This window comes from Streptomyces sp. HNM0575 (assembly GCF_012726265.1).
Taxonomy (GTDB): Bacteria; Actinomycetota; Actinomycetes; order Streptomycetales; family Streptomycetaceae; genus Streptomyces.
Window position 1 is genome coordinate 227,679 of record NZ_JAASAG010000004.1, and the last position, 57,671, is coordinate 285,349.

Here is a 57,671-nt window from a genome sequence, read left to right on the forward strand (position 1 = left end):
CGCGCGCAGCGCCATGGAAGCGGTGCGGTCGCTGACCTTCCAGCTCTCCGGGGCGCAGCTCGGGATCACCGTCACCAACCTGGTCGTCGGCATGCTCGCCGAGCCCTCGGTCGCCAAGCTGATCGCGGGCCCGCTACGGGCCGTGGGGGTACCCGCACCCACGGCGCCCTCCGCGGCCCTGGTCCTCGGCACCGCGCTCTCCACTCTCGTACTGATGGTGATCGGCGAGCTCGTGCCGAAGAACTGGGCGATCTCGCGTCCGCTGCCCATCGCGAAGGCGGTCGCCACACCGCAGCGCGTCTTCTCCACGCTCTTCCGGCCTCTGATCCGGCATCTCAACAACACCGCGAACCGGATCCTGCACATGCTGGGGCTCGAACCCACCGAGGAGCTGGCCTCCGCGCGCTCCCCGCGGGAGCTGATCGCGCTCGCCCGCCACTCGGCGAAGGCGGGCGCGCTGGAGGCGGACACCGCCGATCTGTTCGTACGGACGCTGCACCTGGCGGAGTTGACCGCCGAGAACGTGATGACTCCCCGCGTACAGGTCACGTCCCTGGACGTGCAGGCGAACGCGGAGGACGTCGCCAACGCCACCCGCGCCACGGGCCTCTCCCGCTTCCCGGTGGTCCGCGGCGGCCTTGACACGGTCGTCGGAATCGTGCGGATCAAGGACGTGCTGGCGGTGCCCGCCGAGGAACGTCCGCGCCGCCCCGTGACGGAGCTGATGGGCGAGCCGGTGCTCGTACCGGAGTCGCTGGCCGTGGACCGGCTGCTGGACCGGATGCCGGGCGGGGAGCGCAGCATCGCGGTCGTCATCGACGAGTACGGCGGCACGGCGGGCGTGGTCACCCTCGAGGACATCATCGAGGAGGTCGTGGGCGAGGTCCGCGACGAGCACGATCCCCAGGAGCCCCCGGACCTGGCCCCCGCGGGTCACGACCCGGACGGGCGGCGCGTCTTCGACGCGGACGGCGCCGCCCGCACCGACCAGCTGGAGGCCATCGGCATGCACGCCCCGGAGGGGCCGTACGAGACGCTCGCGGGGCTCGTCGCCACGGAGCTCGGGCGGATTCCGGAGCGGGGCGACGCCCTGGACGTGGCGGGCTGGCACATCGAGGTCGTCGACGCCCACGGACGCCGCGCCGCACGCGCGCAGCTGACCGCTCCCCCGGAGTCCGACGGCGAGGACCGTACCGACGGGGCGAACGGGACGGCCGGAGGGAACGGCACCGCCGCCCCACAGCACGGGACCGTGCAGCACGGGGCCGTGCGGCACGGGAGCGCCGGGGAGGGCGGGCGATGACCGCGATACAGCTGTTCATCGGGTTGCTGACGCTGGTCGCCAACGCGTTCTTCGTCGGCGCCGAGTTCGCGCTGATCTCCGTACGCCGCGCCCAGATCGAGCCGCGCGCCGAGGAGGGCGACCGGCGGGCACGCAGCGTGATCTGGGGGCTGGAGAACGTCTCCGCGCTGCTGGCCGCCGCCCAGCTGGGCATCACCCTGTGCACGCTGGTGCTCGGTGTCGTCGCCGAGCCCGCGATCGAGCACCTGCTGGAGCCGCTCTTCCACCTGGCGGGCGTCGGCGACGGGGTGGCCCGCATCGTCTCCTTCGTCATCGCGCTCACGGTGGCGACGTACGCACACATGCTGCTGGGCGAGATGGTCCCGAAGAACATCGCGCTGGCCGGACCGGAGCGTGCGGCGCTGGCGCTCGGCCCGCCGCTCGTCGCCCTCTCCCGCGCCCTGCGGCCGGTGATCTTCATGGTGAACGCCTTCGCCAACAGCCTGCTGAAGCTGCTGCGCGTGGAGCCCAAGGGCGAGGTCGAATCGACCTTCTCCGACGACGAACTGGCCCAGATGGTCGCCGACTCCAGTGAGGCGGGGCTCCTCGACGACCGTTCCACCGAGCGGCTGCGCGACGCCCTCGAACTCGGCCGCCGTCCGGTCGGGCGGATCGCCAAACCCACCGAGGCCGTCGTCGCCGCCCGGCTCGGGGTGACGCCGGAGGAGCTGGAGCAGCTGTCGGCCAGTTCGGGGTTCTCCCGCTTCCCCGTGGTCGACAGCAAGGGACGCGCGCTGGGCTATCTGCACGTCAAGGACGCGCTGGACGCCCTCCCCCGCGACGCCGCGTTCCCGGCGACGGCGATGCGGCCGATCGCGCGCGTGCGTGCGTCGATGCCGCTGGACGACGTGCTGGGGGCGATGCGTACGAGCAGCACGCATCTCGCGGCGGTGATGGACGACGACGGCCGTACGGCGGGCGTGGTCACGATGGAGGACGTGCTGCGCGAACTGGTCCACCGCAGGCCGGAGGACGAGTGAGCCGCCGGCTGTGAACGGCTCCGGGCGCGGCCGACGGGAAGCACGCCTCAGCAAGCACGGCTCAGCGCGGAGGAAGGCCACCGGAAAGTCGCCCGGGGCAACCGGATACGATGAGCGGCCGTGAGCAGCACGCAGGACTCCCGACCGGCCACCGGCCCGGCAGGCTCGACCGGAGCCGCCGAATCCGCCAAGAGCGCGGGGACCCCCGAGAACGCAGGGCCCCAACAGCCTCCCGCCGTCCGCAGTTTCGTCGCCCTCGGCGACTCCTTCACCGAAGGCATGTCGGACCGACTCCCCGACGGCAGCTACCGCGGTTGGGCCGATTTGCTAGCCGCGCGCCTCGCCGCACAGCCGGTCCCGCATGCGGAAGGCACAGGCGAGCCGGACCCCGGCAGTACCGACCGGCCGGATCCCGGCGGGGGCTTCCGCTACGCGAACCTCGCCGTACGCGGCAAGCTCATCGCGCAGATCGCAGCCGACCAGGTCGACGCCGCCGCCGCGATGAACGCCGATCTCGTCACCCTCGTCGGCGGGCTGAACGACACCCTGCGTCCCCGCTGCGACATGGGCAGGGTCCTCGGCGTGCTGGAGGAGTGCGTGGAGAAGCTGGCGCCCAGCTGCGGCCGGCTGGTGCTGATGCGCAGCCCGGGACGCAACGGCCCGGTGCTGGAGCGCTACCGGGGCCGCATGGAGCGGCTGTTCGGCTTCATAGACGAGCTGGCTGAGCGGCACGGAGCACTCGTGGTCGACCTCTACGCCGCTCCGTCGCTGGCCGATCCCCGCATGTGGGCCGACGACCGGCTGCACCTGACGGACGAGGGCCACCAGCGGGTCGCCGAGGCGGTGTGGCAGGGGCTCGGCCACCCCGCCGCCTCCGACTGGCGGGCTCCCCTGGCGCCTTCTCCGCTCCCGTCGTGGCCCGCCCGCCGCCGGGCCGATCTGCGCTTCGTACGGCAGCATCTGGCGCCGTGGGTCGGGCGGCGGCTGACGGGACGTTCCAGCGGTGACGGGCGCACGCCGAAGCGTCCGGAGCTGACCCCGCTGGCCTGCGAGAACTCCCCGTAGAGGCCGGGACGCGACCCCGTAGAATCGGGCGGTGTGACTGACAAGCCCCGCATTCCCGACGTCCTCGCCTCGCGTTACGCCTCACCCCAGCTGGCCCGTCTGTGGTCCCCGGAAGAGAAGGTGGTGCTGGAGCGGCGGCTGTGGCTCGCGGTGCTGCGCGCCCAACGAGACCTCGGTGTCGATGTGCCCGAGCAGGCGGTCGCCGACTACGAGCGGGTGGCCGGGGACGTCGACCTGGCCTCCATCGCGGAACGGGAGAGGGTCACCCGGCACGATGTGAAGGCCCGCATCGAGGAGTTCAACGCGCTGGCCGGGCACGAGCACGTGCACAAGGGCATGACCTCGCGTGATCTGACGGAGAACGTCGAGCAGTTGCAGATCCGGCTCTCGCTGGAGGCGGCCCGCGACCGCACCGTCGCCCTGCTGGCGCGTCTGGCCCGGCTGGCCGGTGAGCACGCCGGGCTGGTGGTCACCGGGCGTTCGCACAACGTGGCGGCACAGGCCACCACCCTCGGCAAGCGCTTCGCCACGGCGGCCGACGAACTCCTCGTCGCCTACGAGCGGTTGACACAGCTCCTGGCGCGCTATCCGCTGCGCGGCATCAAGGGCCCGGTCGGCACCTCGCAGGACATGCTCGACCTGCTCGGCGGCGACGAGGACAAGCTGGACGAGCTGGAGCGCAGGGTCGCCTCCCATCTCGGCTTCGCCCACTCCTTCACCTCGGTGGGCCAGGTCTATCCGCGCTCCCTCGACCACGACGCGGTCGGCTCGCTGGTCCAACTGGCCGCCGCGCCCTCGTCGCTGGCGAAGACGATCCGGCTCATGGCCGGGCAGGAGCTGGTGACCGAGGGGTTCAAGGAGGGGCAGGTCGGTTCCTCCGCGATGCCGCACAAGATGAACACCCGCTCCTGCGAGCGCGTCAACGGGCTGATGGTCGTGCTGCGCGGATACGCCTCGATGACGGGCGAACTCGCCGGCGACCAGTGGAACGAGGGCGATGTGTCGTGCTCCGTCGTGCGGCGGGTGGCGCTGCCCGACGCCTTCTTCGCCTTCGACGGGCTGATGGAGACCGTACTCACGGTGCTTGAGGAGTTCGGCACGTTCCCGGCCGTGGTGGAGCGCGAGCTGGACCGCTACCTTCCGTTCCTCGCCACCACGAAGGTGCTCATGGCGTCGGTACGGGGCGGAGTCGGCCGGGAGGCCGCGCACGAGGCCATCAAGGAGCACGCCGTCGCCTCCGCGCTGGCGCTGCGTGCGGGCGCCGAGCGCAACGAGCTGCTGGAACGGCTGGCCTCCGACGAGCGGATCCCGCTCGGCCAGGCGGAGTTGACGGCCCTCATGGACGACAGGCTCGCCTTCACCGGCGCCGCCGCCCGCCAGACCGGCGCGGTGATCGCCCGTATCGAGGAGATCACGAAGGAGCACCCCGAGGCCGCCGCTTACGTTCCGGAGGCGATCCTCTGACACGGCGCGCGCCCCACCCGCCCCGTTCGCTCCGCCGGGAGGTGCCTGCGGGGGAAAAGCTGGAGGCGGCCCGCGAGAGGCTCGTTCCGGATGTGCCGCGGACGGGCTGCGGGTGCTGTTCTGCGGCATCAACCCGGGTCTGATGTCTGCGGCCACGGGGCTCGGCATCACCAACGTCGTGGAGCGGGCCGGCGCGCGGGCCGACGAGTTGAGCGCCGAGGAGTACCGCGAGGGCGGCAGGGCCCTGGAGCGCAAGGTGGCGCGGCTGCGGCCGCAGTGGCCGGCCGTGGTGGGAGTGACGGCCTACCGTACGGCTTTCGGCGAGCGGACCGCTCAAGTCGGCCCGCAGGAGCGGCGGATGGGCGGTACGCGGGTCTGGGTGCTGCCCGACCCGAGCGGGCTCAACGCGCACTGGACGCCGCAGACCATGGCCGAGGAGTACGCCCGGCTACGGCAGGCAGCCGCAGACGCCGGGCACGCGCCGTCCCCGGACCCTCGCATGCGGTGAGGTCCGAACCGGGCGGCTACGGCGGGTCGTTGACGGTGACGGCGGCGATCAGCTGGAGCGGCAGCTCGGGGCCCTGACGCGAGACGCCCACGGCGATCCACCTGCCCTCCGCCCACCACAGCTCCACGTAGGGGACCGAGCCGCACAGCGTCCGCCACGGCTCGGGTATCTCCTCCCCTTCCTCGCTCCGCAGCAGCGCGCCGCCGAGGCCGACGAGCTGCGGCTCGCCCCAGCGGCCGGTCAGCAGCCCGCACAACGCCCCGCACTCCGCCTCGTACTGCTCCTCGGCGGCGGGACGTGCCGTGCCGTCGTCCTCCCAGAACTCCTCGCTCGTGGCCAGCTCCACGGTGTGGTAGCCGGGCCCGCTCACCACGTGGACGTCGCGGCGGGGCCGGGCGGGGAAGTCGCGGGCCCGTAACCGGTCTATCGTGGCGAGGTGCCCGGCGAGGTCGCTCATGCTCCCAGTAAACCCTCCGGCACCGACAGCCATCTCCCCCAGGTCCGGCGGCAGTTCAGGCCGGACGAGGCGGAAGCGCACCGGACTTCGGCCGGGCGCCCGGCGGCATCGCCTGCGACCGACCCCGTACTCGCGGTAACCGCGGGCACCGGATACCATCCGGCCAGGGCACAGGCAGGGAGGCGGACTTGACGCGGCTCTCGGGCAGAGACCCTTCTCTGCTGCGACGGATCAACTCCACGGCCGTGCTGCGCGTACTGCGTTCGCGGTTCGGCCAGGCTGCGCCGACGCTCACCGACCTGGCGCAGGCCACCGAGCTGTCCCGCCCCACCGTTGAAGGCGTCATCGAGGGCCTCGTCGACGCGGGCCTCGCGACGGAGGCCGAGAGCGAGAGCCCGGGCGGCGCCGAACACGCCGCGCGGCGGGGACGTCCCGCGCGCCGCTTCCGCTTCCGCGCCGAGGCCGGACACGCGATCGGTGTCGAGATCGGGGCCCACCGGATCGCGGCGGTGATCTCCGACCTCACGGGAGCGCTAGCAGGCACGGTCACGCAGGACGTCGGCGAGGAGGCCCCCGCCGGCGAGCGCCTCGCGCAGGCGCAGAGCACCGTCGCCGAACTCATCCGCGTCAGCGGCGTGGACTGCGACTCGCTGCGCGCCGTCGGCGTGGGCACCCCGGGCATCGTCGAGGCCGACGGCACCGTACGGCTGAGCACGGCGCTGCCCGGCTGGACGGGCCTGGCGCTCGGCGAGAGGCTGCGGGACGCGGCGTTCGGCTGCCCGGTCATCGTCGAGAACGACGCCAACGCCGGTGTCGTCGCGGAGCGTTGGCAGGGCGCGGCGGCGGGCGCCGAGGACGTCGTGATGGTGCTCGTGGGGCTCAGCCCGGGTGCGGGCTCGCTGATCGGCGGCCGGCTGCACCGCGGATTCGGCGGCGCCGCGGGCGAGATCGGCGCGCTGCATCTGCTGGGCCGTGAGGCGACGCCTGAGCGGCTGCTGTCGACCACCGGCGAGCCGCTGCACCCGCTGGACGAGACGGCCGTGGCGCGGGTGTTCGCGCTGGCGCGGGCGGGTGACGAGCGCGCGGAGCGTGCCGTGGAGCGCTTCTTGCAGCGGCTGGTGCACGACGTGGCGGCGCTCGTGCTGGCCCTCGACCCGGAACTCGTGGTGGTCGGCGGCTGGGCGTCCGGCCTGGACGACGTACTGGAGCCGCTGCGGGGCGAGTTGGAGCGCTACTGTCTGCGCGCGCCGCGCGTCGCCCTGTCGGAGCTGGGCGAGGCGGCGGTGGCGACTGGTGCGCTGCGGCTCGCTCTCGACGAGGTCGAGAGCGAGCTCTTCAGCGTCAGACTCGACTGAAGCGGGCCGCCGGGCGGTGCCGCCGGGGCGCTGCCGGTGCGGCGGTCTCCGCGGCCGGCCGCACGGGCTCGGGCCTCCGGTCGCCGAAGGTGAGCCGGCAGGTGTCGGCGCGGTAGGTGGAGACCGAGACGGCTGCGACCGCGCCGTGCGAGAAGTAGCTGGTGGTGACGACCAGTACGGGCGCTCCCGGCAGCCGGTCGAGCTGGCGTGCGTCGTCGGCGCGTGCGGAGCCCAGCTCCACCGTCCGCTCCTGGCCGTGGAGTTCGAGGCGGTGCAGCTCGCGCAGCACGGCACGGCCGCGTGCCGTGTCGCCCGAGGAGTCCGCGTCGGGCAGGCCGGGGACCGACGAGTGCGGTACGTAGAGCAGTTCACCGGCGACCGGATGGCCGTGCGTCATGCGCGTGCGCCGTACGGCGTGGACCGGCTGGTCGCCGTCCTGCCCGAGCAGCGCGGCCACGCTGGCGGGCGGCGCCGTCTCCTCGCTCTCGCCGGTCTGCCACGCGTCGTCCGGGCTGCCAGGCCACGTCTGCTCCGACCCTCCGACCTCCACGCCGAAGCGCGGCGGCGCGACGGTCGTGCCGACTCCGCGGCGGCGCTGGAGGCGGCCTTCGAGCTCGAGCTGCTCCAGGGCCTGCCGGAGGGTGGCGCGGGCGACGCCGAAACGGGCTGCCAGCTCACGCTCGTTGGGCAGGATCTCGCCGACCTCGAACTCGGAGTCCAGCGCGTCCGACAGCACGGTCTTCAGGTGCCAGTACTTCGGCTCCGGCACCGCGTCCAGCTGTGAAGTCCCCACTGTGGCTCCCGCCTCTCCCCTGCGTCGGCCGGCCCGCGTCGCGGGGCGGCATTATGCGTGCTTGTTTTTTAAAGGTCCTTGCGTATGGCGACCTTAAGGGGACCTTAGGAGTTGGTCAAGACCAATATGGGATCGATGGGTGTGCAGCGGGCGCTCCGAGTGTAATGATCGATCATCGCTCAGCAACCTGGCTTCGGCAGCAGAAGTGGGGAATCCAATGGCACAGGGGCAGCGGGTCACGGTCGTCACGGGCGGGAGCCGCGGAATCGGCGCGGCCGTCGCCGTACGGCTGGCCCGGGAGGGCCACCACGTGGCGATCGGTTACGAGCGCTCCCACGAGGCGGCCGAGGAGACCGCACGGGCGGTGCGCGCCGAGGGCGTACTGGCGCTGCCGGTGCGGATGGACACCAGCGTCGAGCGCGACGTGGACCGGCTCTTCGACACCGCGCGCGAGCAACTCGGCCCCGTGACGGGGCTGGTGAACAACGCCGGAGTCAGCGGGCCCCTGGGGCGTTTCACCGAGACGCCCACCGATGTGATGCGCCGCGTCCTCGATGTGAACGTGCTGGGCGCGCTGTTGTGCTCACGGCGTGCGCTGCGTGAGATGTCGACGGCGTACGGCGGTCACGGCGGCTGTGTGGTCAGCGTCTCGTCCGGGGCGGCGACGCTGGGCGCACCCGGCGAGTATGTGCACTACGCCGCGTCGAAGGCGGCGCTCGACGCGATGACGGTCGGCCTGGCCAAGGAGTTCGGGCCGGAGGGCGTACGCGTCAACTCCGTGCAGCCCGGGGCCGTGCTCACGGACATGCACGCCACGATGGGCGACCCCGAACGGCCGTGGAAGAAGGCCGAGTCGATCCCGCTGCGCCGCCCCGGCGAGCCCGGGGAGATCGCGGCCGCGGTGGCGTGGCTGCTGTCGGACGAGGCGTCGTTCACGAACGGGGCGGTGCTCAGGGTCGCGGGCGGGGCCTGAGCGCGGGAGGGGGACCACGGCTGCCGGGACCGCCCGGTACCGGCTCCCGTCTCCCGGCTCCGACCCCGGCTCCCGGGCACGGCCCGCGCTCAGGCGCCGCGGCGTCGCGAGCGCACACTCACCGCCCAGGTGCTTACGGCGCGGTCAGATGCGCCAGCTTGTCCGGGTTCGCCACCAGATACACGCTCTGGATCCGCCCGCCGGCCACGTCCAGGACCATCACCGCCGACGCCTTGCCGCCGATCGAACCGATCATCGCCGGCGCGCCGTTGAGCTCCGTGAGCGCGAAGTCCAGGTCCGCCGCGCCCTGCCGGCCGATCGCCGCCATGAACCGCCCGACCTTCGCGGACGAAGTGATCGTGCGCAGCGGGGCCTTGGCCTTGCCGCCGCCGTCGCCGACGAGGCGGGCGTCGGGTGCGAGCAGTTCCAGCAGGCCGTCGATGTCACCGCGGGACGCGGCGTCGAGGAAGCGCCGGGTCAGCTCCCGCTGCTGTACGGGATCGACCTCGTAGCGGGGTGTGCGTTCCGCCACGTGCGTACGGGCACGGGTGGCGAGCTGCCGTACCGCGGCTGTAGTGCGGTCGAGGACGGCGGCGATCTCCTCGTGCGGGAACCCGAAGGCCTCGCGGAGCACGAAAACCGCACGCTCCAGCGGGGAGAGGGACTCCAGCACCACCAGGACGGCGAGGGAGACCGACTCGGTCAGCATCGCGCGCTCGGCGCCGTCCGGTACGGGCTCGGCGCGTACGTCGGTGGGCAGCGGCTCGGGCAGCCACGGGCCGACATAGGTCTCGCGGCGGGCCTGTGCGGAGCGAAGCCGGTCCAGAGCGAGCCGGGTGGCGATGCGCACGAGGAACGCCCGTGGCTCGCGCACCGTTCCGCGGTCGGCGGAGGCCCAGCGCAGCCAGGTGTCCTGGACGACGTCCTCGGCGTCGGCCACGCGGCCCAGCATGCGGTAGGCCACGCCCAGCAGCACCGGCCGGTGTTCCTCGAAGACCGCGGTCCCGTCGCTCTGTCCGTCGTCCACGGGGCCATGATGTCACCCGGTGCCGCGCTCTCCCCGGCCGCGTCCGCCGGTCGCGGGGGCCCAACGGGGCTTCCACGAAGGGCATCCTGCTGACATCGTGTCTACGGACGGTGGGCTTCGCCGCCCGGGCCTTCCGTTGCTCCGGCCTCCGCCGCCCCGGTGTGCGGGCGTGCCGGTGCCCCGGTGTCCTGACGTACGAGTACGAGATCCCCGAGGAGTGGACCATGACCGCCGTCGCCTCCCCCCACCCGCCGGTGCCGCCCACCGAGTCGTTCGTGCACGTCGCCCCCGCGGGCGAACGGCCCGGATTCGACCTCGCCTACGAGCGGCGCGGCAGCGGCGAGCCCGTCGTGCTGCTGCACGGCATCGGGCACCACTGGCAGGCGTGGGAGCCGGTGCTGAGCATCCTCGCCGCCTCGTGCGAGGTGATCGCCGTCGACCTGCCGGGCTTCGGCGCCTCACCGCAGCTCCCGGACGGCGTCTCGTACGAACTGGACAGCGTCATACCGCTGTTGGGCGACGCGCTGTCCGCACTCGGCCTTGAGCGCCCGCACGTGGTGGGCAACTCCCTGGGCGGCCTGCTCGCGCTGGAGCTGGCGCAGCGCGGGTACACCCGCTCGGTGACGGCTCTCTCCCCCGCCGGGTTCTGGAACGGCGCGGAGCGGCGCTACGCGTACGCCGTGTTGCTGGGGATGCGAGCCGGCGCGAAGGGCATCCCCGACGGGATGCTGCACCGGATGGCGCGCACCGCCGTGGGACGCGCGGCGCTCACGAGCACCATCTACGCCCGGCCTGGCCGCCGTTCGCCGGAGGCGGTGGTGGCCGAGACGCGCTCGATGCGCGCCGCGACAGGGTTCGCGCCCACGCTGAAGGTGGGCCGCAGCCCGGATGTGATCTTCGACCGGGACATCCCGGACGTGCCGGTGACGATCGGCTGGGGCGAGAAGGACCGGCTGCTGCTGCGCCGTCAGGCCACGCGCGCCAAGAAGGCGATTCCCGGGGCCCGTCTGGTGCCGCTGCCGGGCTGCGGGCACGTGCCGATGAACGACGATCCCGCGCTGGTGGCGCAGCTGGTGCTGGAGACGGTGCGCGCCTCCGAACCGGCTGCCTGACCGGCCGCCTGAACCACCGGGCGGCGCGCATCTCCTGAGCCGGTACGGCCGGTTCGCACGGCCGAGGGGCCCGGCAGCGGATGCCGGGCCCCTCGCCGCGTCCAACGCCCCGTGTTCAGCGGCCCGTTGCGTCCCACGACCCGCCGCGTTCAGCCGACCGCCGCGGTCCTGCCCGCTCCTTGTCCGGCCACGGGCCGGTCATGGGCCCGGCACCGGACCGCACCGCGAAGTGGGCCTGGAAATGGGTCTGAAGGTGCGCCTGGACGTGCGCCTGGACGTGCGCCTGGAGGTGCGCCCGCTCACGGCCGGTGGCCCGCCGGCACCGTCTCTCCCGCGGGCACGGGTCCGGGCGGTGTGCCCTCGCCGAAGGGCCGGCCGCCGAGCTGTTCGCGGTGGTGCGGCGTCAGCCAGCCCGCCAGGCGGGGTCCCGCGGGCACGATGCCCGTGGGATTGATGCCGGTGTGGACGCCGTAGTAGTGCCGCTTGATGTGGTCGAAGTCGACCGTGTCGCCGAAGCCCGGCGTCTGGTACAGGTCGCGCGCGTACGCCCACAGCACCGGGTCCTCGGTGAGCTTGTTGCGGTTGCACTTGAAGTGGCCGTGGTAGACGGCGTCGAAGCGCACGAGGGTGGTGAAGAGGCGGATGTCGGCCTCGGTGATGGTCTCCCCCACCAGATAGCGGCGGGCCGACAGCCGCTCGGAGAGCAGGTCCAGGCGGCGGAAGACATCGGCGTACGCCTCCTCGTACTCCTCCTGGCCCGTCGCGAAACCGGCGCGGTAGACACCGTTGTTGAGGTCGCGGTAGACGCCGTCCGCCACCTCGTCGATCTCGTCGCGCAGCTCCGCGGGGTACAGGTCCGGGGCGCCGGCCCGGTACAGACCCGTCCACTGGGTGGCCAGGTCGAGGGTGAGCTGCTGGTAGTCGTTGGTCACCAGCCGGCCGCTGGGCACGTCGACGACCGCGGGGACGCTCACGCCGCCCGGATAGTCCGTCTCCCTCGCGTCGTACGCCTCGTGCAGGAAGCGGATGCCCAGCACCGGATCCCGGCCGTCCGGGTCGAGGGTGAAGCGCCAACTGCGGTCGTCCTGGAGGGGATCGGTGACGGCCATGGACAGCGCGTCCTCCAGGCCCAGCAGCCGCCGCGAGATCGCGGCGCGGCTCGCCCACGGGCACGCCCGGCTGATGACGAGCCGGTAGCGGCCCGCCTCTACTGGCCATCCGTCCGCGCCGTCGGCGGTGATGCGGTCCGCGAAGTGGCTCCTGGACCGTTTGAAGCGCTTCCTGCCGAGCGTGGTGTTGCTCTGCGCGGTGCCGCCCTCGCCGGACGTGTCGCCTTCGCCGCTCAATGTGCGGTTCCTTCCTTGTCGGCCTCCGGGGATCCTGCACCCCTGCGGGGGCGGCGTCCGCCGCCCGTTGAAGGCGACATTACGGAAAAGCGCGCACGGCGCGCATGCCGCGCCGCCCCCGCCGGGGAGGTCAGACGATCTCCTCGCTCATCTCGGCGAGTTCACGGTCGCCGCTGCCGCTGCTGAACGTGGGCGTCGTGTACGAGCCCCGACCGGCGACCGCCCACCACAGCGACGCGGCGGCCAGCACGCAGAGCAGCGCGACTGGCGCGTAGTTGAAGGATTCGACGGTCACGGGGTTGGTCTGCGGGAGGCAGAAGAGCACCGTCACGAAGGCCACCCAGCCCACGGCCGTCCAGCCGACGGGCACGCCCCAGCGCCCCAGGTTCCACTTCCCCTGCCGGAAGCGCTCCTTGTACCGCAGCCGCAGGAAGACCGGTATCGCGTAGGCCGGGGTGATGCCGATGACCGCGATCGCCGTGACCGCGCCGTAGGCCGCCTTGCTGTAGAGCGCGGGCAGCGTGAGCAGCGCGGCGACGACGACCGTCAGCAGGACCGCGGCCGTCGGTGTTCCGGTACGGGCGCTGACGCGCCGCCACAGCGCGGAGAACGGCAGCGCCCCGTCGCGTGAGAACGCGAAGACCATGCGGCTGGTGGCGGCCACTTCGGCGTTGCCGCAGAAGAGCTGGGCGATGATCACGACGAGCAGCAGCAGCTTGGCGCCCGTCAGGCCCAGTGCGTCGAGGAAGATCTGCGCGGGCGGCACGCCTGTGGCGCTGTTCTGGGTGCCGGCGTAGTCCTGGATGGCGAAGGTGACGCCCGCCAGCAGCACGAAGCCGGCGACCCAGGACCAGCCGACGGCCCTTACGATGCCGCGCGCGGCGCTGACCTCGGCGTCGGTGGTCTCCTCGGAGAGGTGGGCGCTGGCGTCGTATCCGGTGAAGGTGTACTGGGTGAGCAGCAGGCCGATCAGCACCACGTACAGCGGAGACGACCAGCCGGTGTGGTTGACGAACTCGCCGAACACGAAGGACACCGGGCGGTGTTCGGAGGGAATGAAGGCCAGGGACGCGACGATCACGCCGACCCCGGCGAAGTGCCACCAGACGCTTATGGAGTTCAGCACGCTCACGAGCCGCACGCCGAAGAGGTTGAGCGTCGCGTGCAGCACCAGGATGCAGACGAAGATCACCATCACCACGCCGGGCGTGGGCTCCAGGCCCCACTGGAGGTTGAGCAGCGCGCCGGTGAACATCGCGGCGCCGTAGTCGATTCCGGCGAGGGTGCCGAGCAGACCGAGCAGATTCAGCCACCCCGTGTACCAGCCCCACCGGCGCCCGCCGAGCTGGTCGGCCATGTAGTAGAGGGCACCGGAGGTGGGGTAGGCGCTGGTGACCTCCGCGAGGCCCGCGCCGACGAACATCACCATCAGGCCGACCAGGACCCAGCCCCACAGCATCACCGCCGGCCCGCCGGTGACGAGGCCGAAGCCGTACAGCGTCATGCATCCGGAGAGCACGGAGACGACCGAGAAGCTGATGGCGAAGTTCCCGAACGGGCCCATGCGGCGGATCAGTACGGGGTGATAGCCCAGCTCGCGGAGCTTGGCGTCGTCGTCGATCCGGTCGTCGACGGGCCGGGCGGTGGGGCTCAACGGAACCTCCTGGGTGGTGCGTTGGGGGACGGAAGCGAGGGGCTCGGGCGGGAGTTCGGTGGTACGGAGACTGGGGCGACGGGCGACGGGCGACGGGCGACGGGCGACGGGCGACGGGCGACGCGGGTGCGGTGGCGGTGGCGGTGGCGGTGGCGGCAGGTGCGCGGACGGTGGAGCGGGCGCCGGTGCGGCGGTCCCCGCGGTCAGCGGTCCGCGGCGAAGGACTCCTCACGCGCCCGGCAGTACTCCGCTCTGGCCGCTTCGGGACGTTCGGGATCCTCCGCGACTTGCAGCCAGGGCTGCTGGGTGAAGTACGGCCCCAGCGCGGCGAATACGCGCGCCGCGTCGGCCGGGCGTCCGCCCGCCCACAGCGCGTGGGCCAGGTGATTGAGGTCCAGGACGGACTGGCTCGTGGGGTCGGTGTGGTCGAACCAGCCGAGCAGGGCGGTGCGCGCGTCGAGGGCGGCGGGATCCTGGGTCCAGTGGCGGCGCAGCAGCGGGCCGCTTCTGCCCTCGGCGGTCTCGCGCCGGTACTGCTCGACGTACGCATACAGCGGCAGCGCCAGCAGCGGCGACCCGGCCGGGGCCCACGAGGAGACCCACCGTACGAAGTCGACCGCCGAGGCACGTGTGCCGGAGTTCCCCGCGGCTCCTTCGGAACGAGCGTGCAGGAAGTGGAGCATGCGGTGGTGTGCCTCGCGGTTGTATCTGTCGCGCTCGTAGACGCGGTAGAGCAGCCCCCACGGTCCGAGCGGAAGCATGGGCTCGGCGGCGCGCTCCCGGTGCTCCCCGCGTTCCTGCCGCTCGTCGAGGCGGGCCAGCGCGAGGAGGCAGACCCACGGCACCGGATCGGCGGGCAGCTCCTCGGCGGCGGCGTAGCACGCCTGACGGGCCGTCTTCTCCAACTCGCCCGCGCTGTGGTGCTGTTCACGCCGCGCCCGGACGGCCCGCTCCACGGACACCCGTGCCAGCATCATCCGTGCGTCGGCGCTGCCGCGGTCCTCGCGCAGCCACGCCTCCACCACCTGAGACCCCGCGGCCACGACGCCGAGCACCTGGGAACGGGCGGTGCGCAGCCCCCAGGAGTCGCCCGTACGCCCCAGCAGGGTGCGCATCGCCATCCAGTGTCCGGCCCTCAACTCCTCGAGCGCGCCGCGCAGTTCGTTGTCGAAGCCGGCGGGGCTGTAGACGGGGCGCAGCCCCCGGGCGTCGTGGCCTCCGCTCGTCAGCCGCATCAGTCCTGCTCCGTGGCCGCCCGGCGCGACGGTGAAGACCCCGGCGGGCGGATCGGGGACGGGCGGGGGCTGTCCGGCATCACGGTGTTTCCTCAACGGCAGGGGCGGGGACCGCGACAGCCCGTGCACGGCGCGAGGCGGGCCGGCAGGGATGCGTGACCGCGTGTCCCGGGTTCATCTGCGAACCTAACTCCTCGGAAGTAACAAACCGGCGGGGGGATTTGTGATGGTCCTGCGTCGAAAGAGCACGAACGGAGAAAGTCCGGTGCACCGGCGCTTCCATACGGTCCTGCACGGCTCGTCTCCGGGGCGATGCTCCCTCTGCCCCCTCTCCGTGCCTGCTCACGGCGGGCGGACCGGTGCGGCGCCGGGGGTGCCGCGGGCATCCGGGACCGCGCTGACGCTCCAGGTCAGGATGCATGGACAGAGCTTGGGGGCAGCGGGCACAGCCGTCAAGCCTCCGAAGCATCGCGACGCACGCAGCGTCCGGGATCCGCAGCGGACCCGGGGATCCGGGGCCGCGCGCCGGCGGCCGGTCCGGCGCGGGCCGGTTCGCGACCGCGCCCGTACGGCGCACGGAACCCTTTCTGCCGTTGCGGCGTCGGTGTTCACTGAGTCCAGTGTTCACCGCTGCGCTCGCCGAGGTGTTGCGTGCACCGCTCACGAGGCGGTGGTACGCATCGCACAGCCCGGCCCGTACCGGCCTGCTCCGTCCATCCGCGATCCAGGAGGCACGTCCATGGCGCACCAGGACCCCATCTCCCGCTCCACCGGCGGCACGGCACCGGGACGGCGTGCGCTGCTGCGCGGCTCGCTGGCCGCGTCCGCGGCACTCACCCTGCCCGCGGTGTCGGGTGCGGCACCGTCGCAGGCGCTCGCCGGGCGTCCACGGGCGAAGTGGGGTGTGCAGGCCGGGGACGTGACCTCGTCGTCGGGTCTGATCTGGGTACGGGCGGACCGCCGCGCGCGGATGCTGGTGGAGACCTCGTCGACGGAGACGTTCCGTCATGCGCGCACCTGGCACGGGCCCGTCGTGGGTGCGGACACGGACTTCACCGGCGTCACGCCGCTGCGCGGGCTGCCCGCCGGTGAGCAGGTCTTCTACCGCGTCACGCTCGCGGATCCCGACGACCCGCGGCGCAAGGGGGAGCCGGTGCGCGGCACCTTCCGCACGGCGCCGGACAGACGGCACCGGAATGTGCGCTTCCTGTGGTCCGGGGACCTGGCCGGGCAGGGCTGGGGCATCAACCCCGACCGCGACGGCTACACGATCTTCGAGGAGATGCGCCGCCTCGACCCGGACTTCTTCCTCAACAGCGGCGACACCATCTACGCGGACTCCCCCATCGAGGAGAAGGTCGCCCTGCCCGGCGGCGGGGTGTGGCGGAACGTCACCACCGAGGAGAAGGCGAAGGTCGCAGAGACGCTCGCCGAGTTCCGCGGCAACTTCCGCTACAACCTGCTGGACGAGCACCTGCGCCGCTTCCAGGCCCAAGTGCCCTCCATCGTGCAGTGGGACGACCACGACGTGCTCAACAACTGGTATCCGGGCGAGATCCTCGACGACGACCGCTACAAGGTGAAGGACGTCGACACCCTCGCCGCGCGGTCGCTGCGCGCGTTCAGCGAATACCACCCGCTGACGTCGCTGCCCGCGAAGGACCGCAACGGCCGCGTCTACCGGGTCGTTCACCACGGCCCGCTGCTGGACGTGTTCGCCCTCGACATGCGCACGTACCGCAACGCCAACTCGCCCGGCAAGCAGAAGCACGATCCCCAAGGCATCCTGGGCGAGGCCCAGTTGAAATGGCTGAAGAAGGCCCTGTCGCGTTCGCGCGCGGTGTGGAAGGTGATCGCCGCCGACATGCCGCTGGGACTGGCCGTGCCGGACGGGGACACCGACTTCGAGGGCGTCGCACAGGCCGACCCGGGAGCGCCGCTGGGCCGGGAGCTCCAACTCGCCGAGCTGCTGCGGCACATCAAGCATGAACGCATCACCGGCACCGTGTGGTTCACCACCGACGTGCACTACACCTCCGCGCAGCACTACGCCCCGTCGCGTGCGGCCTTCAAGGACTTCGAGCCGTTCTGGGAGTTCGTCTCCGGGCCGCTCAACGCCGGCGGCTTCGCCGCGCTGAAGCTCGACGGCACGTTCGGCCCGTCACAGCCGTTCGTCAAGGCGCCGGAGAAGGCCAACACCCCGCCCAGCGAGGGCGGTCAGTACTTCGGGCAGGTCGACATCGACGGCGGCAGCGGCGAGTTGACGGTACGGCTGCGGGAGCAGGGCGGCGACGTGCTCTTCACCAAGGTGCTCCAGCCGGGCCGTACGGGGCAGTGAGGCGTGGGGCGGAGCGCGCGCACGCGGTGACGCCGTGACGCGCCCCGGTCAGGTGCTGGACTATCCGGGCATCGCGGCCACCGGGCTGCCGCCCGAGCGGTGGCCGGCCGGTTTCCGCAGGCTGCGGGTGAGCAGCCGGGTCGGCTCGGGGGACGAGGACTTCGCCGCCGCCGCGGAGGCGGTCATGCGCTGGCGCATGCATCGCAGGGCCGGTGTTCGCTTCGACACGGACGCGGAGCGGGCGGCGCCGGACGTGGAGGTCGTCGTCGGCCTGGGAGTCGGCGGCCTGCGGCTCCACGCGCCCTGCCGGTTGGTGTGGACGGTCGAACAGCCCCGGCGCACGGGGTGGGCGTACGGGACGCTGCCGGGCCATCCGCTGCGCGGCGAGGAGGCCTTCGTGGTCGTACGGGACGCCGACGGAACGGTCCGGCTGGAGGTGCTGGCCTTCAGCACACCGGCGACCCGTGCGACGGCGGCGGCCGGACCGCTGCTGCCCGCCTTCCAGCGGTGGTACGCGCGCAGAACCGGGCGTGTGCTGCGGCGGATCGTGCGGGACGCGCGCGAGGCACGGGAAGCGTGAGGTGCGTGAGGCGCGTGACGCGGGATGAACGGCGAGCGGCGGGGCAGGACTACGGACGGAAGGCCGTGCGCGGCGACGAGCGGAACGCCGGACGGGACGATGACGGCGACCGTGACGGCCCGGGCGAAAGCGGTATCGGACGGACAGAACATCCTTAACTCATCGGTCACAGTGCGTTCTTGATCGGGCAATGCCGGTGCGCGAGGGTGATCGCATGACTGACATGTCACAGAACGAGCAGCCGACCGGGCAGGGCCTCCGCCGACTCCTCTCAGCAGGTCTCGGGCACTGCCGCTCGCTGTTCGTCCGGCAACGTCCGCAGTCGCCGCACCCCGCGGACGACGGCGCGGCGGCGGCCGGACTGAAGTCCCAGACGACCGGGGCGACTTCGCTGTGGCGGATGCGCACCACCGTGCCGGACGAACCGGGGACGCTCGCGCAGCTGTGCAGCGCGTTCGCACGGGAGCGGATCGACATCGTGTCGCTTCAGACCTTTCCCCTGGGCCTCCGGCCCGGGGAGACCCCAACCCTCGGCCTTCGGCCTGGGGATGCCCCAACCCTGGGCCTCCGGCCCGGGGAGACCCCAACCCTCGGCCTTCAGCCTGGGGATGCCCCAACCCTCGGCCTCCGGCCCGGGGAGACCACAGCCCACGGCCACCAGTCCGCGGAAACCGCAACCCACGGTCACCGGCCCGCGGAAACCGCGACCGACCACCACCGGCCCGAGCAGACCGCGGCCGACGCCCACCCCGCGGAGGACCGCGCCCGTACCGGGCAAGAGAACCGCCCCGAGGGGATCACCGCGGAGGCCGCGCTCGCCGGTGAGCAGGTCATGGACGAGTTCGTGCTGCGTGCGCCCGAGGAGCTGGACGCCGACGGACTCGTGCGGATCGCGCACGACGCGGGCGCGGCCGGCACCTGGGTGGAGCGGGCCGACACCCACGACCTCGTGGACACTCCGACCCGCGTACTGCGCCTCGCCGCCCGTACCGCCCTCGACACCGCCGAACTGCCGCTGGCGCTGCGGCAGTTGCTCGGCCGCTGCACCGTGCGCTCGATACCGCCCGTATCGCCCCTGTCCGGCCTGCCCTCCCCGCTCGACGTACCGCCGGAAGGGATCTGCGAGGAGACCGTGCTGCACCTGCCGGACCCCGCCGGCGGCGTCCTCGTGATCGAGCGGCCCCAACTGCCGTTCACTCCGGCCGAGTTCGCGCGCGCCTGCGCTCTCGTGGAGCTGGACCGGGTGCTGGGCGCCGGCGCCCGGGTGCCGCACTCCCCCGACACGCTCACGCTGCCCGACGGCCTGCCGGTGACCGTACGGCGCGCGGACACGGGCGACCTGCGTGCGGCACTGGAGATGCACGAGCGCTGCTCGAAGGCGACGCTGGCGCAGCGCTACCACGGCCCGGTCAGCGAGGCCCACCGCTATCTGCGGCACCTGCTGTCGCCGCGCTTCGGCCGGACCCTCGCGGCCCGTACGGCCTCGGGGAAGCTCGTGGCGCTCGGCCATCTGCTGTGGGACGGCGACGAGACCGAGCTGGCCCTGATCGTCGAGGACGACTGGCAGCACCGCGGCATAGGTACGGAACTCCTGCGCCGCCTGGCCGGGTTGGCGCGCGAAGCGGGCTCCAAGGACGTCTACGCCGTCACCCAGGCGTCCAACACGGCCATGGTCGCGGCGATGCGCAAGCTCGGTGCACCCCTCGACCACCAGGTCGAGGAGCGCACCCTCGTCATCACCGCGCACCTCTCGGAGGACGGCAAGCACGCGGCGGCCACCCGCACCGCGACCCGCACCGCGCGTCCCGTGGCGTCAGCCGAGGGCGGGAGCAGCCGCACTCCCGGGTGAACGCCGGAACCTTCGCAGGCCCCCGGCACAGGTGATGCTGATGACGCCGGGGGCCTGCGCATACCAGGATGGGTGCATGTCCGATCCCATGAACTCCACCCCCCTGCCGCGACAGGTCGCCGACGCGTACGTCGACGACCTCGTCGAACTCGATCCGATCACCGGCACCTACCTGGGAGTGCCGGAGAGCCACAACCGCCTTCCCGACTTCTCCCCCGCAGGTCAGGAAGCCCTCGCCGAGCTGGGCCGTACGACGCTGCGCAAGCTCGCCGAGGCGGAGGAGCAGCCCGGAGCCGACAGCGACGCCGAACGCCGGTGCGCGCGCCTGCTGCGTGAGCGGCTGACCGCTGAACTCGCCGTGCACGACGCCCAGGAGGGGCTGCGCGCCGTCAGCAACCTCCACTCCCCGGTGCACTCGGTGCGCGGGATCTTCACCGTCATGCCGTCGGAGACGCTCCAGGACTGGACGGCCGTCGCACAGCGGCTGCGTGCGGTGCCCGACGCGCTGGAGGGCTACCGGGAGTCACTGGCGGCCGGTCTGGAGAAGGGCCTGCACGCGGGGCCGCGCCAGGTCTCCACCGTGATCGGACAGCTGGACGAGTGGGTCGGCGACGGCGCGGACGGCGACGGCAAGGGATGGTTCGCCGCCTTCGCGGCCGAGGGCCCCGAGGCGCTGACCGAGGTCCTCGTCTCCGCCGCGGACGACGCCACCGCGGCCGTGCGGCAGCTGCGCGACTGGCTGCGCGAGACGTACGAGCCGGGCGTCGCGGGCTCGCCGGAGACGGTGGGCCGTGAACGGTACGCGCGCTGGGCCCGCTACTGGAACGGCGCCGATCTCGACCTCGACGAGGCCTACGCCTACGGCTGGGCCGAGTTCCACCGCCTGCTGGGCGAGATGCGCACCGAGGCGGAGAAGATCCTCCCCGGTGCGGCGACCCCGTGGGAGGCCCTGCGCCACCTCGACACCGAGGGCGAGGCCGTCGAGGGCGTCGACGAGGTACGCGAGTGGCTGCAAGGCCTGATGGACGAGGCCATCCAGAAGCTGGACGGCACGCACTTCGAACTCGCCGAGCGGGTACGGCGCGTGGAGTCCCGCATCGCGCCTCCGGGCAGCGCGGCCGCGCCGTACTACACACAGCCGTCGCTGGACTTCTCCCGCCCAGGCCGCACATGGCTCCCCACCATGGGAGAGACGCGTTTCCCCGTCTACGACCTGGTCTCCACCTGGTACCACGAGGGCGTGCCCGGTCATCATCTCCAGCTGGCCCAGTGGGCGCACGTCGCCGACGAGCTGTCGCGCTACCAGACGACGGTCGGCATGGTCAGCGCCAACGCCGAGGGCTGGGCGCTGTATGCGGAACGCCTCATGGACGAGCTGGGTTTCCTCGCCAACGCCGAGCAGCGGCTGGGCTACCTCGACGCGCAGATGATGCGCGCGACCCGCGTCATCGTCGACATCGGCATGCATCTTCAGCTGCGCATCCCGGACGACTCGCCGTTCCGTCCCGGTGAGCGGTGGACGCCGGAACTGGCGCAGGAGTTCTTCGGGATGCACAGCGGGCGGCCCTCCGACTTCGTGGAGAGCGAGCTGGTGCGCTACCTGGGCATGCCGGGGCAGGCCATCGGCTACAAGCTGGGCGAACGCGCCTGGCTGACGGGGCGTGAGGCCGCCCGCAAGGCGCACGGCGACGACTTCGACCCCAAGAAGTGGCACATGGCGGCACTTTCGCAGGGGTCGCTGGGGCTGGACGACCTGGTGGCTGAGCTTTCGGCGCTCTGACGGTCGCCCGAGCGGAACGCGGCACGCGAGGTATGTGACCGGCCGATTCGGGGCCGGTCACACACCTCGCGTGTGTTCCCCGGCGGGACGGCGCCGATGTGAAGCCGTGGCCCGACATGAAGCCGTGGCCCGGCGTGAAGTCGTCGGTCGATGTGAACTCCCGGGTCCATAGGACGACTTGGCGACAAATCGTCCCGTCGACTGGTCGGTTCATTGACCGCACAGTGCGTCCCGGCGTCCCGTTCGCACTGCTCAACGGCCGAAGCCGTTCTCGGAGTTGACGACTTCGCCGGTGATCCAGGCCGCCTCGTCCGTGGTGAGCCAGGAGACGAGCCGTGCGGCGTCGTCCGGTGCGGCCCAGCGTCCGCCGGGGAAGAGGGCGGCGACCGCGGCGTGCTCCTCGCCCGTGAGGTAACCGGTGTCCACGGGGCCCGGGTTGACCGCGTTCACCGTGATGCGAGGAGCCAGGGCGGTGGCGAGCGTACGAACGGACGAGGCGAGGGCGCCCTTGGCGAGGGCGTAGCAGATCTCGTCGGGCATGCCTCCGCGCACGTCCTGGCCGGAGGTCATCATCACCACCCGGCCGGTGACGCCCTCGGGGCGCGGGAGGCGGGCGAAGGCCTGGATCAGCAGGATCACCGAGCGGGTGTTCACGGCCCAGTGTGCGTCGAGCATGTCCGCGTCCACCGCGTCCAGCGGCCCGTCGCCGCCGCTGAGCGCGTGGTTGGCCACGAGGATGTCGAGGCCGTCGCCTCCGAGTGCCTCGGCGGCCTCGCCGATCAGCCGGGCGGGGGCACCGGGGGCGGTCAGATCGCCGGGGCCGTGTGCGACGGTCGCTTCCGGTGCGGCGTACCGGCGCAGATCGTCGGCCAGCGCCTCGGGGCCCTCCGGGTCGCTGCCCCAGGGCTGTGCCGAGTCGTGCGGCCGGTGGTGGTGGGCGTAGACGGAGGCGCCGTACGCCGCGAGACGACGGGCCACGGCGTGACCGATGCCGGCGCGGCGGGCTGCTCCCGTGACGAGGGCCGTACGGCCGCGCAGCGGCAGCGGATCCCGATAGGGCGGTGGCTGTGCAGACATGGCGGACAGCCTCGTATGCGGCGGGCCCTGCCGTCAGCCGGTTTTCTGCGCGGTCAGCCGTCCACCGGGGCGGAGCGGTGGTGAAGTGCGGAGCCATAACGGGACTTGGCGACCTCCAGCTGTACGGGGATGCGCCGGCGCAGGTCGGGGACGTGACTGACGATGCCGACGCAACGGTCCCGCTCCCGCAGGGAGTCCAGGACGTCGAGGATCTCGTCGAGGGTCTGCTCGTCGAGGCTGCCGAAGCCCTCGTCGATGAAGAGCGTCTCCAGCCTGGTGCCTCCCGCCTCGTCGGTGACGACGTCCGCGAGGCCCAGCGCCAGCGCGAGCGACGCCGAGAACGTCTCGCCCCCGGACAGCGTCGCCGTGTCGCGCTCCGCTCCCGTCCACGCGTCGATGACGTGCAGCCCGAGGCCGGAGCGCGCCCCGCCGCCGGAGCGGGCGTCGGAGTGCACGAGGCTGTAGCGGCCCGCGGACATCCGCGCCAGGCGCGCGCTCGCGGCGGCGGCGACCTGCTCCAGGCGTGCGGCCAGCACGTAGGACTCCAGCCGCATCCGCCGCTCGTTCTCCGCTGAGGTGCCCGCCGTCAGGCCGGCGAGGCGCGCGACGTGCTCGTATCTCTCGCGCAGCGGGGCGAGTTCGCGTACGGAGGCGGTGGCGCGGGAGCTGAGCCCGTCCAGTTCGGCACAGCGCGTACGGGCGGCGTCCTCCGCGGCGGAGGCCTCGCGGAGGCGGCGGGTCGACTCCTCGACGGCGCTCTGGGCGGCGTCGGGGTCGGCGGCGGGCAGCGCGTCCGCAGCGGCGAGGCCGGGATCCGCCAACTCGGCCGCCACACCCGCCTCGGCGGCTCGCCACTCCTCCAACCTGGCCTCCATCGCGCGCTGTTGCTCGTCGCCGAGCAGCGCCTCGGCGGCCGTGGACGGGCTGTCGAATCCGGCACGGGCGGCGGCGTCCGCCAGCTGCGCGACGGCCTCCTCCAGGCGGCGTGCCTCCTCCTGTGCTCTGCGGGCCGCTTCGGCGGCGCCGTCGAGGAGCCGGGCACGACGCTGTAGGACCTCGGCGCGCTCGGCGACGCTGGGTGCGTCGCCGCGCGCCTTGTCCAACTCGGCCGTAAGCGAGGCCCGTTCGCGCTGGAGCGCTTCGCGGTGCGACGTACGGGCGGCACCGCGGCGCTCCGCGTCCTGGTGCCGGTCGAGGCGCTGGGCGTGCTCGCGCTCGGCGCGGGCGAGGGACTCGCGTGCGGCATGGGCGTCTGCCGCTTCGTCGTGCGCCCGTCGGTGTGCCTCTTCCCATTCGGCAACGGCCGCAGCGAGCTTGCCCGTCTCTTCGTCCTGTGACCCGGCGCGGGCCGCGGCGAGTTCCTCCCGCACCGCGCGGGCGTCCGCATCGGCCTCCTCGCGTGCCGTCTCGGCGCCTCGGTACGCGGCGAGCGCTGCGTCCTCGGCGGACTGGCCCACGGCTCCGTCGCCGGGGCGCGCGGGCGCCGGGTGCTCCGTGGCGCCGCACACCGTGCACGGCTCGCCCGCGCGCAGCTCCGCGGCGAGTTCGGCGGCGATGCCCCGGAGCCGCCGGTCCTTGAGCCGCAGCCACTCCTCGTGGGCGGACGCTGCCACCTCGCGTGCCTTCAGCAGCCGCTGCCCGGCGTCCTCGGCCTGCTGGGCGAGTTCGTCGCGGCGCCGTGCGGCGGCGAGGCGCAGCCTCGCGGGCTCCAGCTGTCCCGCGAGTTGTTCGGCGCGGGTGGCGGCCTCCTGCGCGGTGTCGATGCGGCGCTGGAGTGCGTGGCGCTCGCCCTCCCAGCCCGCGAGCCATGCGGAGGTCTCGCGCAGGGCGTCCTCGTCCGTACGCGATTCGCGCTCCAGCGTGGCGAGTTCGCCGTCGATGGCTGTGCGGCGCTGCTCGGCGCGGCGGGCGGCGTCCAGGGAGCCGAGCTCCTCTCTGTACTCCCCCGCGAGCCGGGTCAGCTCGCGAACGGGTGCCTCGCCGAAGTCGGGCGGCAGCTGCGCTCGGTGGCGGGTCTGCTCGGCCTGCGCCTCCTCATGTGCCGACGCCGCCGACTCGTGCAGGGCCACCGCGGGGGCCACGGCCGCCGCCGCGCGGGCGCGTGCCAGCCGCTCGCGGGTCTCCTCGCGCTCGGCGGCACGGGCCTCCAGGTCGCGGGCGCGCTCCCGGGCGTCGGCGAACCGGCGCTGGCGGCCGGCCAGTTCGCGGCTCTCCGCCAGCTCGGACATGGCCTCGGCGTGGGCCGTCTCGGCGGCGGAGGAGGAGATCGCGGCGATGTCGAGGCGTTCGCGGGCGCCGGCGCGGGCCAGCGCCGCCCATTCCAGTACCGCCGCCGTCAGCCCCGGGTCACCGGCCGCCGGGGCGGCGTCGCCATGGCTGCTGCTCCCGGTGCCGCCGCCCTTGTTGCCGCCGCGCGTGCCGTTGCCGCCGCGCGTGCCGTTGCCGCCGCGCGTGCCGTTGGCGCCGCCGTCGCGGGCTCGGGAGGCGCGCTCCGTCCGTGCATCCGCGCGGGGCCGCTGCCCCGGAAGGCCGCCGGGCCCGGCCCGGCCGTGACCTCCACCGTCCCCGTCCGCCTCCTCGACCTCGCCCGCGCCCGCGCCCGCGGAGAGCACCGCGCCCGGTGCCGGCAGTCCGCCGAGCCCGCCACCGGTGCCCATGGCCTGCCGCATCCGATGCAGAAGGCCCAGCAGCGCCTCGTCACCGGCCCGCACCTCGTCCTGGGCTCCGCGGCGCATCCGCGCCAACTGCTCCTCCGCGGCGGCGAACCGGCCGGTGTCGAAGAGCCGCCCGAGCAGCTTGGCCCGGTCCTCCGCACTGGCCCGCAGGAACCGCGCGAAGTCCCCCTGCGGAAGCAGCACCACCTGGCAGAACTGCTCACGGCTCATGCCCGTGAGCTGGGCGATCTCCTCGCCGATCTCCTGGTGGGAGCGGCTCAGGCCCTGCCACTGCCCGGCGCCCGCGTCGTACTCACGCAGCCATGACTGGGCTCGCTCCTTCGTCGAGCCGCTGCCGCGCCGCTTGGGCCGGCTCTGCTCGGGACGGCGGGTGATCTCCAGCCGGCGCCCGGAGACCGTCAGGTCCAGCACGACCTCGGTCAGCGTGCCCGGCGCGGCGTGGTCGCTGCGCAGCGTGCCGCCCGGCTGCTGCCGCGCGCCCGGAACGGTGCCGTACAACGCGAAGCAGACGGCGTCGAGCACGGACGTCTTGCCCGCGCCCGTCGGACCGTGCAGCAGGAAGAGGCCCGCCGCCGACAGCGCGTCGAAGTCCACGTGCTCGGTGCCGGCGAAGGGCCCGAAGGCAGTGACCGTCAGGCTGTGCAGCCTCATGCGCGGACCTCCGCCTGATCCGCCGGGTGGCGCTCGCCCGCCCCTACCCGTGCCTGCGCCGGCTGCTCCGACTCGCCCGCCGCGGCCTCTTCGGCACGGGCCGCCTCGAGGGCGTCGCCCAGCATCCGGCGCTCCCGGCTGTCCGCGACGCGGCCCGTACGGACGTGTCCCACGAAGTCCTCGGCGATCTCCTGGTCGCTGCGGCCCTTCAGCCGCCGGGCGTACGAGGCGGGCGCCTGCGTCTGCTCGGTGGGCTCCGGGTCGAAGACGAGGCTGACGATGTGCGGAAAGCGCTCGGACAGGCGCGCCATCGGCGCGTGCGGCCGTGCCGCGTCGGTGAGCGTGGCCTCCACCCACGACTCCTCGTGCCCGGCGTGGGACGGCTCGTCGAGCAGCTGCTCCAGGCTGCCGCGGATGCGGACCAGGGGGCGGGGCACGGGACAGTCGATGCGGCGTGCGCCCAGGCCGCCGGTCGCGTCGAGGTCGACGAGCCACATGGACTTGCGGTGGGCGGCCTCGGAGAAGGAGTACGCGAGCGGCGAACCCGAGTAGCGCACGCGCTCGCTGATGGTCTGACAGCCGTGCAGATGACCGAGCGCGGCGTAGTCGACTCCGTCGAAGACCGAGGCGGGCACGGAGGCCACTCCCCCGACGGTGATGTCCCGCTCGCTGTCGGAGGATTCGCCTCCGTGGACGAAGGCATGGGCGAGCACCACCGAACGCGTCCCCGGCGGCCGGGAGTTCAGGTCGTCGCGCACCCGGTCCATGGCGGCGCGCAGCACGGCGGTGTGGCCGCCCGCCTCCGCGCCCAGCCCGGCGGCGACGAGCGACGGCTCCAGATACGGCAGCCCGTAGCAGGCGACTTCGCCGTGCGCGTCCGCCAGCAGGACAGGCGTGCCGCAGCCCTCCGGGTCCGTACGCAGGTGGATGCCCGCGTGCTTCATCAGGCCGGAGCCGACGCCCAGTCGCCGCGCCGAGTCGTGGTTGCCGGAGATCATGACGGTGGGGACGCCCAATTCGGCGAGCCCGTGCAGTGCCTCGTCGAAGAGGGAGACGGCGGACAGCGGCGGAACCGCCCGGTCGTAGACGTCCCCGGCGACGAGAACCGCGTCGACCCGCTCCCGCTCGGCGGTGGCGAGGAGATGGGCGAGGAACTCCCGCTGCGCGTCGAGGAGACTCACGCGGTGAAAGCTCCGCCCCAGATGCCAGTCCGATGTGTGCAGCAATCTCACAGCACTGATCCCGCCAGCACGCGCCTCTCCCCGGTCGTCAGGTCGCCCGATCTCTCCCCTGGTCTACCAGCAGGCACTGACAACGCGGCAATCGCCCGCAGGCGCAGGGGCGTTACGGCGTCCCGGGACCGACGGCCCGAACGCCCGGGGAGCGCGCTGAAGTTGAGCCCGTGTCAGGTGAGGCGGCGGCCGGCCCTGCCCTCTCGACACAGCGCGGATACCGACTCGTGAACCGGCGCGCGCCGGGCCCGTCACTCCTGTACGGGACGCAGCCGCAGCCCCTGCATGCCCCCGTCGACGGCGAGTTCGGTGCCCGTCGTGGCACCGGCCGACGGCCCGGCCAGATAGCACACCGCGGCGGCGACCTCCTCGGCGGAGACCAGCCGCCCCATGGGCTGCCTCGCCTCCAGCGCGGCACGCTCGGCATCCGGGTCGGGAGCGGACCGCAGCAGCCGTCCGATCCAAGGCGTGTCCGCCGTACCGGGGTTGACGCAGTTGACCCGGACTCCCTCGCGGATGTGGTCGGCGGCCATCGCGCGCGTGAGGGCGAGGACGGCGCCCTTGCTGGCGGAGTAGAGGGCTCGCTGCGGCAGTCCGGCGGTCGCGGCGATGGAGCAGGTGTTGACGACGGCGGCGCCAACGGCCGCAGGACCGCCACCCGCCGCAGAACCGCCGCCGTCCGGCGCGGCCGCCGCGCGGCGCAGCAGCGGCAGGGCGGCGGCGCTGACCCGGGCGATGCCCGTCACGTTGACGTCCAGGACGTGGCGCCACTCGTCGTCGTCATTGTCCTCGACGGTTCCCTGCGCGCCGATTCCGGCGTTGTTGACCAGGACGTCCAGACGTCCGTGCCGTTCACCCATGGAGTGGACCGCGTCCCGCACCGAAGCCCGGTCGGTCACGTCGCAGCGCAGGCACTCAAGGCCGTCCGGCACTTCGTCCACCGACAGGTCCAGCACGTACACCTGCGCCCCGCGGCGGGCCAGTTCGCTTGCGACGGCCAGGCCGATGCCGGAGGCGCCTCCGGTCACGGCGGCCACCCTGCCGTCGAACTCGCCCCCGGGGATTGCCGCTTGCCGGATCATGACCGCCTCGCCGTCCTTCGTACGTGCCCCTGCCGCGCCTGCCCGCGCGCCGCACGCGGTGAGGGCGCCCGTGATACTCCCCGGGTCACGGCCACGGGCCGCCGGCCCCGCCCCCGGGTGTGCGTCCTCACCGCATCCTGGCGGTGCGCTCAGGAGAGCGTAATTGCTGGTGCGTACATGTCCATCCACACGGCCAGATCCAGGGTGTGCTCCAGGCCGCGCCTGCGTCCGGGCGAGAGCTCCGCGCTCTCCGCTTCCACGGCTTCCTTCAGCCAGCGGCGGCTGACGAGTTCGAAGACCGGGTGGGCGGGACGGGCCAGCAGGTCCATGGCCGACTTCTGCACGGCGACGAGGTAGCCCGGATCCTGTGTCGACGGGTACGGGCTCTTGACCCGGTCGTGGACGGAACGCGGCAGCACGTCCTTCGTGGCCTCGCGCAGGAGGCTCTTCTCCCTGCCGTCGAAGGACTTCAGGCTCCACGGCGTGTTGTAGACGTACTCGACGAGCCGGTGGTCGCAGAAGGGGACGCGCACCTCCAGCCCGACGGCCATGCTGGCGCGGTCCTTGCGGTCGAGCAGCACGCGGACGAACCGGGTCAGGTGCAGGTAGCAGATCTGCCGCTTGCGGAACTCGAAGTCGCTCTCGCCCTCCGCCCGCTGGATGCCTCGGACGGCGTCGTTGTAGCCGTCCCGTGTGTACGTCCTCAGATCGAGCGCGTCGCGGGCCTCCTCGGTGAGGAAGTCGCTGTGCTCCCCGAGCCGTTCCCTCACCCGCACCAGCCAGGGGAAGGTCTCCGCCCGGTGCGCCAGCGGATCGAAGAACTGCTTGTAGCCGCCGAACACCTCGTCGGCCGACTCCCCGGACAACGCCACCGTCGAGTGCCCGCGTATCGCCTTGAACAGCAGGTAGAGGGAGGTGTCGACGTCTCCGAGGCCCGCCGGCAGGTCGCGGGCACGCACCATCGCCGACCGCAGCCGCCGGTCGGCGAGTTCGTCCGAGCCGAGGACGATGTCCTGGTGCTGTGTGCCCGCGCTGCCGGCCACGTCGTGCACGAAGGGCCCGTCCGGGGTGCCGCGCAGACCGTCGGCGACGAAGTTCTCCGTGTGGCCCACGAAGTCCACCGCGAAGCTGCGCACGCTCTCGCCGCCCGCCGCCAGCTTCCGTGCGGCCATGCCGGTCAGCGCCGAGGAGTCGAGGCCGCCGGAGAGCAGGGTGCAGCGCGGCACGTCCGCGACGAGCTGGCGGTCGACGATGTCATCAAGCAGGTCGCGTACGCGGGCGACGGTGGTGTCCTTGTCGTCGGTGTGGGCCCGCGTCTCCAGGGTCCAGTAGCGGGTGGTGCGGATCCCGCCGCGCCCGACGGTGACGACCGTCCCGGGCTCGACCTCGCGCATGCCCTCCCAGACGGCGTGACCGGGCGTCTTGATGAAGGTGAACAGCTCGCGCAGCCCGCCGGGGCCGACCTCGCGCCGGGCGAGCGGATTGGCCAGTATCGCCTTCGGTTCCGACCCGAAGAGCACTCCGTCGTCGGTCGGGTGGTAGTAGAGGGGCTTGATGCCCATGCGGTCGCGGATCATCACGAGCCTCTGCTCGCGCTCGTCCCACACGGCGAAGGCATACATGCCGTTGAGGCGTTCGGCCACCGCCTCGCCCCACTCGAGAAAGCCGCGCAGCACGACCTCGGTGTCGGAGGCGGTGGTGAAGTGGTGGCCGCGGGTGCGCAGTTCGGAGCGCAGCTCCTCGTAGTTGTAGCACTCGCCGGAGTACACCATGGCGGCCGTGGATCCCGAGGACGCGTCGGCGCTCATGGGCTGGCGCCCGCCGGGCAGGTCGATGACGGCCAGCCTGCGATGCCCGAGCGCGGCCGGGCCCGCGATCCAGGTGCCGCTGTCGTCGGGGCCGCGGCAGGCCATCGTCTCCGTCATCGCCTCGACGGTCTCGCGTTCACGCGTCAGCTCGCGGTCGAACGAGACCCAGCCGGCGATTCCGCACATGCTCTCCCCCAGTCCGGGCCGGCAGCGGCGACCCCGGTCAAGACAGTTGCATTGGGCAACTACATCGCCAGGGTCAGCCCTAACGGTTGCCTTGGTCAACCTGATCGGCTCCGTATCCGGCCACGGCCCGACCGCAGGCGCCGCGCTGTGCGTACGCCCGACTCCGGCCTCGGCTCCCGCCGGTTCAGGCGCCGGTGCCGGCGCCGGTTCCGGTTCCGGCCTCGGCCGTCTCCCCCGTGGTCCGCCCGACCGCCAGGTCACGCGGCCGCCCCCGCTGGTACAGCAGCGCCGTCACGATCAGCCCGGCGGCGAAGAACCCGGCCGCCGTCCAGTACGCGACCGCGAAGCTGTGCACGTTCGCGCGCGCGACCAGATCGGGAGTACGGGGGTGGGTGCGCGTGTAGTCGGTGACGGCGGCCGCGGCGAGCGTGTTGAACAGCGACGTGCCCACCGAACCGCCCACCTGCTGCATGGTGTTGACGGTCGCCGAGGCCACGCCCTGGTCCCGCTTGACGACGCCCAGCGTGGCCAGGCTGATCGCGGACGGCATGACCAGGCCCAGCCCCACGCCCATCACGACCAGCGGCGGCAGCACGTGAGCCGTGTACTCGCTGTGGATGCTCAGCGCCGTCAGCCACACCAGCCCCGCCGCGGCGAGCCCCATCCCCGCCGGTACCACGGGCTTCGGGCCGATGCGCGGGATCAGCACGTTCGTGGAGAGCTGTGCCGTGATCATCAGCGCGACGACCATCGGCAGGAAGGCCAGCCCGGTGCGTACGGGCGTGTAGCCGAGCGTTCGCTGGAGGTAGTACGTCACGAAGAGGAAGACGCCGAACATGCCCGCGCCTGCGATGAAGACGCTGATGAAGGACGCCGCCCGGTTCCGGTTGCGCACCACGCGCGGCGGCAGCAGCGGATTGTCCGTACGCGACTCGTGCACGACGAAGCACGCGAGCAGCACGGCGCTCAGCGTGAGCGCAGCCCAGCACCGCCAGTCGCCCCAGCTCTCGGTGTCGGCGCTGGAGAAGCCGTAGACCAGGCAGAAGAGGCCGCCCGCGACGAGGGCCGTGCCGGGAAGGTCGAGCCGGGTCCGCCCGGACGGCCGGTGGGGCGGCAGGATCGCCATGGCGCCGATCACCCCGGCGAGGGCGATGACGACGTTGACGTACAGCGTCCAGCGCCAGGTCAGATGCTCGGTGAGCACGCCTCCCAGAAGCAGGCCGATCGCGCCGCCCGAGCCCGCGATGGCGCCGAAGATCCCGAACGCCCTTGACCGCTCGCGTGGTTGCGTGAACGTCGTCGTCAGCAGCGACAGCGCGGACGGCGCGAGCACCGCCCCGAACATGCCCTGAAGCGCGCGGGCGCCCACCAGCGCGGAGAAGCTGCCGGCGGTGCCGCCCAGCGCGGAGGCGGCGCCGAAGCCGATGAGCCCCGTGACGAAGGTCCTGCGGCGTCCGATCAGGTCGGCCAGGCGGCCGCCGAGCAGCAGCAGACTCCCGAAGGCGAGGGTGTAGGCCGTGATGATCCACTGACGGCCGTCGTTGGCGAAGCCCAGGTCGCGCTGCATGGACGGCAGGGCGATGTTCACGATCGTGGCGTCCAGCACCACCATGAGCTGGGCCAGTCCGATCACCGTCAGCGCCCACCAGCGGTGGGTGGTGCGCTCCTCGGCGCCGGTACCGGCTCCCGGGGCGGGACCAGGACCGGGACCGGGATCGGGACCGCTGCCCGCGCCGGGAGACGGAGGCGGACCGTCCGGTCTGGAGGGCATCGACGGACCTCTCGGCTCCACGGCTGTCGGGACGGAGAAAGTGACTCGCAAACGTCACGTTATGTCCGTATTCCGGGGTCCGCAAAAGATCAGCTTCGCGGGGCCCGCTGCCCGTCCCGGGTGTCCGGCCACCAGATATCCGGCCCCGGCTGCCCGGCCTCGACTGCCCGGCCTCAGGCGTCGGCGTACGCCTCGCCGCCGACCGTGAGGCGTGCCGTGCCGGCGGTGCTGTCCGCCAGCCAGCTCCGGAAGCCGTCGAGCTCCGCCTCGGGCAGGCCCAGCTCGATGGTCACCTCCGCCCCGTAGGTGACGTCGCGCACCGAACGGCCGCCGGTACGCAGGTCGTTCTCCAGCCGGCCCGCGCGCTGGTGGTCGGTGGTGACCGTCACCAGGCGGTACCGCTGCCGCACGCGGGTGCCGACCGCGTCCAGCGCCTCGCCGACGGCGCCTCCGTAGGCGCGGATCAGCCCGCCCGCGCCCAGCTTCGTACCGCCGAAGTAGCGGCTGACGACGGCGACGGCGCAGCGGACGCCGCGCCGCGTGAGCATCTGGAGCATGGGCAGTCCCGCGGTACCGCCGGGCTCCCCGTCGTCGTCGGACTTCTGGAGGCCGCCGTCCGCACCGATCACGTAAGCCCAGCAGTTGTGGGTCGCACCGGGGTGCTCCGCGCGCACCCGGGCGATGAACGCCCGCGCCTCCTCCTCGGTGGCGGCGGGTGCCAGGGCGCACACGAACCGCGAGCGGCTGACCTCCGTCTCGTGCACGCCCGTACCGGCGACGGTGACGTACTGCTCCTCCATACGGGCACCCTACGCGGGGACCCGCCGACGTCCCGTGGCGTCGTGCTGCGGCGTGCGGCGGCGGGAATCACCCGGCGGGCAACGGTCGTTGACGGGATCATGTACGCGGACACACAGACGGTACGGCGGATCCTGACCGGGTCGGGCGACACATGGGCGGTCGTGGGCCTCTCCACGAACCGGGCGCGCGCGGCGTACGGCGTCGCGGGCGTCCTCCAGCGCTTCGGCAAGCGCGTGGTGCCGGTGCATCCGAAGGCGGAGTCCGTACACGGCGAGCAGGGCTACGCGTCGCTGGCGGACATCCCCTTCCCCGTCGACGTCGTGGACGTCTTCGTCAACTCCGCACTCGCGGGACCGGTCGCCGACGAGGCGGTGCGGATCGGCGCGAAGGCCGTCTGGTTCCAGCTGGGAGTGATCGACGAGGGCGCGTACGAACGGACGCGCGCCGCGGGGCTGGAGATGGTGATGGACCGCTGTCCGGCGATCGAGATCCCGAAACTGGGATGAGCCGCCGGGTCCGGCGCCGCTATCGTGCGTGGCCGTGATCCGGACACGCATGGCGGTCCCCGGCGACGCCCCCGAGCTGGTGCGGCTGCGCCGGCTGATGTTCACGGCCATGGACGGGCGGGACGAGCCGGGCCGGTGGGAACGGGACGCGGAACGCATCGCCCGGCGCGAGCTGCACGCCGCGGCAGGCGCCGACGAGGCAGACGCCGCACGAAGCGGAACCCGGCTGGGCGCGTTCGTCGTGGACGGCGACGCACCGGGACCGGCGCATCTGGCGGCCTGCGCCGTGGGCCGGATCGAGGAGCGGCTGCCCGCGCCGAAGCACCCCGCGGGACGCTTCGGCTTCATCTTCAGCGTCTGCACCGACGAGCGCTACCGGGGGCGCGGCTGCGCGCGGGCCACCACCGAGGCGCTGCTGGACTGGTTCGCGGGCCACGGCGTGACCAGGGTCGACCTCCATGCCAGCGCTGACGCCGAACGTCTCTACCGGTCGATGGGGTTCGCCGAGCACTCGATCGCCCTCTCGCTCGACCTGTCGCGGCGCCGCTGACCGCCGCGGGCAACCGGCCGCTGACGACCGCCCGCCGACGGTCGGGAGCCGACGCCCAGCCACCGGCGGTCGGGAGCCCGCCGCAGGACGGCGCAGATGCCCGGACGCCGGCCCCCGGTCAGGGGCCCGCCGGGATGCCCAGGCCCTCCAGCACGACCGCGCCCGGCAGTTCGGCGAGCGCCTTGCCGGGGAGGATGAGCTTGCCGCGGCGGCGGCCGCTGCCGACGAGGGTCCAGGGCATGCCGGTGACGGCGGCGTCGATCAGCAGCGGCCAGCCTTCGGGGAGCCCGATCGGCGTGATGCCGCCGTACTCCATGCCGGTCTCGGCGACGGCCGTGTCCATCGGCGCGAACGACGCCTTGCGCGCCCCGAGTTGACGCCGCACCGCGCCGTTGACGTCGACGCGGGTGGTGGACGGCACGACACATGCGGCCAGTGTGCGCTCGCCGCCGCGCTTGGCGGCCACCACGACGCAGTTCGCGGAGGTGCCGACGAGGTCTTCGCCGTAGTGCTCGACGAAGACGGCGGTGTCGGCCTTCTCCGGGTCGGTGTCGACGTACAGCAGCTGATCCGCGGGAACGGTGCCCGTCCATGCCCTTACGGCGTCGGCCGCCGGACCCGTGAAGTTCCCGGCCCCGGCGGCGGGTGCGGCCGAATCGAAGTTCCCGATGGGTGCGCGCATGCGGCGCACGCTAGCACCGGAATCGAGCGGTCCGTCCTGCCGGTTGGAGGCCGCGGCGCAGCATGGCCCGGCCCGGCCGGGCAGGTCAGCGGGGCGCGGGCACGGAGACGGCCATCGTCATCTCGACGGGCTCCGTGCCCTCGTTGCGGTAGCCGTGCTCCACGTTGGCCTCGAAGGACGCGGAGGTGCCCGCGGGCACCTCGTACTCCTTGCCGTCGACGCTCAGCGTGAGCAACCCCCCGCGCACGTGCACCAGTTCCGTGGTGCCGGTCGGGTGCGGGTCGGAACGGCTGCCGTCCCCGGGCATCAGCCGCCATGCCCACAGCTCCAGCGGACCCGGCGCCTCGGTGCCCGCGAGCAGTGTGCTGTGGCTGCCCGCCTCCGTGGACCACAGCCGTACCGTCTGCTCCTCCGGTACGAGGCGCACCTGCGGCTCCTGGTCGAAGTCGAGCAGGGTGGTGATGCTCACGCCGAGCGCGTCGCCCACCTTCACGACCGTGCCCACGCTGGGGTTCGTACGGCCCTGCTCGATCTGGATCAGCATCCCCCGGCTCACGCCCGCGCGGGCCGCGAGGGCGTCCAGGGTGTAGCCGCGTTCCTGGCGCCGGCGCTTGAGGTTCCGGGCCAGGGACTGCGTGAGCTGGTCTAGGTCCGTCACAGATCCGCACACCCTCCAATATTTTGACTGTCGCAGTGCATTCTGCTGAACTACTCTGAGCTGTACTTCTCTGTTCACGTCACTGTACTGCGAGGTGTCCCGATGACCGCCGTCCTGGCCCTGGTCACCAGCCTGATGTGGGGGCTCGCCGACTTCGGAGGCGGGCTGCTGACGAGGCGCATGCCCGCGCTGACCGTGGTCGTGGTCTCCCAGGCGCTGGCGGCGGCGGTGCTCGGGGCGGTCGTGATCGCCATGGGCGGCTGGAGCGAGTGGGGCGGACAGCTGTGGTTCGCGGCGGCGGCAGGGCTCGTGGGACCGGTGGCGATGCTCGCGTTCTACAAGGCGCTCGCACAGGGCCCGATGGGCGTGGTCTCGCCGCTCGCCTCGCTGGCGGTCGTCGTCCCCGTCGCGGCAGGCCTCGCACTGGGGGAACGCCCCGGCTGGATCCAGGCCGTCGGCATCGGCGTCGCCGTCGCGGGCGTGGTCCTGGCAGGCGGCCCCGAGCTGCGCGGTGCTCCGGTGCAGCGGCAGACGGTCGTGCTCACGCTCGTCTCCGCGCTGGGCTTCGGCGCGGTGATGGCGCTGATCGAGCATGCGGGCACCGGCACCATGGCGGGGCTCTTCACCGCGCTGTTCGTGCAGCGCGTCTGCAATGTCGCGGTGGGCGGTGGCGCACTGTATGTGCAGGTCAAGCGCGGTACGCCGGCGCTGCCTCCCGGGCTGGACGTACGGGCCCTCGCCGCGGCGCTGCCCGCCCTCGCCTTCGTGGGCCTCGCGGACGTCGCCGCCAACGGCACATACATGCTCGCCACCCGGTACGGGCCCGTGACCACGGCCGCCGTCCTCGCCTCCCTCTACCCGGTCGTGACCGCGCTGGCCGCACGGGGCGTGCTGAGGGAGAAGCTGCGTGCCGTACAGACCGCGGGGGCGGGGCTGGCCCTGGTGGGCACGGTGCTGCTCGCGTCGTCCTGACGGGCCCCGGCTAGGACTGGCGCCGCGGGCCGAGGCGACCGGTGCCCCGGCTCCCGGGTCGGTGGGCTGGTCGTACGGGCCCGCCGTGCGGGTCCGCCGTGTGGACCGTCGTACGAGCCCGCCGTGGGGACCGTCGTGGGGTCCGTACCGTCGCAGGCCGTACGGACGGTGGGGCCCCTACTCCCGCTCCCCCGCGGCCGGTTCGGAGACCGCGAGCAGCTGCTCCGGCGTCACGCCGTGCGGCACCGGCACCGGCGGCGGCGTCCGCAGCGGCGGCTGCCACCCCCGCTCGCCCTCCCAGCGGCGCACGATCTTCGCGGGGGCGCCGGCGACCACGGCGTGGTCCGGGACCTCACCCCGTACCACCGCGCCCGCCGCGACCACCACGTTCCGGCCCAGCCGCGCACCCGGCAGGATCACCGCCCCGGCGCCGAGCCAGCTGCCGCGGCCGATCTCGACCGCGGCGCTGCGCGGCCACTGCTTGCCGACGGGCTCGTGAGGGTCGTCGTAGGAGTGGTTGGTCGACGTCACATACACGTACGGGCCGCAGTACACGTCGTCCCCGAAAGCGACGGCGCCCTGCACGTCCGCTATGACATGACTGCCGCGGCCGAGTACGACGCCGTCCCCGAGCGTGAGAAGCGGCTCCGGACCCAGGTCGAGATCCGGCCACATCCCGGCGGCGAGCGTGACCTCCTGCCCGATCACGCAGTGGTCGCCCAGCTCGATCCACGGCGTGCCGAAGATCGTGCCCTGCGGGAAGGCGAGCCGCGTCCCGGCCCCGATGCGCCGGAAGGCATACGGTCCGGGGCGCTGCGCGGTGACGGCACCGGCGTACTGCGCCCGGCGCCAGAGACCGTGCACCGCACGGGAGGCGAGCGAGGCGAGGGCGTTCCGGATGGATGGCACGCGGTCACGGTAGTCCGCCGGGGCGCACGCGTACCCCGCGGACCCCTGTGATCTTCCGCCCACCCATCGCATACGGTTTCAGTCAGGGGCCGGTGACGAACCGGCCGGGGAGCGAGCGGAGACGAGACGATGACGGAGCAGCGCGCGGTGATCGCGGGGGTCGGCGGCAAGGAGCCCAAGCTCGACGAGGATGCGTACGCCGCACCGACGTCCGTGGTCGTGGGAGCCGTCACCATGGGCGCGGGCTCCAGCCTCTGGTACGGGGCGGTGATGCGCGCCGACTGCGACGTGATCACGCTGGGCGAGGGCTCCAACGTCCAGGACAACTGCACGGTCCACGCCGACCCCGGGTTCCCCACGCACATCGGCTCCGGAGTGTCGGTGGGCCACAACGCGGTGCTGCACGGCTGCACCGTCGAGGACGACGTCCTCGTCGGCATGAGCGCCACGGTCCTCAACGGCGCCCGTATCGGCGCCGGTTCGCTGATCGCCGCCCACGCGCTGGTGCCGCAGGGCATGCACGTCCCGCCGGGGTCGCTGGTCGCGGGGGTGCCCGCGAAGATCAAGCGGGAGCTGACGTCCGAGGAGCTGGAGGGCGTCAAGGCCAACGCCGCCGTCTATCAGCACCTGGCCCGTACGCACCGCGACGAGATCTCACCGGCCGAAGGCTGAACCAGAACCGGAAGCGGAACCGGAAGCGGAACCGGAACCTGCGCCGGAACACCGGCCGGTCTCCGTCGTGAGTGGGCGTCGTGAGTGGGCGTCGTGAGCGGGCGTCGTGAGCGGGCGTCGTGAGCGGGCGTCGTGAGCGGGGATCCGGTGCCGGGCGGTTTCAGTCGCCCGTACGCACCGCGCCGGAACCGGCGCGGTCCCGGCCCTCTCCGGTGTCCGGCCCGCCTTCCCCCGAGGCGCCGGCCGCACGCTCCGCCTCGGCCTTACGCGCGCGCCGCCGGAGGACGATCATCGAGCCGACCCCGAACGCCACGGCGAGCAGCAGGCCCAGCCAGGAGAAGCGCTTGAGCCAGGCGTCCGCGACGATGCCTACGTAGTAGATGACGGCCGTCGTGCCGCCCGCCCACACGATGCCGCCCAGCACGTTCGCCGTGAGGAACTTCCAGTACGGCATCCTCAGCACTCCCGCGAGCGGTCCCGCGAAGATCCGCAGCAGCGCGACGAAACGGCCGAAGAAGACCGCCCACATCCCCCATCGCTCGAACGACCGCTCGGCGGTGGCGACATGGTGGGGCCCGAAGTGCCGCGGGAACTTGGCGCCGAGCCACGACAGCAGCGGCTTGCCTCCCTTGCGGCCGATCGCGTAGCCGATGGAGTCGCCGGCGATCGCTCCCGTACTGGCGCAGGCGCCGAGCACGAAGGGGTCGATCTCGCCGTGCTGGGAGGCCAGGAGCGCAGAGCTGACCAGGACGATCTCTCCCGGAAGCGGAATGCCCAGGCTCTCCAGCCCGATGACCACGCCGACCAGGAGATAGACGCTCACGGCCGGCACGCTCTCGAGCAACTCCTGGACGTGCAACTGGACTTCCTCCCGCCGGTGGTGGACGCGGGAGGCGTCGGTCGGCCGCGTCCCGCGCACGCGCCCGGAAGGCCACGGGCGCACGTGCGGGCAGCCTACTCGATGCGGGGAAACACGGGACGGCGCCGCGGAGGGCCGCCCCAGGTCACGGCGTCCGGTGCCCGCGGAGCGGCTTCGGCGGGACCGCGGTCAGGCGTGCGGGCGCAGGGTCCAGACGATCGTCATCTCACCGGTGACGGCACCGTCCTCGCGGGCGATCTTCACCTCGACCGGGAACTCGGGCCGCTCGCCCGCGTCCAGTTCGGCAAGCACGTCCGCGACGGGCCTGCCCAGCTCGGCCGTCGCGGTCACGGCACCCATGGCCAGCTTCTTGTAGCCGATCTCGGCCCGTACAGCGAGCGGCACCGCGCGCCCCAGCTGGTCGCCGAAGGCCGTGAGGACTATGGCTCCGCTCGCCGACTCGGCCAGCGTGAACATCGCGCCGGCGTGCGGGCCGCCGACGTGGTTGTGGTACGCGTCCTGGTCGGGCAGCGAGACGACGGCCCGCTCGGCGGTGGTCTCGGAGAACTCGAGACCGAGGGTGCGGACCATCGGGACGGTGTCCGCCATCATCTGGCCGACGTCGGGAAGGGAGTCTGTGGACATGGAGCGGACGTTACCACTGAGTAACCACGTCCGGCCAGGGGCGACCACCGCTGAGCGCCACGGAGCGCCGCTCAGCCGACGGTGAAGGCGCCGTCGGGCGGCTCCGGGGAGGGCACCTCGTCGCCGTCCTCGACGGGCACGGCTCCGCCGATGAGCCGCTCCAGCGCCGCTCCGTGCACGACCCGTGCCGGGAAGGCGTCCGAGGCGGCCCTGCGGGCGAGCGCGTCGACGGGGAAGGGCGTGTGCGAGGCGACCAGCACGATGTTCCCGAAGCGGCGGCCCCGCAGCACCGACGGCTCGGCCACCAGGCACAGGTGCCCGAAGACCGTGCCGAACGTGGCCAGTTGGGAGGCCGCGAAGCGGAAGGGCGCGGCGTCGGCGACGTTGAGCACGCAGATCCCCTGCTCCCGCAGGACGCGGCTCACGGCACACGCGTAGGAGACGGTGGTCAGATGCGGGGGTACGTGCATGCCGCCGTACACGTCGGCGACGGCCACGTCGGCGGAGGCGGCGGGCGAGCCGTCGAGGAAGTCGCGGGCGTCCTGATCGGACAGCGCGATTCCGGAAGCGGGCGGCAGCGGCAGGTGCTCCTGTACGAAGTCCAGCAGCGCCGCGTCGGTGTCGGCGACCCGCTGCCGCGATCCGGGCCTCGTCGCGGCCGCGTACCGCGGGAGGGTGAGGGCGCCGCCGCCCAAGTGCGTTATGTCCAGGGGGTGTTCGGGAGGTGCCGCCAGATCCAGTACGTGCGCGACCCGCCGGGCGTACTCGAACTCCAGGTGCGTGGCGTCGCGCAGATCGACGTAGGACTGTGGCGTGCCGTCGACCGTGAGCAGCCAGCCGCCCTCGCGGTCGATGTCGGGGAGCAGCTTGGCCGTGCCGCTGTGGACGGCACGGCTCACGGGTATCGGGTCTTCGTCCACCGTGCCATTGTGCGCGCGGGCAGCGCGGCCGTCGCCGGGCAGGGTCCGGGCCCCGGCTGGAACGGCGGGCACGGTCCCGACGGCCGGACAGCCCGGCAACCGAGGAGCCGGGCGGCCGACCAGCCGGACGCGGACCGGCCCGGACGCGGCGGCGGTCGCACCGCCCTACGTCCGGGCCGGTCTCTCAGGGCGTCATAGTCGGGGCCTTCACACCGGCCCGCCCTCCTCCGCCGTCACTCGTCGCCGACCCCTGTGACGGTGCCCGCCCCGACCGTGCGGCCGCCCTCGCGCACGGCGAAGCCGAGGCCCGTCTCCAGGGGCACCTCGTGCCCGAGTTCGACGCCGACCGTCACGGTGTCGCCGGGGAGCGCCACGGCGTCGGCGGCGAGCGTGACCGCGCCGGGCACATCGGCCGTACGCAGATAGAACTGCGGCCGGTATCCGCTGTGCACGGGGGTGCGGCGCCCGCCGTCCCGCGTGCTGAGCAGACGTACCCGCGCGGTGAAGCGGCGGCGGGGAGTGACGCTGCCCGGGGCGGCGACGATGTGTCCGCGCCGTACCGCGTCGCGCGGCACCCCGCGCAGCAGCAGCGCCACGTTGTCCCCGGCCTGCGCCTCCTCCATCGGCTTCCCGAACGTCTCCACACCGGTCACGACGGTCTCGGTGTCCGCTCCGAGCACCTCGGCCCGGTCGCCCACGCGCACGGTGCCGCGCTCGACGGCTCCGGTGACGACCGTGCCGCGTCCGGTGATGGTCAGCACGTTCTCGACCGGCAGCAGGAACGGCGCGTCGAGACAGCGCTCCGGGACGGGGACCCAGGTGTCGACGGCGTCCAGCAGCGCGTCGATCGCCGCCGTCCAGCGGGGATCGCCCTCCAGGGCGCGCAGCCCGGAGACCCTTACGACGGGGAGGATGCCGCCCGCGTACCCGTGTGCCGTCAGCAGCTCCCGCACCTCCAGCTCGACCAGCTCGGTCAGCTCCTCCTCCCCCGCGTCCGCCTTGTTGAGGGCGACGACGATGTGCTCGACGCCGACCTGCCGCGCCAGCAGCACATGCTCGGCGGTCTGCGGCATCACGCCGTCGACGGCGGAGACCACGAGGATCGCGCCGTCCAGCTGCGCGGCGCCGGTCACCATGTTCTTGATGAAGTCCGCGTGACCCGGCATGTCGACGTGGGCGTAGTGCCTGGTCTCCGTCTCGTACTCGACGTGCGCGATGGTGATCGTGATGCCGCGGGCCGCCTCCTCGGGCGCCTTGTCGATGCGGTCGAACGGCACGAAGGCGCCGGTGCCGCGGTCGCTGAGCACCTTGGTGACGGCCGCCGTCAGCGTCGTCTTGCCGTGGTCGACGTGCCCCATGGTGCCGATGTTCAGATGCGGCTTGGTGCGCACGTACGGCTGCTTCGCCATGTCTCTTCCTCGTCTGCTGCGCCGCGCTCGGAGGCGGCGCGGTGGGATCGGGACCCCCGGAGCCGGCCGACCCTCCCCCTGCGGGGTCCTCGGTGCGATCCGGGAAGGGTCAGCCTCGGGCGCCGTCGGCGGCCACGACGGCGGCGGCAGCAGCGGCGCCGGCGGTCACAGTGGTGGCAGCGGCGCCAGCGGCAGCGACGGCCGCGCCGCCCGCCGCGAACGAGAAAGCGGCAGCCCTGAGCACGCCCGCTGCCGCGGGCCGTGCCGAGTGGAGGGACTGCCGGAACATGACCTTGATGCTGGCGCCCCAACAGCCGTACGTCGACTGATTTTTCTCACACCGCCACCCCGTACGGGGCGGTGTGCGGCGTCTTCGCGAAGCCACCGCTCACAGCGGGAGAAGCCGTCTGCTGACTCGTGTGATCCGGCAGCGGAAGTGACCGTTCCGCAAAGAAGCGATGTTCGTCCTGCCCGGCGAGCGGTCATATTCGTCGGTTACGCTCGCCGCGTGTCCGTCCCCGCCACGCAGCAGTCAGACGGTCTCCCCAGCCGGCTGGCGCAGACGCTGCTCTCCCCGAGGTGCAGGCTGGCAGCACTGCTGGTGCTGCTGTCGGCCGCGGCGATATCGATGCTGGTGTACGAGCCGCAGCAGTACGTCACCGAGGGGCTGCCCGCCCATCTCTCGGGCGCGCTCGCGGGCTTCCTCTTCACGCTGTCGTACGGACTGTGCACCGCGGCCTTCGTGCCGCGCCCCGTGCTCAACGTCGCCGCGGGCGCCCTCTTCGGCACCCAGGCCGGGACGGTGGCGGCCGTCGTGGGCACGGTCATCGGCTCCGGCATCTCCTTCGGCCTCGGCAGGGTCCTCGGCCAGGACGCCCTCCGCCCGCTGCTGCGGGCACGCTGGCTGACCGCCGCGGACCGGCAGTTGAGCGGCCACGGCTTCCGGTCGATGCTCTTCATCAGGCTGCTTCCCGGGGTGCCGTTCGCGGCCTCCAACTACGGCGCCGCCGTCTCCCGTATGGGATGGACCGCCTACCTGGCCGCGACCGCGCTCGGCGTCATCCCCAACACCGCCGCCTATGTGGTCGCCGGCAGTCACGCCGCGGCGCCCACCTCGCCCGTCTTCATCGCCGCCTTCGCCTTCATCGCGCTCTCCGGCCTCGGAGGCGCCGTACTGGCGTGGCGCAAGCGGGCGGTGCTGCGCGATGCGGTGGCGGACCGTGCGGCGTTCCCGGACGGGGCTCCGGCGGCGGGCGCGACCGCCGTCGCCGACGTGGCCCCGGCCTCCGCGACGGCCCCAAGTGCGGGTGCGCGGGGCCGTGTTCACAGCGAGCGCGTCTGACGTAGCCGAGCCCGCGGCGGCGAGCCATCCGGGTGACTGTAGTCTGCTCCGCGTTGATCAAAGCCGCGGCAAGGACGGGTCATAGAAGATGTCTTGGTTCGAATCGTTCATCCTCGGGCTCGTCCAGGGACTGACCGAATTCCTTCCGATCTCCTCCAGCGCACATCTGCGGCTCACCGCGGCCTTCGCGGGGTGGCACGATCCGGGGGCGGCGTTCACCGCCGTCACTCAGATCGGCACGGAGGCGGCCGTCATCATCTTCTTCCGCAAGGACATCGGGCGCATCATCTCCGCCTGGTGCCGCTCCCTCGTCGACCGCGGCATGCGGCGCGACCACGACGCGCAGCTGGGCTGGCTGGTGATCGTGGGCTCCATTCCGATCGGCGTGCTCGGGCTGCTGTTCAAGGACCAGATCGAGGGGCCGTTCCGTGACCTGCGGCTGATCGCCACGACGCTGATCGTCCTCGGCCTCATCCTCGGCGCGGCCGACCGGCTCGCCGCGCGGGACGCACGAGGCGACAGGGGCGGGCACGCCCGCCCCCGCAAGACCATCGAGCAGCTGAGCGTCAAGGACGGCCTGCTCTACGGCTGCGCACAGGCGCTGGCACTGGTCCCCGGCGTCTCCCGGTCGGGCGCCACCATCAGCGGCGGTCTGTTCATGGGCTACACCCGTGAGGCCGCCGCCCGCTATTCGTTCCTCCTCGCGATCCCGGCGGTGATGGCCTCCGGCTTCCTCGAACTCACCGAGATCGGCGAGGGCCACGTCTCGTGGGGGCCGACGATCTTCGCCACGGTGCTGGCCTTCGTGGTGGCGTACGCGGTGATCGCCTGGTTCATGCAGTACATCTCCACCCGGAGTTTCATGCCCTTCGTCATCTACCGGGTGCTGCTGGGGATCGCGCTGTTCGTGCTGGTGGCGGCGGGCGTGCTGAGCCCGCACGAGGGTGCCGCGCCGGGCGGCGGCGTCTCCTCGGGCTGACCGGGCGCAGCCGCGGGTAAGACCAGCGGTGCATGCCGGGCCGCGGGTGTAGTACTGCGGCCGTACGGCAGGACTCACCCGGCGGACGAGGACAGCTCGACCGCTCAAGAGGCATCGTTGACGGTATGAACCGGATGTGGACATTCCGCATGGGTCGTCCGTGAACGGCCTTCTGGCAGCGGTGCTGCTGTCGCTGGTCTCGGCGGTCTGCTACGCAACCGCGGCCATCGTCCAGGAGCGCCTCGCCGCGACCACACCGCCCAGCAGGTACGGGCTGCTGCGCTCGACCCGCTGGTGGGGAGCAGTCGCCCTCAACAGCCTCGGGGCGATCCTGCACGTGGGAGCGCTGGGGCTCGGGCCGCTCACCGTGGTGCAGCCGCTGGGCGTACTGACCCTGGTGCTGGCGGCGCCGCTGGCGGCCCTCCTGGTCAAGCGGCCGGTGAGCGCGGCGGCCTGGCGCGGCATCGCCCTCGTCTCCGGCGGCCTCGCGGTCCTCCTGGTACTCACCGGGTCCACGCCGGCCCAGGGCCTCGGCGGAGCGGATCAGATCACGCTGGCCGGGTCCGTGGCGGGGGTGCTGGCCGCGCTGCTGCTGACGGCCACGACTGTCGGGCGGCGCGCGCGGATGCTGCGCTCCGTGGCGCTCGCGGCGGCGGCGGGCGTCGCCTACGGGACCGCGTCGGTGTTCATCAAGACCGTCGCCGACAGCTGGAGCCCCTCGATGTCGGGGCTGGTGTCGACGGTGCCCCTGCTGCTCCTGATCGGCGTGCTGGCCGCGGGCGGGCTGGCGGCCTCGCAGTCCTCCTACCGCGGCGGCGGACTGGCCGCGCCGCTGGCGACGATGACGGTGGTCAACCCCGCCTTCGCGGCGGCCGTGGGCATCGTGCTGCTGGGCGAGGGCTTCCGGTTCGGCGCGCTGGGCGCGGCGGGAGCGGTGATCGCGGCGGCCGTGACCGCATGGGGGCTGGCGGTGCTCTCGGCGGACAGCGCCGGGCACCCGCTGCTGCGGCGGCGCCCGAGGACCCGGCAGATTCCGGTGGAAGGCCCGGGGCCGGTCGTCGTGCGCGCTCCCGGGCGGCTGTCGGGTGCGGTGCATCAGGTGGTCGTACGGAGACCGTCGCCCGGACGGGAGCGGACGCGGACGCCGCTGTCACGGCACTGACCTTTCGCCGGCGGCCCGGGTACGGGTGGCCCCCCGCATCCGGCATCCGGCATCCGGCATCCGGCATCCGACGATCGACAACTGGCAGACGACAGACGACAGACGACAGATGACAGATTTTGTCGAACGCCACCCCGGAAGGCCCCGCACCCCCACCGCCGGATCCGCCATCAGCGCGGCGCACACAGAATCTTTACATCTCGTTCATATTGCGAACGGGAGTACAACGGGCAACACTGACCCGGGGCCGAATGTCTCATTTCAGCGGAAGATGCACCTTCATTCTCTGACACGCAATTCGTCGCCGAATGAGGGAAACAAAAGCGCATTTCCTTAAGGGCGGCTACGCGGCGTATTCACAAGTTCCTTGCGGAATTCAAGCCCCGCGGCAGCTATACATGGTGAGGGTGACTGGCGGGTATGGAGCGATCGATTCGAGCCAATGTCATGTCACGGGCAGGCTGATTCAGGCCCCTACCGGCAGCCGTCAAGTCATGACGAATGGGATGGAACGGCAAGCTTTCCGTATGCGCTTCCGTAGCTGACGACGCGACAGCCAGGGTCCCGCACCGGCACGGGGAAACCGGTTCCCACCTGCTCTTCTTCACCTCCGCACGCCACCCCGCACGGGGCACGGGGACACCGGCGCACCTCCGTCCGCGGCCCCGCCGGGCACCCCCGGGGCGGATTTCCGCGCCACCTGTCCTCAGCTGGTCCTGCGGCCAGGACAAGCCCCACCACCGCCAGAACGCGTACAGGGCCGCTGAAGAGCGGCATCATGCGGTGAGGGGATCCGGGGGGAGACCGATCAGCCCGACCAAGAGTGGTGGACCATGCGAATCCGAACTCCGCTAAGCGAACCCCCGACGAGGGCGACACAGTTCACAGATGGATTACTGAATCTTTCCGGGTCGCTCGCGTTCTCGGCTGGCTACACTCACGCCCCATGCGATCCATGAACCACAGCCGTCGGAGGCGTGCAGACGAGAATCACCCGATATTCATTGCCAGTTCAGGTGGGCGTAGACGCCTGGTCCGAACTGCGGCAGTGACCGTCGGGTGCGCCTGCACCGGGTACATGGCGCTCTTCGTAGCTGTTTTCGGTGGCGTGCACCAGCCCAGCGGGGACCAGGCCCCGCGTATGGACCAGCCACTGCCCAGCAGCTCTTCACAGGACGACACCGATGTACCGGCGGGCGCGCACTTCCCGGCCCGCACAGCCTCCCCCCACAATTCGTCCGCCCCCCACGACTCGTCCCCCCACGACCCCTCGGCCCCGAACGGGCCGGACCGCAAGACCACTCCCCCCACCCCCTACGGCGACCCCGCAAAGACCACCCCCACCCCTGCCACTTCGGCCCGTCCCGGCGGCGCGCCCAGGTGAGCCGGCACGCGCTGCGACGGGACCCACGAGGGCACTGGCTGCTGCTGGTGCTCTTCCTGCCCGTGGTCACAGCCGCCCTACTCTTCGAGGGCTGGACGAACCACGAGGTGGACGCCGCACGCCACAAGGCCCCGTGCACCAAGCCGATCCCGCGCGCCGCCGACAACGGGGACCCCGTACTGCGCCTCGACGGCGACAAGGTGCAGACGGCCTCCATGCCCGCCCGCACGGCCGCACTCACCTTCAACGGCGGACCGGACCCAGTGTGGACTCCGCGCATCCTCGACCTGCTGCGCAGGAGCCACGCCAAGGCCACCTTCTTCGTCTACGGATCGCAGGCCACCCGGCACCCCGAACTGGTGCGGCGCATCCGCGCCGAAGGGCACGAGATCGGCTCGTACACGTACACGGGAGGCGACCTCGGTGTCGCCTCCCCGCTCCGTTCCCAGATGGAGCTGTCCCTCACGCAGACCGCGCTCGCGGGCACCGCGGGCGTCAACACGGGCCTGCTGCGCCTGCCGCACACCAAGGCCGCCGACACGATGTGCGGCAAGGAATGGACCGCGGCGCAGCGCAGCGCCCAGCAGGGCTATCTCCTGGTGGCCACCGACCACAAGTTCCGCAAGGCCTCGCAGGGAGTGATAAGGCAGTTCAGCCACACGGATCTCGGTTATCACGAGGCTGAGCATCTGCTGCACAACCGGAACGTCAAGCGCTTCACCACCGTCACAGGGGGGCTGGGACAGCAGTCCTCCATGACGTCGGTGACCGCGGCCGAGCGGCTGCGGGGTGAGGGGCTGATATGGGCGCGGACCCTGGGACGCTTCTTCACCGAGGGCATGGCCTGGGCGCTGGGCATCGCGGGCGGCCTCGGCGTGCTGCGCCTGTTGATGCTCGTGCTGTTCGCGAGGGTCCACATGCGGCGGCTCCAGAGGTTCCGGCCGGGCTCCCCGTGGCTGCGGGAAGTGACCGATCCGGTCACGGTGATCGTCCCCGCGCACAACGAGGAGGCCGGAATCGAGGCGACGGTGCGCTCGCTGCTGGCCTCGACGCATCCGTACCTCCAGGTCGTCGTCGTCGACGACGGGTCCACGGACCGCACGGCGCAGATCGCCGAGGGCGTGCGCGACCCCCGGGTGACGGTCGTGCGGCAGGCCAACTCCGGCAAGCCCGGTGCGCTCAACACCGGTCTGGGCTACGCACGTCACAACATCGTGGTGATGGTCGACGCGGACACCGTCTTCGAGCCCGACGCGCTCTTCCGGCTGGTCCAGCCGCTCGCCCACCCGGCGATCGGCGCGGTGAGCGGGAACACCAAGGTCGGCAACAGGACCAGGCTGCTGGGGCGTTGGCAGCACCTGGAGTACGTCTTCGGCTTCAACCTCGACCGGCGGATGTTCGAGGTTCTGGAGTGCATGCCCACGGTGCCCGGCGCCATCGGCGCCTTCCGCAGGGACGCCCTGATGGGCATCGGCGGCGTCAGCGACGACACCCTCGCCGAGGACACCGACCTGACGATGGCCCTGTGGCGCGCGGGCTGGCGCGTGGTCTACGAGGAGTCCGCCATCGCATGGACCGAAGTGCCTTCGAGCCTGGGCCAGTTGTGGCGCCAGCGCTACCGCTGGTGCTACGGCACGCTCCAGTCGATGTGGAAGCACCGCCGTGCCGTACTGGAGGTAGGGCCCGCGGGCCGTTTCGGGCGCAGGGGCCTCAGCTATCTGGGGCTGTTCCAGGTCCTGCTTCCGCTGTTCGCTCCGGTCGTCGACGTCTTCTTCCTGTACGGCATCTTCTTCCGCGACCCGTTCCAGGCGGTCGGCGTGTGGCTGGGCTTCATGGCCATCCAGATGGTCACGGCCGCTTACGCGCTGAAGCTGGACAACGAGCGGCTGCGGGAGCTGTGGGCGCTGCCGCTCCAGCTGTTCGTCTACCGTCAGCTGCTGTATCTGGTCATCATCCAGTCCGTGGTGACCGCAATGCTCGGCAACAGGCTCAAGTGGCAGCGCATGAGCCGCACGGGCACGGCCGACGAGTATCTGCTCAGCGAACCGGTCGAGCGCCGGAGCCTGTTGCCGAAATGACCAACGAACCTGACCGATTCGATGTGACCGAGGGAGAGTCGGACCATGAGGGACCCACTTGACCAGTGGGCCGAGGGGGAGGCGCCGCAGGCGTTTCAGGGGGATTCTCCAGGCCACACCGCGGAGTTGGCCGGCGAGTGGAGACAGTACGGGCCCCAGGGCTCGAGCGTCCACGGCTGGTCCGGTACCGGACAGGGCTGGGCGGTCTCCGACCCGGTGAACGTGCGCGGCCCGTCGCGGCAGGGGGAGCCGGGCCGGCCGCTTCAACCGTCCTGGGAAAGACCGGAGACGATCAAAGGCGAGGTCGCCCAGTCGACGACGGAGCCGGTGGGCCGCGTCGGCGGCGCACCCCCCACCGCCCCGATGTACGCCCCGCAACGGCAGCAGATGCCGCAACCGGCGGGACCGGCCGGGCCCCCGGGCCCGGGCGGACCCGGCGGACCGGGAGGCCCCGGGGGGCCGGGAAGACCGGGGGGTCCCGGGGGACGCGGGCCGGTCGGCCCGGGCGGCGGCCCCGGCGGCAGACCGCCCTCACGTGAGAGCAACTCCCGCTTCGGGCCCACTCCCCCGCGTGCGCCCCGCCGTCCCAAGCGCCGCAGGCCGCTGCGCCGCGCGGCCGTGGTGCTGCTCGCCACGATCCTCGTCGGCTCCGGCGGCACGTTCGCGTGGGCCGAGACGAAGCTCCAACGCGACGTGAATCTCGACAAGTTCAGCGGCCGTCCGCCCGCGGGCAAGGGCACCAACTACCTCATCGTCGGCTCCGACAGCCGCGAAGGCCTCTCCCCGGCGGACAGGAAGCAGCTGCACACCGGTGTGTTCGGCGGCCGCCGCACCGACTCGATGATCCTCATGCACAAGGGCGCGAACGGCACCACGATGATGAGCCTCCCGCGCGACTCGTGGGTGACCGTCCCCGGCTACATGCGTCCGTCGACCGGCAAGGAGTCGCAGCCGGCGAAGAACAAGCTCAACGCCTCGTTCTCGATGGGCGGTCCGGAGCTGCTGGTGGCCACCATCGAGCACAACACGGGGCTGCACATAGACCACTACGCCGAGATCGGCTTCGCCGGGTTCGTCAACATCGTCGACGCCGTCGGCGGTGTGCCGATGTGCATCAAGAGGGACGTCAAGGACGAGGACTCCGGGGCCGACCTGCGCAAGGGCTGCCAGACGCTCAACGGTGCGCAGGCCCTCGGCTTCGTACGGCAGCGCCACCAGGAGGCCCAGGGCGACCTCGGGCGTACGCAGAACCAGCAGCAGTTCCTCTCCGCCCTTGCCCACAAGGCGACTTCGCCGAGCACGATGCTCAACCCGTCCGATCTCTACCCGGCTCTCAGCGCCGGACTGGACACTCTCATCGTCGACGAGAACATGAGCATGCGCGCGCTGACCACCATGTTCCGCTCCGTCCAGGGCGTCTCGAAGGGAGGCGGCAAGCAGGTCAACGTGCCCACGGCGGGCGGCATTTCGACGTCGAAGGGCAGCGCTCTGCGCTGGAACAAGACGCAGTCGGAGAAGCTCTTCTCCCAGCTCAAGTACGACCAGCCGGTGACCCTCCCCGGCAAGTGACCTCGGCCGGCGGCCCGTTGGGGACGTACCGCCGGGAGTGACCAGGCCGGTCAGCGGATACGGTGCTGACATGGGGAGCGGGGCGCGGCACGGGGACAGTGCGCAGAGCGAACAGGCGGGGCGGGGCTACGGGTTGCTGGTGGCGGCCACACCACCGGGCCGGCACCCCGCCGTCGACGCGACCGAGGCGCTGCCCGGACTCGCCGCGACCCCGCCGTCGGTGCTGCTGGGCACCGGCACGGGCAGCGTCGTACAGCTGCCGGACCCGGGCGATCCCAACACCGTGCTGTCACACCTGCGCACGGCCGCGGCGAACGAAGGCCCGCTGCTGGTCTATCTCGCCGGGCAGCTCATGCTCGACTCCCGTGAGCACGTCCCTCATCTGGCGCTTTCGCGCTCGACGCAGCGGTCCGTGCGCTACACCGGGCTGCCGTGGCACTGGCTGGCCGCCGAGTTGGGCCGCAGGCCCCTCGGGCCGACCGCGGTGATCGCCGACCTGGTGGCCGACGAGGCGATGTGGCGGGAGCGCGCGCAGCACCCGCTCGGGGGCGGCGGTCTCGTGCTGTACGGGGTGCTGGCGGCGCCGCCCGCGAAGCGGGGCATGCGCGTACCGGATTACAGCAGGGCGCTCGCCGGCGTGCTGCGGGCGAGCCGGGTCCGCCCACAGCTCGACGAACTGCATCAACTCGCGCTGCACAGAGCCGGGTTCGGCCCCGGCGCGGGGGCGGAGGAGCGGATGCTGCTCGGCGGTAGCGGTGATGGTGGCGGCGGCGGTATTGCGGGCGGTGCAGCCGGGTTCGGCGGTACAGACGGGTTCGGCGGTACGGACGGGTTCGGCGGTACGGGCGGGTTCGGCGGTACGGGCGGGTTCGGCGGTACGGCCGGAACGGGGGCCGGGCCCTGGACCGTGCCGGGGCCGCCCTGGGCGCCCGCGCCCGGCGGTGCTTCCGGAGTTCCGGGGCCGGTGGTCGCAGGTGCGGAAGGCACGGGAGGAACGGGAGGCACGGGAGGAACGGGAGGCACGGGCGTTCCGGAGGCACCGCCGGTCCCGCCGGTGCCCGCGCCCGTACCGGCAACCGCACATGCCCCGGCTGCCGGTCACGCGCAGGCGACCGCGCCTGTCCCGACTGCCGGTGCAGCGCCGCCTGTTCACACACCCGCGGCCGGTGCCGGAACCGGCACCATCGGCACCGGGACCGGCACCGCGACCACCGGCACCGGAACAGGGGCCGGGGCGGCGGCCGCCCCGGAGGCGGCGATCTTCACCACGGACGCCACGGAACCCGCTTCCCGACCCGCGCCACCTCCACCGCCACCGCAGATGCCCCCTTCGCCGCCGCCCGGCCCGCAGTCCGTGTCCGGCGCACCCGCCGTGCCGCAGCAGGTCCCGGCGAACACGACGGGCCCGGGCGCCATACCGGCCGGGGTCCACGAGGCCATCTACCGGGCCGCGGACGAGGGCCGCCACAGCGAGGCCGCCATCATGGCCGCCCAGTGGGAGACCGCCGCGCTGCGCGCCTCGGGTCCCCACTCGAGGGAAGCCGTCCACTGGGTGGAGGTCCGCGCCGACCTCGCACACCGCGCCGGGGAGCCCGCCCGCGCCTGCACCCTGTGGCTCCAGGCCGCCTCCGTAAGGCTCCAGAGCGGTCAAGACGCCGAGGACGCCGAGGTGTTCGGGGCCGTCGACCGCGCACACCACTGCTGGCACCAGGTCGCCCACCCCGCGCAGGCGCACCCGCTGGGCGTGCGCCTCGCGGAGCTGCGGGAGCGTGCGCCGGGCCGCAGACCGGGAGCCGTACGCGACGTGCAGGACCGGCTCGCCCTGCTGGCACGCGGTCACGGCCGGGGGGATCAGCAGGCGGCCGGATGACGGACCGGGCGGCACCCTGACCGGAAGACCCCGGGCCCGGTGCGGATGCGGATGCGGTGCGGGTGCGGACGCATGGCCGGTGCGGCCCGGTGCCGGTCCGGACGACGGGTCCGTACGGACGCCGCGTCAGTGCGAGTGACGCGGTACGCCGCTGCCGCTGCCGCCCGTCAGGAAGTCCAGGTCGGCGCCGCGGTCGGCCTGCATCACGTGCTCGGTGTACAGCTTCGCCCAGCCGCGCTCCGCGCCCCCGGAACCCCCGCTCTCCCCTCCGGCCGAGGACTTCAACTCCTCCGCGCGAGCGGCCAGTTCGGCCTCGTCCACGCACAGGTCCAGCCTCCGCCCCGGGACGTCGAGCTCGACCGTGTCCCCGGTGCGTACGAGCGCGAGCGGACCCCCGACCGCCGCCTCCGGCGCGACATGGAGGACGCACGTGCCGTAACCGGTGCCGCTCATCCGCGCGTCGCTGATGCGTACGACGTCCTCGATGCCCTCCTCCAGCAGCACCTTCGGAACGGGCACGTTGCCCACTTCGGGGAAGCCGGGGTAGCCCTTGGGGCCCGCGTTGCGCACCACGATGACCGTGCTCGGGTCGACGGGCAGTTCCGGGTCGTCGGCCGCGGCCGTGTACTCCTCGACACGGTCGAAGACGAGGGCGCGCCCGCTGTGCACGAGCAGCTCGGGGTCGGCGGCGGACACCTTCAGCACCGCCCCGTCCGGGCAGAGGCTGCCGTACAGCACGGCGGTGCCCGCGCCGGCCGGCATGAACGGCTCGGCCATGGTGCGGATGACCTCGCGGTCGAAGCACTCGGCGCCGTCGGTCTCCTCGCCCACGGCGCGGCCCGTGACGGTGATCTGCTCACGGTGCAGCAGCCCGCCCAACTCCCGCATGACTACCGGCAGTCCGCCCGCGTAGTAGAAGTCCTCCATCAGGAAACGGCCCGAGGGCACCATGTCGGCCAGCACGGGGACTTCGGCGGTCAGCGCGTCGAACTCCCCCAGTTCCAGGGGCACTCCGACCCGTCCGGCCAGGGCCAGCAGGTGCACCACGGCGTTGGTCGATCCGCCGAGAGCGGCGTTGACGCGGATCGCGTTCTCGAACGCCTCGCGCGTGAGCACCCGCGAGGGCCGCAGGTCCTCGTCCACGAGCTGCACGGCCCGGCGTCCGGACGCCTGCGCCAGCGCGTAACGCCTGGCGTCGACGGCGGGGATGGCCGCTCCGCCCGGCATCTGCATGCCCAGGCTCTCCGCCATGCAGGCCATCGTCGAGGCCGTGCCCATCGTCATGCAGTGGCCGCGGCTGCGCGACATGCAGCCCTCCGCCTCGCGCAGGTCGTCCTCCGTGAGCTTGCCCGCGCGCATCTCCTCGCTGAGCTTCCACACCGCGGTGCCCGAACCGATGTCCCTGCCGCGGAACTTGCCGTTGAGCATCGGCCCGCCGGTCACCATGATCGAGGGGAGGTCGACGCTCGCCGCGCCCATCAGCATCGCGGGAGTCGTCTTGTCGCAGCCGGACAGCAGCACGACGCCGTCGAGTGGGTTGGCCCGCAGGGTCTCCTCGACCTCCATGGCCATGAGATTGCGGTAGAGCATCGTGGTGGGGCGCATCAGCGGTTCGCCGAGCGACATGGTGTTGAACTCCAGCGGCAGTCCGCCCGCTTCCCACACGCCGCGCTTGACCGCCTCGGCCACGTCGCGCAAGTGGGCGTTGCACGGGGTGAGTTCGGACCAGCTGTTGCCGATGCCGATGACGGGGCGCCCGTCGAAGACCTCCGGGCCGAATCCCTGGTTGCGCATCCACGACCGGTGGATGAAGCCGTTGCGGCCCTCCGCGGCGAACCAGGCCGAACTGCGCCGGGCGGCTCCGTCGTTGCTGCTCATGGTCACTCCCTGGTGCTGGCGTGCGCTCGTGACGCCCCCGAGTCACAACGATCTTGATGTGCGCCTCTCGTGCGGGTCAACGGTCGCGTTCGCCCGGTTTCTGCGGCTCTCCGAGGGAGGGCGGCGCGTCGTGCTCGCCGGTGCCCCACTTCGACGGCTGCGGCCCCAGCCGGAAGTCGAGGGAGTCTTCGCGCCGTATGTCGTCGGTGGTGATCCAGGTGCGGGAGATCTGCGAACCGCCGGCCGACACCGAGCGTATGTAGCGGTCGCCGGGGCCGTCGCGCGGTGCGCGGAGGGTGAAGTGCCCGCGCGGATACCAGTGGCGGTCCAGGGTCAGTTCCACCTTCTCGAAGGAGGGGGTGTTCAGCGCCCAGGTGTCCGTGCCCGGCGTCGCCGGATAGACGCCCATGGCCGACAGCACCATCCACGACGACATGGTGCCCAGGTCGTCGTTGCCCGGCACTCCGTCGGGGGCGTCGGTGAAGCGGCACATCGCAGCGTCGACGACGTCGGTGGTCTTCCACGGCGAGCCGGTGGAGAGGTACATGTACGGCGCCGTCAGGTCGTGCTCGTTCTGCGGGTTGTACGTGCGGGAGCCGTAGAAGTCGTAGGGCTCGTCGACCCAATGGTCGTGCACAGTCCTGCGCGGGTCCTCGGCGAGCCGGTCGTAGGCGAAGAAGGAGTCGAGGCGCTTCTCCGTGGCCTCGCGCCCGCCCATGCGGGAGATCAGCCCCGGTATGTCCTGCGGCACCATCCACATGTACTGCGCGGCGGTCCCCTCATGGAATCCCTTGCTGCGCGCCGGGTCGGCCGGTCCGGCGAAGGTGCCGTCCGCCTTGCGGGCCCTGAAGTGGCCCGTGCCGGGATCGAGGATGTTGCGGTAGTTGCGGGAGCGGTCCCGGAAGCGTTCGGCGTCGGCGGTGTGGCCGAGATCACGGGCCATTCCGGCCAGGGCCGCGTCGGCGGAGGCGTATTCGAGAGTGGCCGAACCGCTGTGCTTGAAGTCGGGAGTGCCTGGTTTCTCCCTTTTGCGGTCCGGCTCGTATGGGACGTATCCGTCCTCTATGTACTCCTTGTTGGCTGTTCGTCCCGAATAGGGGAAATCGGCGGGCGGCACACCGTCGGCGTTCTTCTTCAGCGCGCGGTAGGCCCGCTCCTCGTGCCCCTTCAGCAGGCCCTGCTGGTAGGCGTTGGCGAGGAAGGGCGTCACCGCGTCGCCGGCCATGATGTTCGTCTCCCGCGTGGCGTAGCCCCAGCGGGGCAGCCAGCCGCCCTGGTCGTCCACGTCCAGCAGCGACAGCGCCATGTCGCGCGACTCTCGCGGCGCGACGAGCGCGAGCAGCTGCGCCTGCGTCCGATACGTGTCCCACAATGACCAGTTCTGGTAGTACGTGTGACCCTTCGCCCGGTGTATCCGCTGGTCCCATCCCCGGTAGCGCCGGTCCACGTCCTCACCGGTGTTGGGATGCAGCAGCGCACGGTAGAGCGAGGAGTAGAAGACGCGCATGCGCTCCTCGCTCCCTCCGCTCACGCGCACCCTGCCGAGCCGCTCCTGCCAGGCGCGGCGTGCGGCGTCGCGGGTCTCGTCGAAGGAACGGCTCTGCGCCGCTTCGAGATTGCGCTCCGCGCCCGCCGCGTCGACGTACGACAGCGACGTCACCGCCTCGACGTCGCGGTCGCCGTCACGGGTGTCGAAGCGGGCGTACGCCCCGCGCCGCCCGCCGCCCGCCGATGAGTCGCCACCTTCGGTGACCTCGTCCCCGTCCCAGGTGCCATGGGAGTCGAAGGGCCGGTCGAAGCGGGTGACGGCCCACACGCTGTACGGCTCTGTGCCCTGGCAGAAGCCGCTGCCCGTGACCTTGGTGGCGATGGTGCGGTCATCCAGCACGCGCACCGAGCTGTCGCTCACCTTGTGGAGTGCCTGACCGGAGTTGAGCAGCACGTTCGCCTTGCCGGTACGGGGAAAGCGGTAGCGCTGGTGGCCGGTGTGCCGGTCCGCGGTCAGCTCGGCCGTCGTACCGCCGTAGTCGTCGAGGGCGACCTTGTACGAGCCGGGCGACGCGCTCTCCTTCTCGTGGCTGAAGCGGGAGGCGTACTCCTGGTTGTCGGTGCTGGTGATGTCGCCCGTCGTCGGCATGGCCGGGAGGTCGCCGCCCAGCCCGCAGCCCACGCCGGAGAGGTGGACGGCGGAGAAGCCGCGGATGCGGTCGTCGTCCCAGTCGTAGCCGGTGGCGCTGCCGGTGGTGTCGGGCGACAGCTGCACCTTCCCGAACGGTACGGCGGCGCCCGGGAAGGTGTTGCCCTCGTTCCGCGTGCCTGTGAAAGGGTCGACGAGCGCCGCGGGGTCCTTCGCGGGACCCGCGTGGAACTCCCCTCCCCCGCACGGGGCGGCGGGCGGAGAGGCTCCGACGAGCCCCGCGGAGAGCGTCGCGGCAGCCAGACCCAGAAGGGTCCGGATCCGTTTCGCTCTCAGCACGTGGGGCCTCCGGACGGGTCTCGCTGTCGAACCGCCCAGGGTTGCCATGGCCTCGGCCGCTGTCTATGCCGCAGGTCACAGCGGGTCCGTACGGTCCCCTCCGGGGCATGTACGCCACAGAGGAGGGGAAACGTCGCACAGTCGGTCAGCCGGTGACCGCGACGGCGGCGGTGACGCACGGCGGAGCCATAGGGCCGGGGACGCCGGACGGTGACCCCGGCGTGATGCCAGGCGGGGACCGGGACGGGCAGTCGGCACGGACGGGACGGTGAAGGCGAGAGATGGCCGCAGGGCGTGAGGGTGCCCGGCGTCTGCGGAGACGCGCGTACCGCGCGGCGGGTCCGGTGGCGGCGGCCGCGGCGGGTGCGCTGCCCGCGTTCGCCTTTCCTGCACCGTCGCTGTGGTGGCTCGCGTGGGTGGCGCTGGTGCCGTGGCTGCTGCTCGTGCGTGCCGCGGGCTCGGGTCGCGGTGCGGCGGTGACGGGCTGGCTCGGCGGTACGGGTTTCATGCTGGCCGTGCACCACTGGCTGCTGCCGAGCCTGCACGTCTTCATCTTCGTACTGGCGGCGCTGCTGGGCCTGTTGTGGGCTCCGTGGGGCTGGCTGGTCCGGCGGCTGCTGCGCGGACGGCCGGGTCCGGGCAGGGTGGCGGCTGCCGCGGTGCTCGTCCCCTCGGGCTGGCTGATGGTCGAACTGGTCCGTTCCTGGGAGTACTTGGGGGGACCGTGGGGACTGCTGGGCGCGAGCCAGTGGCAGGTCACGCCCGCGCTGCGGCTGGCGTCGGCCGGCGGTGTGTGGCTCGTGACGTTCGTGCTGGTCGCCGTCAACACGGCACTGACCGTGCTCGTCGCCCTCGTCGCCGGCCGGGCCCGCGGGCGCCCCGGCACGGCGGGGTCCGGGTCCCCGGCCGCGAACCCGGCCCCGGCCCCGGCCGGTTCGCCCGGTTCACCGTCCGCGGCGCCGCTCACTTCACCGTCCGCCGCACCGGCCGCGGCCCTCACCGCTGTCGCC

General features: G+C 72.6%; 46 protein-coding genes (2 of these 46 cut by a window edge). 23 read left to right on the forward strand and 23 right to left on the reverse strand.

Going from position 1 to position 57,671, the window contains the following annotated elements:
• The 5 genes from HCC61_RS12300 to HCC61_RS12320 form a co-directional block, all read left to right on the forward strand.
• Window positions 1-1,303: the 3' portion of a hemolysin family protein gene (locus HCC61_RS12300; RefSeq protein WP_169135426.1), read on the forward strand. The gene continues 134 nt to the left of window position 1, outside the view; 1,303 of the gene's 1,437 nt are visible here — the last part of the coding sequence; its start codon lies beyond the left edge, outside the window; the stop codon is at window positions 1,301-1,303.
• Entirely contained in the window at window positions 1,300-2,322 is a 1,023-nt protein-coding gene (locus HCC61_RS12305) for a hemolysin family protein (RefSeq protein ID WP_169135427.1), read from the forward strand. The genes HCC61_RS12300 and HCC61_RS12305 overlap by 4 nt, the downstream gene beginning before the upstream one ends.
• Window positions 2,323-2,442: 120 nt before the next feature.
• Window positions 2,443-3,387, forward strand: a complete 945-nt coding sequence (locus HCC61_RS12310; protein ID WP_169135428.1) for an SGNH/GDSL hydrolase family protein — start codon at window positions 2,443-2,445, stop codon at window positions 3,385-3,387.
• Window positions 3,388-3,420: 33 nt separating this feature from the next.
• Complete coding sequence (purB, locus tag HCC61_RS12315; RefSeq protein ID WP_169135429.1) at window positions 3,421-4,851, forward strand: adenylosuccinate lyase; 1,431 nt, start codon at window positions 3,421-3,423, stop codon at window positions 4,849-4,851.
• Between the two features lie 142 nt (window positions 4,852-4,993).
• Window positions 4,994-5,359 (forward strand): mismatch-specific DNA-glycosylase, encoded by a 366-nt coding sequence (locus tag HCC61_RS12320; protein WP_169135430.1) that lies wholly within the window; start codon window positions 4,994-4,996, stop codon window positions 5,357-5,359.
• A 16-nt stretch (window positions 5,360-5,375) separates the two neighbouring features.
• Here HCC61_RS12320 and HCC61_RS12325 read toward each other — a convergent pair whose 3' ends face one another.
• Entirely contained in the window at window positions 5,376-5,816 is a 441-nt protein-coding gene (locus HCC61_RS12325; protein WP_169135431.1) for a hypothetical protein, read from the reverse strand.
• Window positions 5,817-6,004: 188 nt separating this feature from the next.
• On the opposite strand from HCC61_RS12325, the gene HCC61_RS12330 reads away from it, so the two are divergent.
• Window positions 6,005-7,171, forward strand: coding sequence for an ROK family protein (locus HCC61_RS12330; RefSeq protein ID WP_169135432.1), 1,167 nt, complete (start codon window positions 6,005-6,007; stop codon window positions 7,169-7,171).
• On the opposite strand, the gene HCC61_RS12335 is transcribed toward HCC61_RS12330, so the two are convergent.
• A complete protein-coding gene (locus tag HCC61_RS12335; RefSeq protein ID WP_169135433.1) occupies window positions 7,158-7,964 on the reverse strand; it encodes a GntR family transcriptional regulator in 807 nt (268 codons plus the stop codon). The two genes, HCC61_RS12330 and HCC61_RS12335, sit on opposite strands and share 14 nt — an antisense overlap.
• A gap of 217 nt (window positions 7,965-8,181) precedes the next feature.
• On the opposite strand from HCC61_RS12335, the gene HCC61_RS12340 reads away from it, so the two are divergent.
• Window positions 8,182-8,937, forward strand: coding sequence for an SDR family oxidoreductase (locus HCC61_RS12340; RefSeq protein ID WP_169135434.1), 756 nt, complete (start codon window positions 8,182-8,184; stop codon window positions 8,935-8,937).
• A 133-nt stretch (window positions 8,938-9,070) separates the two neighbouring features.
• Here HCC61_RS12340 and HCC61_RS12345 read toward each other — a convergent pair whose 3' ends face one another.
• Window positions 9,071-9,964: an RNA polymerase sigma-70 factor gene (locus HCC61_RS12345; protein WP_169135435.1), complete on the reverse strand. Its 894-nt coding sequence runs from the start codon at window positions 9,962-9,964 to the stop codon at window positions 9,071-9,073.
• A 224-nt stretch (window positions 9,965-10,188) separates the two neighbouring features.
• On the opposite strand from HCC61_RS12345, the gene HCC61_RS12350 reads away from it, so the two are divergent.
• Window positions 10,189-11,076 (forward strand): alpha/beta hydrolase, encoded by an 888-nt coding sequence (locus tag HCC61_RS12350; protein ID WP_169135436.1) that lies wholly within the window; start codon window positions 10,189-10,191, stop codon window positions 11,074-11,076.
• Between the two features lie 299 nt (window positions 11,077-11,375).
• Here HCC61_RS12350 and HCC61_RS12355 read toward each other — a convergent pair whose 3' ends face one another.
• The 3 genes from HCC61_RS12355 to HCC61_RS12365 all read right to left on the reverse strand — a co-directional run bounded on the left by HCC61_RS12355 (window position 11,376) and on the right by HCC61_RS12365 (window position 15,311).
• A complete protein-coding gene (locus HCC61_RS12355; RefSeq protein ID WP_169135437.1) occupies window positions 11,376-12,422 on the reverse strand; it encodes a glutathione S-transferase C-terminal domain-containing protein in 1,047 nt (348 codons plus the stop codon).
• Between the two features lie 130 nt (window positions 12,423-12,552).
• The gene (locus tag HCC61_RS12360) at window positions 12,553-14,076 is read right to left on the reverse strand and encodes an amino acid permease (protein ID WP_240968929.1); all 1,524 of its coding nucleotides are present in this window, start codon (window positions 14,074-14,076) and stop codon (window positions 12,553-12,555) included.
• Window positions 14,077-14,279: 203 nt separating this feature from the next.
• The gene (locus tag HCC61_RS12365) at window positions 14,280-15,311 is read right to left on the reverse strand and encodes a hypothetical protein (RefSeq protein ID WP_169135438.1); all 1,032 of its coding nucleotides are present in this window, start codon (window positions 15,309-15,311) and stop codon (window positions 14,280-14,282) included.
• Between the two features lie 739 nt (window positions 15,312-16,050).
• On the opposite strand from HCC61_RS12365, the gene HCC61_RS12370 reads away from it, so the two are divergent.
• From HCC61_RS12370 to HCC61_RS12385, 4 genes are all read left to right on the forward strand, one after another.
• The gene (locus tag HCC61_RS12370) at window positions 16,051-17,649 is read left to right on the forward strand and encodes an alkaline phosphatase D family protein (RefSeq protein WP_169135439.1); all 1,599 of its coding nucleotides are present in this window, start codon (window positions 16,051-16,053) and stop codon (window positions 17,647-17,649) included.
• Between the two features lie 52 nt (window positions 17,650-17,701).
• Complete coding sequence (locus tag HCC61_RS12375; RefSeq protein WP_346777176.1) at window positions 17,702-18,229, forward strand: DUF1990 domain-containing protein; 528 nt, start codon at window positions 17,702-17,704, stop codon at window positions 18,227-18,229.
• A 214-nt stretch (window positions 18,230-18,443) separates the two neighbouring features.
• Complete coding sequence (locus HCC61_RS12380) at window positions 18,444-20,078, forward strand: GNAT family N-acetyltransferase (protein WP_240968930.1); 1,635 nt, start codon at window positions 18,444-18,446, stop codon at window positions 20,076-20,078.
• Between the two features lie 76 nt (window positions 20,079-20,154).
• The gene (locus tag HCC61_RS12385; protein WP_169135441.1) at window positions 20,155-21,858 is read left to right on the forward strand and encodes a DUF885 domain-containing protein; all 1,704 of its coding nucleotides are present in this window, start codon (window positions 20,155-20,157) and stop codon (window positions 21,856-21,858) included.
• Window positions 21,859-22,110: 252 nt separating this feature from the next.
• Here HCC61_RS12385 and HCC61_RS12390 read toward each other — a convergent pair whose 3' ends face one another.
• From HCC61_RS12390 to HCC61_RS12420, 7 genes are all read right to left on the reverse strand, one after another.
• Window positions 22,111-22,935: an SDR family oxidoreductase gene (locus HCC61_RS12390; RefSeq protein WP_169135442.1), complete on the reverse strand. Its 825-nt coding sequence runs from the start codon at window positions 22,933-22,935 to the stop codon at window positions 22,111-22,113.
• Between the two features lie 53 nt (window positions 22,936-22,988).
• Window positions 22,989-26,261, reverse strand: a complete 3,273-nt coding sequence (locus HCC61_RS12395) for an SMC family ATPase (RefSeq protein WP_169135443.1) — start codon at window positions 26,259-26,261, stop codon at window positions 22,989-22,991.
• Window positions 26,258-27,493: an exonuclease SbcCD subunit D gene (locus HCC61_RS12400; RefSeq protein ID WP_169135444.1), complete on the reverse strand. Its 1,236-nt coding sequence runs from the start codon at window positions 27,491-27,493 to the stop codon at window positions 26,258-26,260. The genes HCC61_RS12395 and HCC61_RS12400 overlap by 4 nt, the downstream gene beginning before the upstream one ends.
• Window positions 27,494-27,744: 251 nt before the next feature.
• Window positions 27,745-28,575, reverse strand: a complete 831-nt coding sequence (locus HCC61_RS12405; protein ID WP_169135445.1) for an SDR family NAD(P)-dependent oxidoreductase — start codon at window positions 28,573-28,575, stop codon at window positions 27,745-27,747.
• A gap of 149 nt (window positions 28,576-28,724) precedes the next feature.
• A complete protein-coding gene (gene asnB, locus HCC61_RS12410; RefSeq protein ID WP_169135446.1) occupies window positions 28,725-30,569 on the reverse strand; it encodes an asparagine synthase (glutamine-hydrolyzing) in 1,845 nt (614 codons plus the stop codon).
• A gap of 184 nt (window positions 30,570-30,753) precedes the next feature.
• On the reverse strand, window positions 30,754-32,340 hold the full coding sequence (locus HCC61_RS12415; RefSeq protein ID WP_169135447.1) for an MFS transporter: 1,587 nt from the start codon (window positions 32,338-32,340) through the stop codon (window positions 30,754-30,756).
• 173 nt (window positions 32,341-32,513) lie between these two features.
• Window positions 32,514-33,140, reverse strand: a complete 627-nt coding sequence (locus HCC61_RS12420) for a YigZ family protein (protein WP_169135448.1) — start codon at window positions 33,138-33,140, stop codon at window positions 32,514-32,516.
• 99 nt (window positions 33,141-33,239) lie between these two features.
• Between HCC61_RS12420 and HCC61_RS12425 the strand changes: the two genes are divergently transcribed.
• Both HCC61_RS12425 and HCC61_RS12430 read left to right on the forward strand, forming a co-directional pair.
• Entirely contained in the window at window positions 33,240-33,647 is a 408-nt protein-coding gene (locus HCC61_RS12425) for a CoA-binding protein (protein ID WP_169135449.1), read from the forward strand.
• Between the two features lie 34 nt (window positions 33,648-33,681).
• Window positions 33,682-34,197 (forward strand): GNAT family N-acetyltransferase, encoded by a 516-nt coding sequence (locus tag HCC61_RS12430; protein ID WP_169135450.1) that lies wholly within the window; start codon window positions 33,682-33,684, stop codon window positions 34,195-34,197.
• Window positions 34,198-34,315: 118 nt separating this feature from the next.
• Here the strand turns inward: HCC61_RS12430 and HCC61_RS12435 are convergent, their stop codons facing one another.
• Entirely contained in the window at window positions 34,316-34,879 is a 564-nt protein-coding gene (locus HCC61_RS12435) for a YbaK/EbsC family protein (protein WP_169135451.1), read from the reverse strand.
• Window positions 34,880-34,964: 85 nt separating this feature from the next.
• Entirely contained in the window at window positions 34,965-35,537 is a 573-nt protein-coding gene (locus tag HCC61_RS12440) for an XRE family transcriptional regulator (RefSeq protein WP_169135452.1), read from the reverse strand.
• Window positions 35,538-35,639: 102 nt separating this feature from the next.
• On the opposite strand from HCC61_RS12440, the gene HCC61_RS12445 reads away from it, so the two are divergent.
• Window positions 35,640-36,509 carry a DMT family transporter gene (locus tag HCC61_RS12445; protein ID WP_169135453.1) on the forward strand — a complete coding sequence of 290 codons (870 nt, stop codon included), beginning with the start codon at window positions 35,640-35,642 and terminating at the stop codon, window positions 36,507-36,509.
• Between the two features lie 177 nt (window positions 36,510-36,686).
• Here HCC61_RS12445 and HCC61_RS12450 read toward each other — a convergent pair whose 3' ends face one another.
• A complete protein-coding gene (locus tag HCC61_RS12450; protein WP_169135454.1) occupies window positions 36,687-37,490 on the reverse strand; it encodes an acyltransferase in 804 nt (267 codons plus the stop codon).
• A gap of 57 nt (window positions 37,491-37,547) precedes the next feature.
• Here HCC61_RS12450 and HCC61_RS12455 point away from each other — a divergent pair, with 57 nt between their 5' ends.
• Entirely contained in the window at window positions 37,548-38,090 is a 543-nt protein-coding gene (locus tag HCC61_RS12455) for a gamma carbonic anhydrase family protein (RefSeq protein ID WP_169135455.1), read from the forward strand.
• 160 nt (window positions 38,091-38,250) lie between these two features.
• Here the strand turns inward: HCC61_RS12455 and HCC61_RS12460 are convergent, their stop codons facing one another.
• The 5 genes from HCC61_RS12460 to HCC61_RS12480 form a co-directional block, all read right to left on the reverse strand.
• Complete coding sequence (locus HCC61_RS12460; protein WP_169135684.1) at window positions 38,251-38,949, reverse strand: DedA family protein; 699 nt, start codon at window positions 38,947-38,949, stop codon at window positions 38,251-38,253.
• Window positions 38,950-39,138: 189 nt separating this feature from the next.
• Window positions 39,139-39,594, reverse strand: coding sequence for a DUF4442 domain-containing protein (locus HCC61_RS12465; RefSeq protein ID WP_169135456.1), 456 nt, complete (start codon window positions 39,592-39,594; stop codon window positions 39,139-39,141).
• A 71-nt stretch (window positions 39,595-39,665) separates the two neighbouring features.
• Entirely contained in the window at window positions 39,666-40,514 is an 849-nt protein-coding gene (locus HCC61_RS12470; protein ID WP_169135457.1) for a fused MFS/spermidine synthase, read from the reverse strand.
• Between the two features lie 233 nt (window positions 40,515-40,747).
• Window positions 40,748-41,923, reverse strand: a complete 1,176-nt coding sequence (gene tuf, locus HCC61_RS12475) for an elongation factor Tu (RefSeq protein ID WP_169135458.1) — start codon at window positions 41,921-41,923, stop codon at window positions 40,748-40,750.
• A 109-nt stretch (window positions 41,924-42,032) separates the two neighbouring features.
• On the reverse strand, window positions 42,033-42,212 hold the full coding sequence (locus HCC61_RS12480) for a hypothetical protein (RefSeq protein WP_169135459.1): 180 nt from the start codon (window positions 42,210-42,212) through the stop codon (window positions 42,033-42,035).
• 219 nt (window positions 42,213-42,431) lie between these two features.
• Between HCC61_RS12480 and HCC61_RS12485 the strand changes: the two genes are divergently transcribed.
• The 6 genes from HCC61_RS12485 to HCC61_RS12510 all read left to right on the forward strand — a co-directional run bounded on the left by HCC61_RS12485 (window position 42,432) and on the right by HCC61_RS12510 (window position 52,307).
• Entirely contained in the window at window positions 42,432-43,265 is an 834-nt protein-coding gene (locus HCC61_RS12485) for a TVP38/TMEM64 family protein (protein WP_346777154.1), read from the forward strand.
• Between the two features lie 88 nt (window positions 43,266-43,353).
• Window positions 43,354-44,244, forward strand: coding sequence for an undecaprenyl-diphosphate phosphatase (locus HCC61_RS12490; protein WP_169135460.1), 891 nt, complete (start codon window positions 43,354-43,356; stop codon window positions 44,242-44,244).
• 160 nt (window positions 44,245-44,404) lie between these two features.
• Entirely contained in the window at window positions 44,405-45,406 is a 1,002-nt protein-coding gene (locus HCC61_RS12495; protein ID WP_169135461.1) for a DMT family transporter, read from the forward strand.
• 1,380 nt (window positions 45,407-46,786) lie between these two features.
• Window positions 46,787-48,868: a bifunctional polysaccharide deacetylase/glycosyltransferase family 2 protein gene (locus HCC61_RS12500; protein WP_346777155.1), complete on the forward strand. Its 2,082-nt coding sequence runs from the start codon at window positions 46,787-46,789 to the stop codon at window positions 48,866-48,868.
• A gap of 45 nt (window positions 48,869-48,913) precedes the next feature.
• Window positions 48,914-50,437 carry an LCP family protein gene (locus HCC61_RS12505; RefSeq protein ID WP_240968931.1) on the forward strand — a complete coding sequence of 508 codons (1,524 nt, stop codon included), beginning with the start codon at window positions 48,914-48,916 and terminating at the stop codon, window positions 50,435-50,437.
• Window positions 50,438-50,507: 70 nt separating this feature from the next.
• Entirely contained in the window at window positions 50,508-52,307 is a 1,800-nt protein-coding gene (locus tag HCC61_RS12510; protein ID WP_169135462.1) for a hypothetical protein, read from the forward strand.
• A 126-nt stretch (window positions 52,308-52,433) separates the two neighbouring features.
• Here HCC61_RS12510 and HCC61_RS12515 read toward each other — a convergent pair whose 3' ends face one another.
• Together HCC61_RS12515 and HCC61_RS12520 are read right to left on the reverse strand one after the other, a co-directional pair.
• Complete coding sequence (locus HCC61_RS12515; RefSeq protein WP_169135463.1) at window positions 52,434-54,185, reverse strand: IlvD/Edd family dehydratase; 1,752 nt, start codon at window positions 54,183-54,185, stop codon at window positions 52,434-52,436.
• A 76-nt stretch (window positions 54,186-54,261) separates the two neighbouring features.
• Window positions 54,262-56,661 carry a GH92 family glycosyl hydrolase gene (locus HCC61_RS12520; protein WP_346777156.1) on the reverse strand — a complete coding sequence of 800 codons (2,400 nt, stop codon included), beginning with the start codon at window positions 56,659-56,661 and terminating at the stop codon, window positions 54,262-54,264.
• 281 nt (window positions 56,662-56,942) lie between these two features.
• Here HCC61_RS12520 and lnt point away from each other — a divergent pair, with 281 nt between their 5' ends.
• Window positions 56,943-57,671 carry the start of an apolipoprotein N-acyltransferase gene (gene lnt, locus HCC61_RS12525; protein WP_169135465.1) on the forward strand. It continues 978 nt past the right edge of the window, so only the first 729 of its 1,707 coding nucleotides appear in the window; it begins with the start codon at window positions 56,943-56,945; its stop codon lies beyond the right edge, outside the window.

Bases quoted from the DNA above. Each gene is read 5' to 3' on its own strand.
- HCC61_RS12305 (WP_169135427.1), top strand. From the start codon at position 1,300: ATGACCGCGATACAGCTGTTCATCGGGTTGCTGACGCTGGTCGCCAAC.
- HCC61_RS12320 (WP_169135430.1), top strand. From the start codon at position 4,994: ATGTCTGCGGCCACGGGGCTCGGCATCACCAACGTCGTGGAGCGGGCC.
- HCC61_RS12325 (WP_169135431.1), bottom strand. From the start codon at position 5,816: ATGAGCGACCTCGCCGGGCACCTCGCCACGATAGACCGGTTACGGGCC.
- HCC61_RS12340 (WP_169135434.1), top strand. From the start codon at position 8,182: ATGGCACAGGGGCAGCGGGTCACGGTCGTCACGGGCGGGAGCCGCGGA.
- HCC61_RS12350 (WP_169135436.1), top strand. From the start codon at position 10,189: ATGACCGCCGTCGCCTCCCCCCACCCGCCGGTGCCGCCCACCGAGTCG.
- HCC61_RS12365 (WP_169135438.1), bottom strand. From the start codon at position 15,311: ATGCGGCTGACGAGCGGAGGCCACGACGCCCGGGGGCTGCGCCCCGTC.
- HCC61_RS12370 (WP_169135439.1), top strand. From the start codon at position 16,051: ATGGCGCACCAGGACCCCATCTCCCGCTCCACCGGCGGCACGGCACCG.
- HCC61_RS12380 (WP_240968930.1), top strand. From the start codon at position 18,444: ATGACTGACATGTCACAGAACGAGCAGCCGACCGGGCAGGGCCTCCGC.
- HCC61_RS12385 (WP_169135441.1), top strand. From the start codon at position 20,155: ATGTCCGATCCCATGAACTCCACCCCCCTGCCGCGACAGGTCGCCGAC.
- HCC61_RS12390 (WP_169135442.1), bottom strand. From the start codon at position 22,935: ATGTCTGCACAGCCACCGCCCTATCGGGATCCGCTGCCGCTGCGCGGC.
- HCC61_RS12395 (WP_169135443.1), bottom strand. From the start codon at position 26,261: ATGAGGCTGCACAGCCTGACGGTCACTGCCTTCGGGCCCTTCGCCGGC.
- HCC61_RS12405 (WP_169135445.1), bottom strand. From the start codon at position 28,575: ATGATCCGGCAAGCGGCAATCCCCGGGGGCGAGTTCGACGGCAGGGTG.
- asnB (WP_169135446.1), bottom strand. From the start codon at position 30,569: ATGTGCGGAATCGCCGGCTGGGTCTCGTTCGACCGCGAGCTGACGCGT.
- HCC61_RS12415 (WP_169135447.1), bottom strand. From the start codon at position 32,340: ATGCCCTCCAGACCGGACGGTCCGCCTCCGTCTCCCGGCGCGGGCAGC.
- HCC61_RS12420 (WP_169135448.1), bottom strand. From the start codon at position 33,140: ATGGAGGAGCAGTACGTCACCGTCGCCGGTACGGGCGTGCACGAGACG.
- HCC61_RS12425 (WP_169135449.1), top strand. From the start codon at position 33,240: ATGTACGCGGACACACAGACGGTACGGCGGATCCTGACCGGGTCGGGC.
- HCC61_RS12435 (WP_169135451.1), bottom strand. From the start codon at position 34,879: ATGCGCGCACCCATCGGGAACTTCGATTCGGCCGCACCCGCCGCCGGG.
- HCC61_RS12445 (WP_169135453.1), top strand. From the start codon at position 35,640: ATGACCGCCGTCCTGGCCCTGGTCACCAGCCTGATGTGGGGGCTCGCC.
- HCC61_RS12450 (WP_169135454.1), bottom strand. From the start codon at position 37,490: ATGCGATGGGTGGGCGGAAGATCACAGGGGTCCGCGGGGTACGCGTGC.
- HCC61_RS12455 (WP_169135455.1), top strand. From the start codon at position 37,548: ATGACGGAGCAGCGCGCGGTGATCGCGGGGGTCGGCGGCAAGGAGCCC.
- HCC61_RS12465 (WP_169135456.1), bottom strand. From the start codon at position 39,594: ATGTCCACAGACTCCCTTCCCGACGTCGGCCAGATGATGGCGGACACC.
- tuf (WP_169135458.1), bottom strand. From the start codon at position 41,923: ATGGCGAAGCAGCCGTACGTGCGCACCAAGCCGCATCTGAACATCGGC.
- HCC61_RS12480 (WP_169135459.1), bottom strand. From the start codon at position 42,212: ATGTTCCGGCAGTCCCTCCACTCGGCACGGCCCGCGGCAGCGGGCGTG.
- HCC61_RS12490 (WP_169135460.1), top strand. From the start codon at position 43,354: ATGTCTTGGTTCGAATCGTTCATCCTCGGGCTCGTCCAGGGACTGACC.
- HCC61_RS12505 (WP_240968931.1), top strand. From the start codon at position 48,914: ATGAGGGACCCACTTGACCAGTGGGCCGAGGGGGAGGCGCCGCAGGCG.
- HCC61_RS12510 (WP_169135462.1), top strand. From the start codon at position 50,508: ATGGGGAGCGGGGCGCGGCACGGGGACAGTGCGCAGAGCGAACAGGCG.
- HCC61_RS12515 (WP_169135463.1), bottom strand. From the start codon at position 54,185: ATGAGCAGCAACGACGGAGCCGCCCGGCGCAGTTCGGCCTGGTTCGCC.